Source organism: Bacillus yapensis, from assembly GCF_005280205.1.
Lineage (GTDB): Bacteria > Bacillota > Bacilli > Bacillales > Cytobacillaceae > Robertmurraya > Robertmurraya yapensis.
In genome coordinates this window covers 57,672-115,342 of sequence record NZ_SUND01000016.1, presented here as the reverse complement: position 1 = coordinate 115,342, position 57,671 = coordinate 57,672, and the positions used below count along the sequence as shown (strand labels likewise).

Genomic DNA, 57,671 nt, shown 5'->3' with positions numbered 1-57,671 from the left:
TTCTTATTTAGTTTATTATTTTCTAAAAGACTAACAACAGGATTTAAAAAACTAATAAATGCGATTGCTGAGTTGCGTAATCATCAATGGCGAACTCAAGTCCCTATTGATGAATTGACAGTAGAAATGAAGCCTTTAGGGGAGTCCTTTAATCAGCTTGCAGAATCTTTAGCAAAAGAGGAATCGCTTCGAAAACAATTTACAGCAAATTTTGCTCATGAACTTAGAACACCGCTTGCAACGCTAAGAAGTCAAATTGAAGCTTTTCAAGACGGTGTTTGGGAACCTGATTCAAAGAGATTAGATCAATGTCATGAGGAACTAATGCGGTTAGTTCGTCTAGTTAATGAGTTAGAAAAATTAATGGCGGCTGAAAATCCTCAGATTAGATTGGATAAAACAAAATTAGAAGCTGGAAATCTATTATCTTTCATAAAAGATCAATTTAGTCCGTTGTTTATGAATAAAGGAGTTGAATTAAAGATTCAACACCCGGATAAGCATCATTGGTTCTTAGGAGATCGTGATAAAATCATTCAAATATTAACGAATATAGTTAATAATGCCCTACAATATACATCGAAAGGAAAACAAGTATCGATTTATATAGAGGAAAAAAATAATCAAATTAGTTTTATGATCAGAGATGAAGGAGTAGGAATTAGCGAGGTTGACCTCCCGTTTCTATTTGAAAGATTCTACCGAGGTGATAAATCACGTGATCGAAAAACAGGAGGAATTGGTATTGGGTTATCTATCGTAAAGGCACTTGTAGAAGCCCATCAAGGTGAAATTAAGATAGATAGTCAATTAAATGTAGGTACAACTGTAGAGGTAAAGATTCCAAAGCAGTAAGGGATTAGGTCACTTGACTTAATCCCTTTTTGCTTACTTTCTTGCCTTTTTTGAATTAGGAAAAATAGTTATCCTACATCCGCATAATTTCTCCATAACTAGCTCATAAGTTCTTTACAAGTGTTGCTTAAGATAAGAACAAGTAAAGAAAACAACATAAAACTTTACAAGAAAAAATTAGGAGGCGATAGATGTTTCATTATATTATGAGTCTTAAAAAATCAAACCGACTGCTTTATTAAGTTTCTTAGTTGATTCCAATTAAGGTATTAAGGCTATTAAGAGAAGCATCAATTAATTGAGTGTATTGATAGTAGTAAACAAAAAAGTGAAAGGAGTTTTGATATGTTTAATAAAGTTGAACAAGGATTATTGGAGCAAAATCAATTTATATTAAATTCAACACCTTATTTAACAGGCAGCTGTCAATCGTGGGAATTAGGAGAAGGAGTTTTTAGTTATGAAGACGAGGATACAATTTGGATTCATTTTGATAAATATGGAAATTTTCGGTGCTATGATGTTTCTCTGAGTGCCATATCTTAGACCAGTAATAATTACTATTGTAGAAATCGTAAAATAGTGAACAATCTATTATTTATGAGAGAACTTCTCTCCATAACTTTTACATAAGTTGCTCATAAATTCTACATTAATGAGAAGTAAGATAAGAATATGAAAGGAAGGATAAAACAATGATGGGATTAGGTCATGGTTATGGAATGTTTGGAATGGGAGGTGGAGCGATTATGATGATTTTAGTAGTTTTGCTAATAGGTTACCTTTTCTATTTAGGAATGAACAATCAAAAAATAGGTACTCAAAATAGGAACCAGCAAATAGCAAGCTCAAGTGCACTAGAAATTGCTAAGTCTAGACTTGCTCAAGGCGAAATTTCTTTTGAGGAATTTGAGCAAATAAAAAGAAATCTTATATAAGTTGAATCTATTAAGAAACAAAAAACATTAGAAGGAGATTGATTAGCCATGAATATTTTTAATGGTATTTTAGCAGCAACTATAGCTTTTACAGGAGGCGCAGGTTTATCTCTATTTTCTGATAAAGATACTCCAAATCAAGATACAGTGAGCCAAGAGGAAAGAACTGGTTATAATCAAATGGTAGAAATGATGGAGACCGGCGATTTTGAAAGTATGCAAAAGTTTATGGATGAAGGAAATGGGAACTTTGATAAGATGCAAAAGTACATGGAAGAAGGAAATATAAACTTTGGTCAAATGAAACCATATATGAGTGAGATGCATCCTAATTTAGACAATCAACAACTCGAAGAAATGTACAAGGGAATGCATGGAACGGGTGGTTTTTCTCAAAGCAGTAACTTTAAAGGAATGGGAAGTTTATAATTATCACTTTAAGCAGGTCGTTAATGACCTGCTTCCCCAAAAATATGAATATTGGAGGAATCTAAGATATGTTTTTATTACTAATTTTGGCTATTGGTTTTTATTTGTATAAAACAGGTGAATTACAAAAATTATATAGCCGTATACAACCGAAGGAAACGAACATCTCAAATGAACTAAAAGGGGTTATCGATTATAGATATGCATCTGGTCAAATTTCAACGGGAGAATACAATAAACTAAAAGAATTGTTATAAAACAAATAAACTACTTATACACAGGAAAGGAGAAATTAAAATGATGAATGGAGGACATATGGGATCCTTTGGAGGTAGTAATGGAGGATTTTACGGTTATAATGGAATGCCATCAGGATTTAACTCGTTTGACATGATGTTTAATGGGTCTTTTATGACTTTAATAGTGTTTGCTCTGATCGGGGTGGTTCTATTTTTACTACTCAGAAATCAAAAACAACAAACTAGGGTTTCATCAATTAAAATGAATAATACTACAGTCATTGAGGCAGAAGAGGTTGCAAAGTTACGCTATGCCCGTGGTGAGATTTCACATGATGAATTTCAATCCATACTACAAACGATTAAAAAGTAAGAGGTGAAATGAGTGTTAAACGTAACCTTTTCCATTATAATCTTTTATTTTCTTGTGAAGACAGGTGATCTATTCAAATTAATAAAAATAGCCAAAAAACTTATTCTTGACTTCATAATTGTCTTTAAAAAAGAAAAACATAATAACAAAGGTTACAATAATCCTTTAGAGGTTTTAAAGCTCCGTTATGCTCGGGGAGACATTGACAAAGGAGAATATGAACAAATTGTAAAGAATTTATAATATACAAAGTACAATCGGAGTAAGGTTTTATGGAAATTCATAGATTGATCTTAATTTTTCAAAACTGTATCTAGATTTAAATGTGGCGACCAATTAAAAGGTCGCCACATCTAATTTTTAATTTGTGTCATGGATTAAGAAGCCATTTTTCTACAAGCTTCTGCACATTTACGGCAGGCTTCTGCACATTTTCTACAATGCTCAGCATGTCCATGTTGTTCACAAATTTTTCCACAAGCATCACATATTTCAGCACAGAATTGGCAAATATGTTTTGCTAAAGGACTGTCAGATTGCATTGCTTGTGCTGCTAATGCACAAATATCAGCACACTCTCTGTTATAACGAATACAATCCGACATCATTTTTACATCATCTTCTTTTAAACAGGCATCATAACAACTGTTACATGCCTCCATACATTCAAGACATGCCTTGATACATTCTTCATAGGACATTTGCATATCAAAATCCTCCTCAAATTTAATGCAGTATTATCATCTCCTTGAAAAGTAAAAACATGAAAAAATTTTAATATCACAAATTTGAATGCTGTCATATGGTTGTTGAATATTCTCTTGAGATATGGATTGTAAAAAGGTTGTACTTTTTGAGCCTAGAAATAAGAGAATAAAAACCTATCAACTTGTAAATTCCAATTTTTTAGAAACTGTTTCAGTCCAAAGGTGATACGGAAAAAATGAATTTAAAACCTATGGTTCGTAAAATTTTCTTCAGTTCTCGACCAAATCTGCACATTTTTTTGCGATGATAATTGTGCCAAATATGATTGGAAGGTGGAGATAAACAAATGAATAAAAAGATGCTATTAATGTATTTAGGGGCAGTATTCATCGTTTTATTTATTGGGTGGTTTTATATAGGTCAATTAAATGTTTCAAAAACTGTACAGGAGGATGATACAATTGCAAAACAAATAGAAAGTACCGAAACAAAAAATAAAAAAGAGGATGCTACAAATAATTCACTACAAAGGACTGATTCACAGGGCACACTGACTATTCAAGTAACTCCAGTACCAGAAAAAAGTTCATCCGAACAACTTTTTTTTGAAGTAGCTTTTAACACACATACAGGTGATTTACTTAAATATAAGTTAGAACAACTTGCAAAAATTTCATTTGGGCAGAATGAAACTTCGGAAGGTGAATTTGACTGGGAAGTGGCTAATGAAGACTCTCATCACATGGTTGGTAATTTGAAGTGGAATGGATCGGTATTGAAAGAACGTATTACTTTAAAATTAGATAATATTGAAAACGTTCCATCTAGATCTTTTATCTGGGAGAAAAATGAGTTAGAACAAATTACTCAAGTTGATAAAGAGAGGATGGATCAGAAATGATGAAAAAAGTAGGCACAATAATGATTGGTGTTTTCATAATTATAGCCATTATTTATATATCTACAAGGAAGGAAGGTCCCTTGGCTTACATTCCAAATGCGGACGATGGAACGATTTCGGTAGTTGATACTGATCGTGATGAAGTGGTTCGTACAATAAAAGTAGGTAGTCAACATTAAGATGGTATTGAAATAAGTTTAGATGGTGAAAAAATTTATGCTGGTAATTATGACAAGGGAGGGTTATTTATTATCAATTTTAATTCTGGAAAAGTTGAAAAGAAAATCGATTTAGGGGTAAATCTTCATGGGATTGATATTACTCACATTTACCCCGCCATGCACAAGGTTTGTTTCCTCAGAATTTGGAAATCGATCACTTGATGGTTTTCACTCTGGAATGTACATAGCTAAAGGTGGAACGGTTAAAAAAGGACAACTAATAGGTTATATAGGAAATACAGGTGAATCTTTTGGCTAACATTTACTTTTTGAGATTCATGAAGGTCCATGGAATCAATCGAAATCAAACACGGTTAACCCTAGAAAATACGTTAACTTTTAGTAATGTATAGTGACAATAAAAGTCTTGAGAGACAATAAAACCTTTAATAACGATTTACAATAAAAGTTTTGAAAATAGCCGTAAAAACAAAATACAAAGTATTAAATGCACATCTTGTCAAACCTGACTCTGACATGGTGTGCTTTTTTTCTTGGAAATTATAATTCATAATAAGGTCTATTTTGATTGACAATTGTTAAGCTAGAGCGTTTAGGAAGAGGAAAAGGTAAATATTAAAATTAAAAACCGTGGATTTATGTTTGATAATAGATGACATGTCATTTAAATTGATAGATGACATGTCATCTATTTTCTTTAGGAGGAGAATAATATGGAAATTAATATTCATAGAATTCAAACAGGAACTGTGCAATTACATAGAGAGCATGTTGAAAACAAAGGCAATTTTCTATACTGGTTGTTTTTCACCGATAATTGGATTGATCCTGTACCTATAAATGCATATCTTATAGAACATCCCAAAGGCTTAGTGTTGTTTGATACAGGTGAAGATCCAGAAATTAATGATTCCAGTTTTTCTAATCGTTGGGACCCTAGCCGCAAAATTAGTCAGATGAATGTTAAGAAAGAGGATTCTATAGTACACGGATTAAATAATTTGGGATATGCTGTAGATGATATAAAATATGTTGTACTAAGTCATCTTCATTCAGACCATATCGGGGGAATGAAACACTTTTCAAATGCGTCATTCGTAATAAACGAAAGAGAGTGGCGAGATGGGAATAAATTAGGTGTTCAATTTTTTTCAGGTTATCAAAAGTCACGATTTAATTTTCCGAGAAGGAAGTATCGAATTATACATTTTCAGAAGCTTAAGAAAGAACTAGAATTTAAAGTGGGGCATGATTTATTTGATGACGGAAGTTTAATACTAGTCCCTACTCCTGGCCACACACATGGTCACCAGTCAATGCTGATAAATGGAAAGACTCCAATTTGTTTAGCGGGTGATGCGATATTCTCACAAAAGCATTTGAAAGATACGATACCATTTGCAATCTCCACTGCTAAGTCAAAGTCGCCCCAGACAATTCGTTTATTAAGGGAGTGGTCTTATCAAAATAAGAATGCTCCTATTCTTTCGGGTCACGATCCTGAAGCGAGTATTCTATTAAGTAAGTGGAAAGCTTTTGAATAAAAGAAAGGGGATAAGAATGAATCAAATAAATAACAGCAAACCTGCTGAAACTTTTCGATATTTGATTCTTGCTACAGAAAGGCAAGGGAGGAGTATATTTAAGGAAACTTTTAAAAAAATAGGAGTAACAGGAGCACAAGCAGAAGTTTTGAAAGTACTTCAAGAAAATGAACCACTTTCACTAAAAGAATTGGGGGCAATGCTAATTTGTGAAACGGAAAGTCCCTCAAGATTAATAAATCGACTAGTTACTACGGGATGGGTTCAAAAAGAAACAAGTGAAAAGGATTCAAGGTTTGTTAACTTAAGCTTATCAAAAGAAGGGAAGGAAAAAGTATTGCAAATAACCAAAATCGAAGATAGCCTTTATAAGATGTTAGAGCAATCAGTCCCAATAGAAATTCTAGAAAACCTAAATATGCAATTAAGTAATCTACTATCAGAACAGCCGATTTCACATACCCTACGTTTAAGAGGGATTATAAAATAAAAAAATTAAAAGACCTTGAACATTAAAGAAAAAGCTAGCTTGGATATTTTTCTTGGACAAGTATAGCCAAAACTCAACACTAAACAATTAGAATAAAAAAATGATAAAAAATGCGGTCATCAAATTGACCGCATTTTTTATATTCTACTCAGGTGTATTATTCGCATCTGGATCTGGAGTAAAGCTTGGTACAAAACCTTCATATTTGATTAGGTCCACCATTCCTGCTGTTGCATGGTGCAAATCATGACAGTGGAATAACCAGTTACCAGGATTGTCAGCCTTAAATGCAACTACATATTCATCCCCAGACTTTAAATTAATAGTATCTTTAACAACGGGAGAACCTTCTACTGGTTTTCCGTTTTTACTTAATACTTGGAAGAAGTGCCCGTGTAGATGCATTGGATGATCGATGCCTTCTGGCGAGTTATTGATTAATGTTACTTTGACTAAATCTCCTTTTTTAACGTTTAGGCCATCTATATTTGGGAAGGATTTTCCGTTAATGGACCAAATATTGTCCATGTTATTTCCGTTAAGATCCATTGTGTACTCAATATCATATTTTTGATCTAACGTAAATTCACCAGTTGTTGGAGCTCCATAATTAACGAAATTAAAAACTGGAAGACTCTCGCTTTGATTAGACTGGTCTTTTGATTCATTGTTTCCTTCATATTGAATCAGTGCTTTCATACCTTCAGTTCCTTCCATGTCACCGTGACATTCGAGATACCATTCCCCAGGATTATTTGCTGTGAATTCAATATCGTAACGTTCACCAGGAGCAATTGCCACTAACTCATTTTCTATTTCTTTTGGTTCATTCAGTTCTTGACCATCAATTGCTACCACTTTAAATTTGTGTCCATGTAAGTGGATATTGTGGGACACATATCCAACATTGGCTAATCGAATTCGAACGACTTCACCCTCTTTTACCTTTAGGGGTTCTATCGAATCTCCACTTTTCCCGTTCATGGTAAAGATGTCATAAGCAGACATATCGTGACCCATGCTTTCTCCACCATGTTCGCCATCTTCAGAGCCGGTGTCATGATTCATACCACTCATACTGCTGTGATCCATGCCATCCATCTCTCCCATTTCCTCACTCATAGTTGCTGATGCTTCTTGATCACTCATCCATTCGTCTAACATGATCGTGTAATCGCGATCATATGTTTTTTCTTTCGGTTCAACAATAAACGAACCGTATAGTCCTTTATCCATCTGATTTACAGCTTCCTGATGTGTATGGTACATATAGGTACCAGGTACTGTCGCGGTAAATTCATATGTGAAAGTTTCACCCGGCTGAACCGCATTTTGAGTTACACCTGGGATACCATCCATTTCATTTGGTACAGGAACTCCATGCCAATGAATAGAGGTTGGCTCAGGAAGTTCATTCTTAAAATGGATTTTGACCTTTTCACCCTCTTTTACCCGAATTTGTGCACCTGGAACAGAACCATTGAATGTCCATGCTGTTAGAGTTACCTTACTGTTTAATGGATGGGAGACTTCTTTCGCAACAAGCTCAAATTCATTACCTGTTAATGTTTCAGTATTAGTTGAAGTTATACCCTCTACTTTGCTTGTTGTTGTTTCGGTTTCTTTTTGCTTTGTATTCTCTGTATTAGTGTCTTGCTCCGAAGAACAAGCAGCTAAAAAGAGAATGATTGCTGATAATAATACAGTTAGCTTTAGTTTCACAGTAAAACCCTCCATTTCCTTATTTCAAAATGAGCTTAGTAGAAAGGTTTGCAGAAATTATGGATTTTTATAAAAAGCAAGGGCAAAAATCACATTTTTATATAAAAGTTCAAAAAATATTCAAATTGCAATGAAAATGAGATAACTTACGTTCTAACAATTGATGATACATATTTTGAAGAATTTATTTTCTAAAGAGAGCCAATGAACATATAAGTTTCGATACTTTCTGCATATTTGTAATGTACAGTTGTCTTTGTCCATAAAGCACATCGATTTTATAGAGATAACTAAGGAGGAAACAACAGATGGAAAAGGTTAAATTAGAAGGAGATCAGAAGGAAAAATTTCATAGTTTAACGATAAAAATGAATATCGTAATAATAGGGGCACTTCTAATAAGTGTTCCATTGACAGGCTATTTAAATTCTTTGCTTGACCATAGCATTCAGACAACCTATGGGATTTACATAAGTACAGCCATCAACATAATTTTTGCAACAATAATAGCTGCATTTTTCATTCAGAGGATTGTGGTTGCCCCTTTAAAATCACTGCTTGATTTAACGAGGGAAGTGGCTGAAGGAGATTTAACAGTGACAATACCAAAAAAATCCAAGGATGAAATAGGTCAATTAGTAGGCTCCTTTGAAATAATGGTTCGAAATTTGAGAGATATTGTAGAAAACATTAATCATACATCCGTTAAAATAGCTCAATCTTCTGAACAGCTTTCAGAAAATGCAAACGAAACTAATCTAGTTTCCATGCAAATTTCTAACTCCATTCTAGAGGTTGCAACAGGTACAGAAGGTCAAACTAGCGGCATTGAGAAAGTGGCCGTAGAAATTACAGAAATGAATGAAGGCATTAAGGAAATTGTCGGTAATACTGAAAAAGTATCTCTCCTTTCTCAACAAACAACAGAACATGCTTTTGAAGGAGAAAACGCCGTAGACAAAACAGTTGGTCAAATGAAGTTAATTCAAAATTCCGTAAGTGAATCGGATATATCTATCCAATTACTTCGGGAACGTTCTCAAGAAATTGTACAAATATTGAATGTTATTTCTGATATAGCAAATCAAACTAATTTACTTGCTTTGAACGCAGCAATAGAGGCTGCCAGAGCGGGTGATTCAGGCAAAGGTTTTGCTGTGGTTGCAGAAGAGGTAAGAAGATTAGCTGAACAGTCCAACCAATCTACAGAAAGGATTGCCATTCTCATAGACCATATTCAGAAAGCAACAGAGGCTGCTGTAGATACTATGAGAACTGTTATAAAAAATGTAGAAGAAGGCATTGAAATTACAAATGATACAAAAGAGAAATTCTCAGTAATTTCCCAATCAACGACAAAAATAAATGCTGAAATGGAAAATATATTAAATGCAGCGAAAAGAATGTCTACAAGTTCTGAAAAAATTACAGGAACAATAGATCAAATTTCAACGGTTGCAAGAAAAAACACTCAAAATTCTATCCAAGTTTCCGCCTCTAGCCAAGAGCAACTTGTAGCAATTGGGGAAATAAATGATGCAACTAAAGCATTATCAAATATTTCGAGCAATCTAAGAGATATAACAAAAAGGTTCAATGTATTGTAAGGAGCCCAATTAGTCAAAATTCAAATTTTCTGCATACTTAAGTGGTACCTTTAAGTAAAGGAGGGAACCTAATGTTAAAAAGGAGAGATTTTCTAAGCAAATCGTTGAAAGGTACAGCTGGGTTATTTGCTGTTTCGGTGTTGCCTATTGGACTTACAGCTTGTAGTGATGATGATAAAAGTGACGTTGATACAAGCGCAATGGCAAATCTAGGGCTATTAAGTGAATTGGAAAAAGGGAATTTTCCTAAAAAGGTCCCTTATAAAGTGACAATTAAGGATGCGTGGGAAGAACAAGTGATGGAAAGCTTTGTTTATATTAATAAAAACAAAAAGGATAACTCTTTACTCATTATGTCTCCAATTTGCACTCATCTTGGTTGTACAGTAGGAGATGCTGATGTAGAAATGAAAGAAAATGGTGTGCTTTTTAATTGCCCTTGTCATGGAGGACAGTATGATGAATATGGTATGAATGTAGGTGGACCTCCGCCAAGACCTTTAGACACATTTAAATCATATGTCCAAGCTGGGAATGTTTATATTGCGGTACTAAGTCCAGAAAAAAGGGAGAACAAATAAGAGTTGGTGATAAAATGGGATGTTGTCAAAGTCATAAGAATGGTAGATCGAAGAAATTATCATCCAAAGGCTTTTTTCTCTTATGGACTCTTTTGGTCATCACTATTTGGGGCGTAAGCTATGTATTAAACAAATGATGAAAAATCAAATAGATAAAGGTTACACGATCATAGCATGTCGATTAGGGCTTATCATTTAATTGGTAAGCTCTTTAATTTTTGTTTATTAATCAAGATAAATTGGCAATTTAACTGACTTTTTCTTATCAAAATTTCTTTATTGTAATGGAAAAGTATGCAGTTTTTATAGATTTTCACAATATTTTAAGATGTTTCTCCTTTTTTTTTACAAAGTGATGTATATCACGTGTTGCATGCTTCAGGGCTACTAATATTTCAAATAGATTCAATAAAGGAGGAAGCGTTATATGAATAGGACTAAATTAAGTCTAATTACCTTATTAATTTCTGGTGCAGTTTTGGCTGGGTGTAGTTCTAACTCTAATCAAAATTCAGTATCTAAAGAGAAGGTGCAAGAAACAAAAACTTCTGAGAAAGTAGCAGAATCAAAAGATCCCGAAACACAAAACGAAAAATATTACTTCACTGCAGATGAAGGGGGAAGTATTTCCAAAATCAAAGCAGCGACAAATGAAGTAGTTGAAACAATTGAAGTAGAAGGTGCTGTACACAATGTGCAAGTTTCTCCAGATGGAAAAATGCTTGGTGCAACAGTTGTTCCGTCAATGAATCATGGACAAGAATCTGAAACTGACAGCTCTCATGATGAGGATTCACATGAAGAAGATTCTCATGGGGATGTGTCGATGGAGATGAACGGAAAGGCAATATTCTTTGATACTCAAACAAGCGAACTAATAAAGACAGTTGAGGTTGGTAATCATCCAGCGCACTTTGTTTTTACAGAGGATGGAAAATATGCGTTAGTATCAAATAATGAAGATAATAATGTCTCAGTTATTGATATGGAAAACTTCTCGGTGATTCAAACAATTGATACTGGTAAAGGACCGCATGGGTTTAGAATTTCTGCTGATAGTCAGAAAGCATATGTTGCAAATATGAACGAAGATACTATTAGTGTTCTAAACCTTGAATCAATGCTGGAAGAGAAAAAGATTACAGTCGGTTCAACGCCTGTGACAACTGGAGTTACAAATGACGGAAAAATACTAGTCGCTACCTTAAATGCAGAAAATATGCTTGCAATTGTTGATTTAGAAACTGATCAAGTAGAAAAAGTTGAGGTTGGGAAAGGACCTGCCCAGGTGTATATTGATGGAAATAATCAATATGCGTATGTGGCTAACCAAGGAACTGAAGATTCTCCATCTAATTCTGTTACGGTTGTTGAGTTAGCTACAAAGAAGGTAACAGCAACCATTGAAACAGGAAAAGGAGCTCATGGTGTAGTGACAAGTTCAGACAATAAACGACTATATGTAACAAACATGTTTGAGAATACTGTTATGATTATTGATACAGAACAAAATAAAGTACTTGAAACTATTGAAGTTGGAAAGGTTCCTAATGGGATTAGTATTATGGAGTAATATGGGTTCGCTTTATCAATTTTAAATAAATTATGTAAAAATACCGTTTCTTAATTTAAAGGAACGGTATTTTTTATGTTCTTAAGACCTGATACCAATAAATGAAACATAACTGTAAAATTATTATCTTTGATCGAAATAATAGACTGCTATATTCTAAAAAAGAAGAAATTTGTATTAATAGAGTGAAATTTGTCATTTGTAGTTGAAAAGATAAACATTATTAAACATTTTAATAAAACTTGTAGAAAACTAGAAGGTTGGAGGAAAAACGAATGTTGAAAAAGAAACTATTAGTCCTGAACACATCAATTATTTTAGGAGTAGGGGGTTTAATTTCTATCCCTTCTGTTAGTGCAGAATATTCCACACAAATTCAGCAAGTTGAAAAAACTATTAGTGATACGGAAAATAAATTATCTGTTTTAAAAGAGAAGGTCAAGAAAACAGATATAGCAATACAGGAAAATAATAAACTAATTGCTCAAACTGAAAGTGATATTAAAAAAGAACAGGCTGAAATTCAAAAGCTTGAAGAAGAGATAAAGGTATTAAATGAAACCATTGCAAAGAGAACGGAAATCTTAAAGAGTCGAGCTCAATCATTTCAGGAATCTGGAGGTAAAGTTAGTTATATAGAAGTTCTTTTAGGCTCAGAAGATTTTAGTAATTTCATTGATCGTGTATTTGCAGTATCTCAAATTGCAAATGCAGATAGTGACCTTATCAAACAACATGAATTAGATAAAGCTGCAGTTGAAGAGAAGCAATCTGAGGTTAAGAAAAAATTGGAAGAGCTAACTGGAAAGAAAACTGAACTGGATGGAATGAAATCTCTTTTGCTACAACAAAAGGAACAAAATGATACACTGAAGAACGATCTTGAAGAAGCGCAAAAAGGTAATAAAGCCAAGTTGAATGAATTAGAAGCAAAAGTTCAAGCTGAACAGCAAGCTCAAAAAGCTACCCAAAAAGTTACTGTTCAAAACACTTCATCATCATCAAAAGAAAGCAGTAGTAACTCAGGTAAAAGTGGTGGAAAGGTTGCCTATACACCGCCTGCAAATGACGGAAGTTTAAATACCGTTTTAACTGCAGGAAATAAATACATTGGAAACTCTGTCTATGTTTTTGGTGGCGGTAGAAACGCTTATGACATTGCCAATGGAAGATTTGATTGTTCTGCTTTCGTGAGTTGGGCATTTAGACAGGCTGGTATTAGTATTGGGTCAAGTACAGAGGCCCTAAGAACACAGGGGAAAAAGATATCTTATAGTGAAGCACGTCCTGGGGATTTAGTATTCTTCGATACGTACAAGAGGGATGGACACGTTGCAATTTACCTTGGTGGAGGGAAATTTATAGGCTCTCAATCCTCTACAGGAGTGGCAATTGCTAACATGAACTCTGGCTACTATCAAAAAACATTTAAAGGGCATGTACGAAGAGTAGCAAATTTTTAATTAAAGATTATATGGGCTTATCCTTTTTAAACGAGGATAAGCTTTTTTATTTTATATTTATTGAAGATATTTAATTATGCCCTGTTGCTTTTCAAAATGGACAATACCTCGATGTATATCATGTATTCGATATTGAATGATCATAAAGATATGTAACTGATAAATGGAAACCATACAACCTCTAGACAGAGTGGCTCACGAAATAGTTATGAAAAGGAAGAAGTGCAATTCTGAACTTTACTGAGTTGCACTAGGACATTTTGTTATTCCATATGTTATTGAGGTAATTAAATTTTTCTAAGAAAAAAGTAAAGGCTCAATGTTTAAAGTATTTTTAGAAGAGTATTTAGAGAAAAGTAATAACAATAGTAATAGTACTCAAAGAGTATGTAGGAAAAGTCAGATTTCCTAAGATTGAATTTGGACTTTTTATTATGTGGTGGTTAGCTACGATTAAGTTATCTTTTCTCCATATTTTCTTCAAATTTTAGTGTTATTTCTACAATATATGTTCATTAAATTAGTATCATATTCAATTACCTTTCTTTGCTCAAAGAAAATACTTCTCTGAAGACATTGAAAGAGGATAGTTTATTTCTTTGTTTTTGATGTTATAAGAAGGTTCGTACTTAACTTCACGTTCTTTTGTGATTATTTATCCCATAGATAAAGGAGGATGTAGATGAAAAAAATATTAGTAGTGGAAGATGAAAGATATATGATGAATTTACTAAAGATACACTTAGGAAATGATTATGATTTTGTGGAAGCAAAAGATGGACAAACTGCTATAGATTTAATTCTAGAAGAATCATTTGATGTAATTATACTGGATGTAATGCTACCTTATGTATCGGGCTGGGAAGTATGCAAAAAAATTAGAGAGGAAGACGAGGAGGTACCTGTTCTTATGTTAACGGCTAGATCTGAATTATCCGACAAAGTAATGGGTCTAGAGATAGGTGCTGATGATTACCTTGTAAAACCTTTTGAGTTTGAGGAACTAAAAGCAAGAATAAGAGCCTTATTACGAAGGTATGAACATTCAAAACATGAATCATCAGAAGAGAATAAGTGCGTTTATTATAACGATTTGTTTCGAATGGATATTGATAGTCGGCAGCTTTTTGTGAACCAGCAGTATATAGAATTGACAGCAAAAGAATTTGATTTATTATCTGTGCTTGCATCAAATCCAAATCGAGTATTTACAAGGGAAATATTACTAGACAAAATTTGGGAGATTAACGAGATTAGGGATTTGCGAAATGTTGATACTCATATTAAGAATATACGGATAAAGCTTAAAAAGGCAGTAGAGGATATAAATTTTATACAGACAGTATGGGGAGTAGGGTACAAATTTAATTTGCTAGAGGACATGAAATGAAAACTAGAGGAATATTTCTGAAACTAGGATTCATCATGATGTTCTTATTTCTTATTATTTTAGTACCATTGGGTTTTATTATAGATCGTATTTTTTTGGAGCTATATTCTGAACAGGTACACAAAAATGTAAATCAATACGCCGACAAATTGAAAAACACACTAGAAAATAACTTTGGGGTTGATCCGAAAATTTTCGACTATATAAGTTCTACAACTGAGGGAGAGATAATAATCTTTGATGAAAATGGAATTATTCTTTCAAGTTCGCTAATAGAGTTCCAAAAAGGACAACAGATTCAAAGTGATTTGTTTCAAATATTACGAGAAGGAAAGTATTTTGATAGGGGCTATAATAATCCTGAAACAAATGAAGAATTCTTTTTTGTTGGAAGGCCATTAATAGTGGGAGGTAAATTTGGTGGAGGTATCCTTGTTTTTTCGTCAATTGATAAAATACACCAACTTATGCATGGTATAAGAAATTGGATTATTATATCCATTGTTGGTGCAATTATATTAGCTCTCTGTTATACACTATTTGTTTCAAGAAAGATTTCTAAACCTTTGATTATAATGGAGAGAGCAACAAGAGAAATTGCTATAGGCAATTTGGCAACACAGATTAATATCAAATCAAATGATGAAATAGGATCACTAGGTAAAGCCATTAATAAACTTAGCTTAGAATTGAATAATTATCGGACTAATCGAAGTGAATTATTAGCAAATATTTCACATGAACTCCGTACACCAATTTCTTATCTAAAAGGATATGCACAATTGATAAAGACTCACCAATATAATGATGAAAATGAGTTGGAGTCTTACTCAATTATTATTGAGAATGAGTCTGAGCGACTATCGAAACTTATACAAGATTTATTTGAGTTATCTAAAATGGAAGAGGGTAAAACAAAGTTATATTATCAATTGGTCGATATTGAAGAATTAATAGAAGAAGTGACACGAAAAGTGAAAGTAAAAGCTCAAAGTAAGGACTTAGAATTAGCTATTATTAAGCATACGTTGCCTTCTATATACTCCGATGGAGCACGTATTCAGCAAGTTCTATTAAATCTGTTAGAGAACGCAATTAACTATACTGAAAAAGGAAAAATAGTTGTGGAGGCTAAACAACAAAATAATTCAGTCTTAATCACCATAAAAGACACCGGAATTGGAATACCAGAAGAAGACCTCCCATTCATTTTTGATCGTTTTCATCGTGTTGAGAAATCACGATCTAGAGAAATGGGTGGGACAGGACTAGGGCTTGCCATTGTTTACGAACTGGTTAAGCTCTTACAAGGAAATATAAAAGTTACTAGTGAAAATGGCTCAGGTACAGAATTTCGCGTAAGCTTTCCATTGAATATAGAGCGCTAGTACTTTAGAAGGTATGGGATTTTTCTAAGTCAAAAAGAATAAAATTGTATGAATTTCTTATATATTGTTTTTGTGTCGTTATACTATTTGACAAAAAAGCCCAAGCAGTATTAGTCATCATGCTTGGGCTTTTTGAAGCTAACTTATAAGTTCAAGTTTTTTTGAATTTTCATTTTTCACTTTTTCATGTCCAAGTTCATATATGTTTTCTACATATATTTGGTGCCAAATCATGAAAACAAGGATTGTCCATAGTTTACGGCTGTTATCCTTCTTATTAGTTACATGTTGATCCAATAAGTTGAATACTTCTTGTTTATTAAACAAGTAATCTGTTGGGCTTGAGCGAATTAAATCAACGGCCCACTCGTATAATTCATTCTTAAGCCAGTGACGGATAGGAACAGGAAATCCTAATTTTTTTCGATTCAAGATATGCGCCGGGACAATTCCTTCTGCTGCTTTTCGTAAGATATATTTCGTAGTGTGATTATTAATTTTTTGTTTGTAATGAATTTTGGATGCAATTTTGAATACTTCTCTATCTAAAAAAGGAACTCTTAGTTCAAGGGAGTGGGCCATTGTCATTTTATCGGCCTTTAATAATATGTCACCTCGAAGCCATGTATAAATATCAAGATGTTGCATTTTGGTAACTTCATCATATCCATCAGATAGACTAAACACTTGTTTCGTTATATTTCTATAATCTAAATTACTTTTATAATCGGTAAGGAGCAATCTTTTCTCCGTTTCTTCAAACATTTTTGCATTCCCAATGTATCTCTCTTCTAATGGAGTAACTCCACGTTCAATAAAGCTTTTGCCTTTAACTCCATCCGGGAGAATGTTTCCAAAGGTTCTTAGCAACTGCTTAACTGGATCGGGAATATAGTTAAATAGTTTGAGCGATTCTGGCTCTATATATATATTGTAACCGCCAAACAATTCATCTGCGCCTTCTCCAGATAATACCACTGTGACATGTTTCCTTGCCTCTCTTGCAACAAAATACAATGGTACTGCTGCAGGGTCAGCTAATGGATCATCCATGTGCCAAATAACTTTAGGGAGCTCTTTTAGAAACTCTTCAGGTGTAATTATAAAGTTAATATTCTCTAACTCCAGAGCCGATGCTGTCTCTTGGGCAACAGTTACTTCACTAAAACCTTCAGTTTCAAATCCAACAGAAAAAGTTTTTAAACGAGGATTCACTTCTTTAGCCAATGAGACTATAAAAGATGAATCAATTCCTCCCGATAAAAATGAACCAACAGGAACATCACTACGCATATGCTTACTGACCGAATCTATTAGAACTTCTTGAATTTCTTTAATAAGTTGTGATTCTGGCATGTTTTTAGGTTGAAATTGCGGCTTCCAATATTCCACGGCTCTAAACATTTTGCCAGGTTTTTTAAGAAAATAATGGCCAGGTTGAAGTTTTTTTATACCATTTGTAAGGGTATCTGGTTCAGGAACATATTGAAAGCTAAGGTAGTGTTGCAATGAATCATGATCTACTGAGGATGAAATAGCTAAAAGAATACTCTTTTTTTCAGATGCAAAGTATAAAGCATCATCTTGTTCTGAATAAAAGAATGGTTTTATCCCGAATTGATCTCTTGCCCCAAATAACTCTTGATTAATTTTGTCCCAAATAACAAAGGAAAACATACCTCTTAGCTTTCTTACAGCTTGCTCTTTAATATCAGAATATAGTGCGATTATCACTTCAGTATCAGATTGTGTTGAAAATTTATATCCTTTTTTAATTAATTCTTTACGCAACTCAAGATAGTTATAAATTTCACCATTAAATATCATCCAATAACGTTCATCTTCATATGAAAGAGGTTGATTTCCACTTTCAATATCAATAATACTTAGTCTTCTAAAACCAAAACTAATATAATCATCAAAATAGAAACCCTCAGAGTCAGGACCTCGATGGGTAATTAATGAATTCATCATTTCTATTTTAGTTTTCATATCTTGTTCTATCTTTTGAGGTTTATTATACATACAACCAACAAAACCACACATAAATTTCACCTACCTAGTTTTTTAAGAAGCAATGTATTACTTGTTGTAGCACGACTTTTGCACTAAAGAATAAACTACTAATTAAATTTGTAGAATCTATGAAGAAATAAGAAATATAGTTAAAAAACATGTTTTTCTGTTTATTATCTACACAATTTCTACAAATTTATTTTATATACTACAAAATTAATGTGAGGAGTTTGGTATAGTCAGTCACCCTTTCACATTAAATCTATTTCTTTCAAGAATATTGGGCATAATTAGATAAATTCACATGAAAGTATTGATAAGATAGATCTATTTTAAGAAGATTTTGGAGGTTGAAAAATTGCGGAGATTCATCCCTAAATTGGTGTAGTGAACCTTTAGAACATTGCGTGTTTTAGGCATAAGATGGTTATCCAGAAAGAACTGAAATTATTCCTACTACAGTGAAAGAAGAAGTAAACAATAAATAATTTTTCATAAAATTGGAGCTTAGAAGATGATCTTTATAATTGTTTTGTTTGGTTTAATAAGTATCGTCCTTTCTGTTTTACTGTTTCGTAAATTTCAGAGCTTAAAGCACCCATCTATTATCTGTTTAACTTATACACTTACTTCCGTTCTTCTAATACTAATGATAGGAAAAGTAGAGAAAGTAAACTTAGTAGACTTAGTTAATAATAGAGAACCGAAAATAGCAATAGCTAACGAACAGTCCAAAGTTCCTAATGCTACAGTGGTGAAAATTTAGGATCAAGTTCTTATAGATGCACCTATTATTAAACAATTTCCTGAATTACCAAGGGGCTGTGAAGTCACAAGCCTTGCAATGCTTTTGCAATACAAAGAAATTCGTGTAGATAAAATGGAATTGGCAGCTAAAGTAGAGAAAAGTTCGGTTCCCTTCAAAAAGGAAAACGGCTACTTTTACTGGGGTGACCCCAATGATGGGTTTATTGGTGATATGTATTCCTACGAAAATAGAGGGTATGGAGTGTATCATAAACCAATCAGAAAACTGGCAGAACAGTATCTGCCCAAAAAAATAATCGATTTGACAGGGAGTGAATTTTCTGAACTGCAAATCTTTCTTTCCCTTGGCAATCCCGTGTGGGTTATTACTAACACAACATTCAAAAAACTACCTGAGACTGCTTTTGAAAAATGGAATACTCCGAACGGAAATGTAAAGATTACTTACAAAGAGCATTCGGTATTAATTACAGGTTATGATAAGCAAACAATCTATTTTAACGACCCAATAGATGGAGTGAAAAATAAGGGCATTAAGAAAGATGATTTCATAGAAGCTTGGAAGCAAATAGGGAGTCAGGCTATAACCTATTTGCCTTGAGTAGCGAAGTACAGATTATGCAAAGTGAATTGGGATTTGAATTTAGTCTGACTCAGGTGGAAGGATGGGCTAGTCCTTTACAGATGTGGCAATTGCCAACATGAACTCTGGTTTCTATCAAAACAACATTTAAAGGGCATGTGTGATGAGCAGCAAATTTTTGATTAGATGAATTAGCTTATCCTTTTTGGATGAGGATAAGCGATATTATTTAGTACTTAATGAAGATTTAATTATGCTTGGTTGTTTTTCAAAATGCACAAAATCTCGATAGATATCATGTATCCTATTAAAAAGGTAATAAAGAGATGAGGTTGAGAAAATGGAAAATATACAACCATTAAACAGAGTGGCTCTCGAAATTGGACCATTCACGATATATTGGTACGGTATTATTATTGGAATTGGAATTACGCTAGGATGGTTACTTGCCACGAGAGAAACTAAAAAATTGGGTCTCCCAAAAGACATTTTTAGTGATCTTTTACTTTGGGCCATTCCGACAGCGATTGTTAGTGCAAGAATTTATTATGTACTGTTTAAATGGGATTATTATTCACAAAACCCTAGAGAAATTGTTGCTATTTGGGAAGGTGGAATTGCAATCCACGGAGCCTTAATTGGGGCTGTCATAACAGCGATTGTTTTTGCAAAAAAGAAGGGCGTTTCATTTTGGCAATTGGCCGATGTTGCAGCACCAAGTATTATTCTTGGGCAGGCCATTGGGCGATGGGGGAACTTTATGAATCAGGAAGCCCACGGTACAGAGGTAACCAGGACTTTTCTAGAAAACCTTTCACTGCCTGATTTTATAATTAATCAAATGTTTATAAACGGTTCTTATTATCACCCAACTTTCTTATATGAATCTATTTGGAATATTGTTGGATTTTTCATTCTAGTCATTATAAGAAAGTTACATCCAAGAATAGGAGAAGTTTTTCTTTCATATGTTGTCTGGTATTCTCTTGGCCGTTTTTTTGTAGAAGGACTAAGAACAGACAGCTTAATGCTTACAGATTCTTTACGTATAGCTCAAGTTGTTTCTTTAGTCCTTATTATTGTAGCAGCATTTGCAATCTGGTTTAGACGTAGAAAAGGTTATGCAAAATACCAATATATTTATACTTACAAAAATAAATAAACAAAGTGGCTTCTTGAAAAATTTTCAAATATATAATGCTACTCTAAAGCTTTGACAAAAGGCAAGACTTCGACATAAGATTAAAGAAAAAGTTGGTTTAACTCAAAATTCTTGCTCCTATTTATCTTTTAGAGAATACTCCGAATAAAAGGTACCGAGGTGAACTAAATTGTGTGTATCAAATAACTTCATTGAGCAGCAGGCATATGATTTAAGTGAACAAATACGGAAAAATACTAGGTATGCATATGTTAAAACAGTATTTTCAGTTGATGGTTTTGTAAGTAGTAACATACAAGAAGGGAAAGAATTACCGCTAGTTTCTAAAGTGATTCTTGAAGATGATGATGGAACGCTTTATCAGGTAGGACCGAGTCTAAATGGTTTAAAGTTTGCAAAAAAGGAAATTACGTATAGTGAATACAAAAAACTTGAAAAGAGGGAGTCGCGGCATGCTATATTAAGTTTTTTGGGGTGCCTTATCGGTTTAGGATCTATTATGGTGTTAATGCTGAAACTTTTTACTTAAAATTTCTTTAGTTTTTGTTGTAGCCAAAAGAAGGGCACTTTGAATAAAGTGACCCTTCTTTTTATTTAAAACATGCATATATACATTTAAAGGTTAACTTAAGAGCTTATCTTTTACTGGGGTAATAATAATTTTTTCATTGGATTTTTTATTCTGTACTTCTAATAAAGTATTTTGAGTGATATCTGTTAATTTACGTAGCTCCACGGGGATTGATACCTTACCATTTCGAAAAATGCATTGGTTAAAGGTTACATTCTCATGCTGCTTTTCAATTACAATACTATTTTGGTGTTTATATATAAATAAATACTCACCATCGATAAGGTTTAATTCTGTACAAATCTCTTTAGGGAGATTAATTTGACCTGTTTTTGATATCTTCTTATAAAATATCATCTTTACCTCCATAAACATTTTATTGCTATAAGTTAAAGTGATTTGAATCAAAGAACCTAGTCATTTTACAATAAGATAAAAATTCTTCTTTTCAAAAGGATAATTTATTGTAAATATACTACCAAAATGTGAAGAAACTTTGCAGATTTTCAATTTATTTACTGTTTTAATAATGTTTTTTCTGCACACTTTTTTCATACTTAAATTGTAGAATGAAAGTTATTGAGATTGTATTCACAAGCGACCAAGTCCATTGGTTGAGTAAAGCAAAACTTATCAACAAAATTAAGAATAAAAGCAAATTAGAAAAAGAGGTCAAAGTAAATGTATGAAGTCTTTAGTCAAATCAGTAGTATGTTCACCCAGCCCTTTTTAAATCTAGCTAGGAACATGGAAGGAATCCCTTCGCTTTTTGCGTTTTTCCTTGGAATTGTTGGTGCCCTGGCCCCGTGTCAATTCACAGCTAATCTAGGTGCTGTAATGGTCTACGGAAATAAATCCGTACAAAAACAAATAGCTTGGGGAGAAGTTTTTTGTTTTATTGTTGGAAAAATTGTTGTATTTTCTATGTTTGGGTTAATTGTGTGGATGGTAGGGAGTGAAGTCAAATCGACTTTGACACTCTATTTTCCTTGGTTTAGAAGAGTCGTGGGGCCATTTTTGATTTTTATTGGTCTTTACATGCTAGGACTATTCAATTTAAATAAGATTATATCGTTCGGTGGTATATCACAGAGATTTACGAAAAAAGGGAGATTAGGAGCATTTTTAATGGGTGTAAGCTTTACACTAGGATTTTGCCCTACCATGTTTATTCTGTTTTTTGTGACATTGATGCCAATGGCTATGTCTGTTTCTTATGGAGGGATACTTCCTAGTGTGTTTGCGATTGGAACATCCTTGCCATTATTATTCGCTATATTTCTAATATGGTATTTTGGACTAAGTGGGAAACTAATGAAAAAGAAAGGTAGAAAGATTGGTGTGATTGTTCAAAAGTTGGCTGGGGGTATCATCATAATATTAGGGATTCTTGATACGACTACATATTGGGTATAGAAAATTGAATTATGATTATCAATAAGCCCCGAATGTATTCGGGGCTTTAGGTAATGTGATCAGAATGATATAATCTTTGTCCGAGAGATAACGTTTGTAAATAATTCGGTAAAATTAGTAAAGCTCTTTCTTCAGATACTCATAGATATTTTGTCTAATACGCTTGCATTAGCACCAAATTTACACATAGCATCACAGTCACAACGAAGGTCTGAAAAGAGAATATATGAAATACTGCACATTTGATCATGCTGAAAAGATGGCCTTAGTAGCTGTGCTTTGATTTCTTTCTGCCTTTTATTAGGGGCGACTAGGTAAAACTTACAATCTTGCTCATTCATAGTGAGAGCTAAATCATATAGTCTGAGGATTCCAGAATAAATTGATGTACTTTTCTCTACTTCAAAGGCACAAATAATTTTATCGTTATCATTCAGCCATAGAACATCGATCAAGGAAATAGTGTCCTTTAACTGTATTGGAACTTCATTTAGTTTTAATTGGTCAAGGGAGTGTTCCCCAAGTTTCTGATTATTCCATTCGCGTTTATGGTCATTTCTAGCTACCCACACACGATATCCGAGGGAGTTTCCTAATTTAGCTAAGTGATATTGCATTTCCGTATGTTCATTATTTTCAAGTACATCATTTATTACTTCAGCATGTCTTTTACGATTTGTTTTTTCTCGTTTTTCCATTTGTTTAAGAGCAAGGTCATGATTTTTATTAATAATTAATTTTGCAGTCCCTATTTCGAAGAGAAGGCCACAGACAGCGCCTAAATCTTTTGAAAGGAAAGCGTTAAATTTTTCGTTGAAGTCCAAAATCATTTCACGCATTCGAAGATACTCATCCCAAGATCCAAGTTTAATTTTTTCATCAAAAAGAAGGTTAAATCCGTTAACAATGGCTGTATTAAATGGGGGGAATATAGTCGGATGAAGAAAATATAGAATGTTCGCAACAGCCGGCCCAAGGCCCTTTATTTTTTTCTCATTTAGCTTTTTTACTTCATTGATCAACTGTTGCTCTTTTGTACTCTGAAGACAACTCTCAAGGAATCCTCCAAATGATTTTTTATTTTCCTTATTTTCATAGATATCAGGTATTCTAAGTTTTGGTTTCCAGTAAAATGCGTGAGCAGCACCTTCAAAAACTTGTTTTTGTTCCGCGATAGCTGTTACAACTACTTCCAAAGAAGTACCCTTAAAATCACTCCCAAATTCATCATTTTCAATGTCTTCTATGACTTGCTTTATTCCATTTCGTATTGTTCTAAATGCTTTTAAACGTTCATCATTATTAATAAACCATGTTTGATATACCGATTCGACATCTGAACGATATTCTCGTAACAATTGGACGAAGTAGTTGTTCATATATATTCTCCTCATTTAACAAAATAGGTTGATATGAAAACATTTTAGTACAAAAGTTTGAAGTTTTTGTGCAGATTTCTTAACTTCTGCACTAAATCTGCACGAAAATTTAATATATTTTGTATACCTATGAGGGGTATAATTTAATATAATATATACTGAGCTTAGCTGAAGAAGAATATCTTTATAAGCAATGTATAAAGAATCTATTAAATGCAAAGGGGGATTTATTCATGGAGAATAAAGAGGCGATGGTCAAATTGGCCATAAACGGAGGTATAAAATTTGGCAGCAAATTAAGTGCCAAGCAACTTTCTGTAATAGCTGAACATATGGGAAGCCATTCCGAACTTGAACTGACCACATTCCAGCAACTCTACATTGAAATTCCTGAAAGTCAGTTGGAAGATACTAAAGAAAAATTCCGAGAAGTGGGTATTTCAGTATATCCGGTTGGAAATTTTATAAAAAGTTTAAGAACCTGCAACTTTTGTAAAGGAGAAGAAGAGGAAGGAATGCCGGTTGCGATTGAACTGAATAGGCGGATAGCAGGTAGATCAGTTCCTTTTACACTTCGTCCCGCCTATGCAGGATGTCCTGTTGGGTGCGGCGAACCTTTAGTCAATGATATAGGTGTCATGAAAGTAAGGGATAGATACGATTTATACCTTGCTGGCAAGGCAAAAGGGAAAGATGCTCAGCTCGGAACGTTATTTATGGAACAGATGGAATCAGAACAATTGTATGATGTCGTTGATAAAATAATTGAGATTTATGCAGAAAAAGGTAAAAAAAGAGAACCGTTTTTTAAGTTTGTTAACCGTATTGGAATCGAAATTCTTAAAGAACAAATTACTGCTTAATTGTTGATGTTGCATAATTGTATGTGGATATTGTTGATTATTAATGCAGTTTCGATTAGATTAAGCGCTAATTAATAATTTTTATAGTAGAAATAGGGAATTGCACAAAATCTGCACAACTTTCGGATATACTACATCTAGAAAAGGAGGATGCAAGAATGAAACTTAACAATAGTAAAAAAGGAATTTTATTTATTTTGCTTGTCGCTTTATTATTAGTTCTTGGTGCATGTGCTAATAATGATGATACCAAATCAACGAATGAAGACGCAGACAGCACAAGTCATGAAAATATGGATATGGGTGAAACCACGGATGATTCTGCGGAAGGTATGGAAGGAATGGATCACGATAATATGGATATGTCAAGTTCGGGTGATATTCCAGAGGGCTTAAAGACGGAAGAAAATCCAACTTACCCAGTTGGTAGTAAAGCGATTATTCAATCTGATCACATGGAAGGGATGAAAGGTGCAGAAGCAACTATTGTGGGGGCTTTTGATACAACGGCATATGCTGTTTCCTATACTCCGACCACAGGTGGAGAGCGAGTGACAAACCATAAGTGGGTTATTCATGAAGAACTCATTAATGCAGGGGAAGCGCCACTTGCTCCAGGTACAGAAGTGAAGACAGATGCTGCCCATATGCAAGGGATGAAGGATGCTACTGTTGTAATTGACTCGGCTGAGGAAACAACGGTCTATATGGTAGATTTCACACCAACAATCGGCGGTGAGGAAGTTAAAAATCACAAATGGGTAACAGAAAGTGAATTATCACCAGCAGAATAAAGATATATATTCTTAGATATAAAGAAGAGCTTTTCCAAAAAGGAGAGCTCTTTTTTTCATCGTCTTTTCTTTACTTAAAAAATAATGGATTTGATGGGAGTCTTTACTTTTCACTTTAAATTGATAGCTTCCAAATTCTATCTCTAGCCAATCTCAGCTTCAATGTTTTGTGTCAAAAATCATGCACTTATAGTATCAACTTCTTCTTGAGGTAAGTCTATGACCAGCAAATTATTTACATCTTCTATGAGTAATCATGAATTTTAGAACAAAGTGATCCTGAGTTTAATTTTCTTATATCTGGAACTTCATTATCATCAAATTCATCTCTAATTTCACAGACGATTTCCTCAAGTATATCTTCGACCGTTACTAAACCTGAAGTCCTGCCGAATTTATCCATTAAAATCGCAATATGAATGCATCATTACCAATAAATCGTGAATAGGAACAGTTTCTATAGCACGAATAATTGGATTAAAAGAACAATAAGGGGCAACACAGAAAGATATATATTTGTACTGTCCCGTTATTGTTCATTTCTTTTTTATTTTGGTCTCAATAGTTGGATTTTCTATTAATTAAGTGCTTTATCCAATACATTTAAATTTTTTCTCATAATTACAAAGTAATCTTCATTATTATTGATATTCTCATCTGTAATGGATTCAAGGTTATGAAGAGTAAGTGCTTCAGTACCTGTTTCGTTCTTAACGGTTTCAGCAACTTTATTCGATAAATTTGGCTCAAAGAAAATATATTTGTAACCATTCTTTTTAACCAGGTCGATAATTTTAGTTAATTGAGATTGGGATGGCTCATCTGTTGGAGATAGACCACTAATACCAACTTGCTTTAATCCATAAGCATCTTCCCAATATCCATACGCGGAATGAGAAACAACAATCACATTATTAGCAGATTTACTTACCACATCGCTAAATTCGGAATTTAACTTTTCTAGCTCCCTTTTTAATGTTGAAAAATTGTTTTCAAATTGTGTCTTATTTTTAGGACTTAGCTCAATAAGTGCATTCTTAATGTTTTCAGCCACTTGTATTGAACGATTTGGATCTAGCCATACGTGTGGATCAACGTCAGAGGTAGAACCATGATCTTCGTGGTTTTCTTCACCTGATTCCTGATGATTCTCATCATCTTCTTCCTCATGACTATCACTATGTGCTTCACCTACAGTTGAATCTATAAAACTAACACTCTCCGTTGCCTTGACGATTAGTACATCTTCATTCTTTAAAGAGTCAGCAACTGAATCAGAAAAAACTTCCAATCCAGTTCCTGTGTGAATAAAGGCATCGCTCTTTGCTACCTCCAACATCTTCTTTGTAGTAATTTCTACTGAATGGGCATCCGTACCTGGAGGAACGATGTTTTCAACGGTAACCAGCTCACCTCCAATTTGTTCAGTAAAAAACTGAAGGGGATAAATTGTTGTAAAAACTGTTAGTTCTCCATTTTGTTTATCACTCTCTGTTTTCTCTGAAGTACTACATGCTGCTAGAAAAAGTATAGAAATGAAGGTTAGTACGTATTTGAATTTATTTTTTACCAATTGAGAATCGCTCCTTATTTTATTTCTTGAAAATTTTATTCGTAACCATTTCGATTTATTACTTTTATTAGTTTAATAGTAATCATTCCGATTTACAACACTTTTTTGGCCTATTGAAAATTCATATAGTCCAAATTTTCAGGATGACATATCCCCTAGGGAGGATATGATATTCGTGAGGAGGTGAAACCAATGAGTGACCAACATAACCATAAACACAATCATAAACATCGTAAAAGTGTTACGTACGTGCCATCTATTTATTTTTTAGGTTTAAGAAAGAAACGTTAGGAAACCTTCGAGTAATGTAACCATAGAATTAAGATAGAATTGATGGTTATACATAGAAAACGCATTCATACAATTGTTTGATGATAGTGGATTGTTCGATATTCTCCTTAGAGTTACTTCTCATTACTTAACGTGAATTAACTCATTTGGAAGGTGAAAACTTAAAGTATTATATAAATCTCGATAAAAACTCCATATTTTCTTTGTATGATTAAGAAAAAGATAGGAGTGATTAAAATGGAATGGCTTCAATATTTACTGTTGCTTGTATGCCCATTGATGATGATTTTCATGATGAAGGGACATAGTCATGGAGGAGGACATAAGCATCATAATTCTTCAAAGGAATTAGATTCTAAAATATCTGTACTAGAAAATGAAAATAAGCGACTTCAAAAAGAAATAAACACACTCTCTTCAATGATTAAGAAAAATTAGATCACTGGATCTATTTCAGGGTTTTTAACTGATTTTTCTTAGCATACTAAAATTAAAGGTTTTATTGTAGCGGTAACAAGAGAAAAAAATTCAATTATTAACAAAATTACCCTTTACATAGGATAGGGGGGTATAGTATTATATAAATAAGGAGGGGATAGAATGGAAACCGAATTTGCAAAAGCACCGGCAACTGGGGAACATTGTAATGAAATCTCAAGTGAAAGGAAAAGTCATCATTCTGAGAAGACTATAAGAAATCTTGTGACTAGACTAAACCGGATTGAGGGCCAAATTCGGGGCATAAAAGGATTAATTGAAAAAGATACTTACTGTGATGATGTCATTACTCAGATTTCTGCCAGTCAAGCAGCATTAAATGGTGTTGCGAAAATTCTTCTTGATACACACCTAAAAGAGTGTGTTGTAGATAGAATTCAAGAAGGAGATATGGATGTTTTAGATGAGGTTCTTATAACCATTGATAAATTAATTAAAAAATAAAAGGAGTCGGTATAGATGGAAAAAATAACATTAAACGTACAAGGAATGTCTTGTGGCCATTGTGTAAATACAATAGAAGGAATCGTTGGAAAGCTCGATGGAATTTCTGAAGTAAAAGTTCATTTAGAAAATGGGACTGTAGATGTAGAATTTGATTCTAACAAGGTAACATTAGAGACTATTAAAGAAACAATCGATGATCAAGGTTATGATGTAGATTAATGCAACAGAAGCGCGTGCTGTTAAAGCACGTCTTCTTTTACAAATAACTATACCCTATATAGGTATGAGGTGTTGGAATTATGAGTGGAAAAATTATAGAAAACCAGTTTCAAGTAACCGGTATGACTTGTGCTGCATGTGCAACAAGAATTGAAAAAGGGTTAAAGAAAATGGATGGTGTCCAAGATGCAAATGTAAATCTTGCACTTGAAAAAGCGATGGTGAAGTTTGACTCTAATGTCATGGGCCCTACGGATATACAGAAAAAGATTCGGGATTTAGGTTATGATGTCGTAACAGAAAAAAAGGAACTAGTTCTAACGGGTATGACCTGTGCAGCATGCGCAACAAGAATTGAAAAAGGGCTTAATAAGTTAGATGGGGTTATTCAAGCCAATGTTAACCTAGCTCTTGAGAAAGCTTTAGTAGAGTTCGATTCTTCAGTTATTTCGCTAAAAGACATGATTCGAAAGGTAGAAGATTTAGGCTATGGTGCCATGGTTAAAAGTGTTGAAAATGATAAAGAAGCTGTTGACCATCGCCAAAAGGAAATTGAGAAACAGCAAGGGAAGTTTATCTTTTCGGCAATCCTATCCTTACCACTGCTTTGGGCAATGTTTGGACACTTTAGTTTTACCTCCAGCCTTTATGTTCCTGAAGCTCTGATGAATCCATGGGTTCAAATGGCTCTAGCGACACCCGTGCAATTTTTTATTGGTAAGCAGTTCTATGTAGGTGCTTATAAAGCACTCAAAAATAAAAGTGCCAATATGGACGTACTGGTTGCACTCGGTACCTCAGCTGCTTATTTTTACAGTGTTTACCTCGCGATTCAAACGATTGGAAATAGTACTCATTCAGTAGGTCTGTATTTTGAAACGAGTGCGATCTTAATTACATTAATCATCCTAGGAAAACTTTTCGAAGCTAGAGCAAAAGGAAAATCATCGGAGGCAATCAAAAAATTGATGGGGTTGCAGGCTAAAACTGCTACTGTCCTTCGTGATGGAAGAGAAGAGATTGTTCCGTTGGAAGAAGTGATTTCTGGAGATATATTATTGATTAAGCCAGGAGAAAAAATTCCTGTTGATGGAGAGGTCATAGAAGGTAGCTCTGCTATTGATGAATCAATGCTAACAGGAGAAAGTGTTCCAGTGGATAAAACAATTGGAGATAAAGTTATTGGGGCTACACTTAACAAAAATGGATTTATTAAGATTAAGGCCACCAAGGTCGGAAAAGAAACAGCTTTGGCACAAATCATAAAAGTAGTAGAAGAAGCACAAGGTTCAAAAGCTCCAATTCAGCGTATGGCTGATTCTATATCAGGTATTTTTGTTCCTATTGTTGTAGGCATTGCAGTTATTACATTCTTAATTTGGTATATATGGGTAGATCCAGGAAATTTTGCTGAAGCTCTAGAGAAATTAATTGCTGTCCTAGTAATTGCTTGTCCATGTGCATTGGGGCTTGCAACACCAACGTCAATTATGGCTGGTTCTGGTCGTTCTGCTGAGTATGGAATCCTTTTTAAAGGTGGAGAGCATCTTGAAAAGACTCACAGTGTAAATACCGTCATACTAGATAAGACTGGTACGATAACAAATGGAGCACCGGTACTTACGGATGTAATAACAGAGCAAAATGAAGTGGAGTTTCTGTCTTTAGTGGGATCTGCCGAAAAACAATCTGAGCATCCTTTAGCTCAGGCAATCGTAGAAGGAATTAAAGATAAGTCAATTGATTTAAACGATGTCACAGACTTTGAAAATATCCCCGGATATGGAATAAAAGCAGTTGTTGACGGAAAAACAGTTTTAGTTGGAACACGCCGACTTATGAAACAAAACAATGTGAATGTCGAGAATATTTTAGCGAAAATGGAGGATCTCGAAAAGCAAGGAAAAACAGCTATGTTAGTTGCTATTGATGGCTCATTTGCAGGTCTGATTGCTGTCGCGGACACAATAAAAGAAACCTCAACAGGAGCTATTAAACGTATGAAGGAAATGGGGCTACAAGTTATTATGATTACAGGTGATAATCAACAAACTGCTAATGCAATCGCTAAACAAGCTGGAGTAGACCATGTTATTGCTGAGGTGTTACCTGAAGGAAAAGCTGAAGAGGTTAAGAAACTTCAAGCAGAAGGTAAGATTGTAGCAATGGTAGGGGACGGTATCAATGATGCACCAGCACTTGCGACTGCTGATATTGGAATGGCAATTGGAACGGGCACTGATGTTGCTATGGAAGCTGCTGATATCACCTTGATTCGTGGAGATTTGAACAGTATTCCAGATTCTATCTTGATGAGTCATATAACGATGAGAAATATTAAGCAAAACCTCTTCTGGGCTCTTGCTTATAACACGATAGGTATTCCAATCGCTGCAATTGGACTTTTAGCTCCTTGGCTTGCAGGCGCTGCAATGGCTTTTAGCTCAGTATCTGTTGTATTAAATGCCTTACGACTACAAAAAGTAAAATTATAGGGAGAGATGCAAAATGAAAAAATGGATACTTTCTGCAACTATTTATCTTCTTGTAGTGGTAGGAGCTTACTATGGAATTACAGCAGTAACAGGTCCATCTGAAGATCCTACTCATTCTAATATGGAACAACATGATAATTAATTTTTTGAAATAAAGATAACGAAGAAAAGATTTATTTAGCTGAAATGACCTTTATTAAAAATGGAGGTCATTTTTTATTTGAAGGCTCAGTTGAAGAATATTATTGATGTCTTTATTAAACTAACGGAGCAAGTTAGTGCAATAAGGTATAAAGGGGGAACAAATTATGATTTGAATACTGAGCCAACTTAAAAATCTGGAGTGCATATTATAATAAGCGACGGACAAATTATCTTGGGAATTTTAGAAGTTAACTTAAATCAAGTGGACCAAATAGATGGTCTTTTAAATCAACTCCTAACAAAATGGAAAACAGTAAATTTAAAAAAGTGTTGCCAGAGTGTCCGAGAATTAGCTGGAACGCTTTAGTTAATTTTTTCAATTGTATAGATCATAAAAAGAATAATTTCTTCTTTAATTAAAGTGGACCTAATTTTGGGAATGTAATATTGTTTAAAATTAAGTGGTGTAAATACATTAAATCTTTAATCAAATTTAATAAAAGAGCATGTTTTATGAATATATAATTCAACTCACCTGAATGGTAATCTTCTAAAAGCCTAGGCGTGTACAAGTGATCCGAATGTTGCAATATCCCATTATACAAATAATCAAAATTGGAGTTCTTTATTATTAATTTAATTGCTTTATTATTTTCATCCAACATTTTGATGAACAAATCCGTAACATCATTATCTAAAGAATCGAATACTTTAACTGAAAGGTCAACTAAAGGATTGGTGTTTAAAAGTTTTTTTCGGCAAAAATGATGAATCGAATTGTAGTAAATAGAATCAGACTTATTTATTACTATAGTGCGGTATTCGTTTAAGATATGTCTAAGGTAGGAGAGATTGTCGAGTATAAATTGTTCGTTTACATATCTAATCTGGATAGATTCTAACACAGGAAGATGTTCATATCTTGATACAAAACAAACAGACTGGGCTTTTTCAAAATCAGTTAGAATACTTTTTGGGGCATTCTGTTCATATTTAAAATAGAAACTAGATGTGATATGCGTAGTTTTACATTGTTCTACAATTTGAAGGATATGTTCGAAATCTTCTTTAAGAAATCTTAATCGGTCCATAATTCTTATAGGGGGTTTTTTATCAAATACAAACACGATAACTCTCCTCTGCCTCTGTATATTCTTCTTATTTTATTATACATTTTGGAAGCATTATTGTAAGAAATATAAAAGAAAGAAAATAGTAACTTCCTTGGTGAAGGTTAAGTTAGTTAAACTTGTTTAAGGAAGCATCAATATTTATTCTCTGTTCTTCCTAAACAGGCGCTTTTCTTTAGGTGAAAATCAACAATATTCTTTAACAGAGCCTATTTGAAATATTCTAGTAGGGTCTCTAAGCCTAAGACATAACCTCCATCTGCATACAATTTTCACATTTATCTATTAAAATTGTTCCGGAATAGATTACTAACAAGGGGTATGGAATAAATAATTAAGAGGCAAAAGAAGAAATTATTATGTCCTGATAAAAGAATTAATGATCTTATAAAATAGTCTTCAAATTCCTATTAATTACTCAATCGATTGTACTGAGCTTTTTAAATTAAATCCCGATAAAAAATGTTAGATTAGGTGGGAGCCAAAAAATGAATACAAGTGAAGAAATTAAAAAGCGCTATAATCGTATATCTGGTATTTATGAAATGATGGATAGAATGATAAAAGAAAAATGGAGAGTAGATTTACTTTCACAGGTATCTGGTAAAGTACTTGAAGTTGGAATTGGGACAGGAGTAAACCTACAATATTATCCAAATCAAATTACTTCACTTACTGGAATCGATTTTAGTAGGGGAATGCTTGAGCATGCTAAAGATAAGGTAATAAGTGGGGATTTCGAATTTCCCATTGAACTGAGGGAAGCGGATATTCAGGATTTACCCTTTCCAGATAACAGTTTTGATTCGATAGTATCTACCTGTGTATTTTGCTCAGTACCCGATCCTATAAAGGGACTGATGGAAATAAGGAGAGTGTGTAAACCAACTGGCCAAATCTATATGTTAGAACATATGAGAAGTGATAAAGAACTAATAGGATTGGTAATGGATGTTCTAAATCCACTGACTGTAAAGTTATGGGGAGCAAATATAAATAGGGATACGATAGGAAATATAGAGAGAGCAGATCTTAAAATAGATAAACACATATTATTAATGAGTTCTATCTTTAGAGAGTTAACCTTAAGCCCGGATAAGAAAATTATAGAAACTCCATAAAATCTGCATAGTTTTTGACTAAACTTAATTTGTTAGTAAAAAAGCGATGTCAGCCAATCTAGAAGGAGAAGGAAATGAAGAAAATAAAAATACTTACTGGAATCTTAGTAGCAGGATTATCCTTGTCAGCGTGTAGTTCTGCTGATGATAGCGCAGAGAATAAGAAAGTTGATAGTGACTATAAAGTAGAACATGTTCACGGTCTCGCATATACGAAGGATAATGCGATATATCTTGCTTCTCATGAAGGGTTAATTCAAACAAAGGATAATGGAGAAAATTGGTCCTTTACAGGTGATGTGGATTTTGACTTCATGGGATTCCATGTACAATCCGACGGTACTATGTTAACAAGCGGTCATCCTGGGCCTGAGTCCGATCTTCCAGACCCTTTAGGATTAATGGAAAGCAACGATAATGGTCAGAATTGGGAATCAAAATCATTACTTGGAGAGGTTGATTTCCATGTTTTAACTTCAAATGATTCAAACCCAAATCTATTATTTGGAGTCATTCAGATGGAAAGTGATAAATATGAAGCAGGAATATATAAAAGTATAGATAAAGGAAGTAGCTGGGAGAAAATAAAAGCAACAGGGTTACCTGAAGATTTACATGGAATCTATACTTTAGTCTCTCTACCAAGTGATGAAAATGTATTGCTTGCAGGAACGAATGGAGGTGTATTGCGTTCCGAGAATGGAGGAAAAAATTGGGAAAACGTTGATAATTCGCGTTTAATTACTTCTATAAGTACTATTCCAGGTACGAATGATTTAATTAGCTATTCTATTTTAGAGAATGAAGCTGGAGTTATGATTAGCAAAGATAATGGAGCTTCTTGGAAGAATATAGGTCTGGACCTTGGAGAAGATGCTGTAGCTTATTTTGCTATTAATCCGGAGGATACAGAAAAAATTGCGGTTGTAACGTTTGAAAATAGTCTTCTCATTAGTGAGGATGGAGGACAAAATTGGGAAACATTAATGGATAAAGGAACTTTGAAAAATTAACTAAATTGGACCTAGAACATCTAACTAATTCTCTTAAATATAGTCTCTATTAAAAATTATTGTTGATAAAGGTGTAAAAATTAAAGGAAATCCTTATAAATAGGGTTTCCTTTATACTTGTTCAACTAACGCAACTCATTACTTTAAGTTCGACCCTTCACAATCTTTCTTCTGAAAAGATAAATCAGAAAATTCTTTATTCTATTTACTATTAATGGTATTCTACAAATGAAAATATTTACAAAAGGAGGATTTGTTTTGACAACCATTACAAATGATAGAACCATTATTAATGAAGTTACAATTAATGCCCCTTTACATTTAGTTTGGTACGCTTGGACAATATCTGAACGGGTTTCAGAATGGTTCGCACCTGAAACAGTCATAGAAGCTATAGAAGGTGGGGCTTATGAACTTTATTTTATTCCTGGGAATAAAACTGGAATGAATACCAAAGGGTGCAAGATTGTTAAAATGGTTGACGAAAAAGAATTACGATTCACTTGGAAAGGCCCAGATCAATTTGAATCTATAATGAATATTGAAAATGAATTAACTACCGTAAATGTTAGTTTTGAACCAGTTGATACCAAAACTACAAAAGTTATTATTGAACATACAGGATTTAAAGAAGATGATAATTGGAAAGAAGCATTTGAATGGCATCAAGTGGCTTGGTCAGGTGTTCTAAGTAGCTTAAAGTCTGCTCTTGAAAAAGGTGAAGGCAGTTTATGTTGCCAACCCGTAAAATAAAATAAACTGCACAAAGCCATCTATTGTTTCGAATTTAATAGATGGTTTTAATATTTCGGTTCTTACTTTGGAAAAATCCAAATTTAATTAAATTGCATAATAAACAGGAGCAATTTTCAACATTTACCTTTAACAGAGCCTAAATAATAAATAGATTCGCTTTCTTTGAATCATCAAAAAAACTATCTCTTGTGAGGTAGTTTTTTGATTTTTGTATAGTGACTTTATTCACTGGGTAGTCATAAATATTCCTTAATTTCCCCATGGTTTCTGCAAAATTATCATTTATATTTGTGGAGTTCTAATAATTATTCCATTAACAAACAAGGTGGTGATACAGGTTGAAATTAAGAGTATTTGTAGTGACTGCTTTATTGTTATATCCTGCGTCCTATGCTTTAGCAGATGAGGGGCATGACGACATAAAAGAAATAACTGAGGATATTGAAATGTTTAAAGATGGTGAGGTAAGTGGAGATGGTACCCATAATGAACACAACATGACATCTGATGAACATAGCGATATGAATGGGACAGAAAGTTCTGAACATAACGATGCTACTTCCGAAGGCGGACATGGGCATGGAACAGAGGTGATTGTAGAAACTCCTCCCAACTATACTGTTTTAAGTATATTTGGAGCAATTAATCTTTCGTTTCTTGCCTTTGGATTATGGAATAAAAGAATAAGGAAGAGGGTGGTATAAATTGGCGATGCCTAGAAAAGAAGTTAGGAATACCAAGAGACCTTTCAATTTTTTAGATATACCTATTATTAAGAAGTTTGTTAAGAGTAGATGGTATCCTGGCATTTTCCAATGGATAGCATTTATCGTGTTTTCCATAATCGTATATGAATTGGTAATGGGTACAGTTAATCCAAGTAGAAATTTTGGAACTTCTATGACTTGGGTGTTGTGGTGGCCAATTATTCCAGTACTTTTTATTGTTGCCGGAAGATTTTGGTGTGCCGTATGTCCTTTTGGAAAATTAAGTGACTTTGTTAGAAAGTTTGCGGGCAGCGAAAAACCAACACCTAAGTTTCTAAAAAAGTATGGTATTTGGCTAATCGACCTATTCTTTATCATGATTACCTGGAGTGATCATGTATGGGGGATTGTTGAATCACCAAGAGGTTCCGGATATTTATTACTGGTTTTAGTAACTATGGTTGTAATTACTTCGGTTTTTTACGAAAGAAGAACTTTTTGTAAAAATCTTTGCTTCCTTGGAGGACTTGCAGGGAACTATTCACGTTCTGGCATGTTGGAATTACGTGGAACACCAGATATATGCAAAACATGTAAGACTCAATCTTGTTTTAAAGGTAGTGAAAATGCAGAAGGCTGTCCAATGTTTCAATTTGTTAGAACGATGGATTCAAGTGCTGAATGTAATTTGTGCGGAAATTGTGTTAAATCCTGCCCTAATAATTCAATTAGAATATCTCCTCGTGTTCCAACTCAGGAATTATGGGGAATAAAGAAACCCAAATTAGAACATGCATCACTTGCGGCCGTCATCATGGGAATTGTATTTGTGCAAAACATTACCATGTTAGAAATTTGGGAAGATATATTAGGAGTAATCGGCTCGTTTACAGGAACAACAAATTACACGGTAAACTTTTCCGTTGCATTTGTAATCTCGATGATTCTACCTATTCTTTTGTTATTAGGTACAGCTAAAGTTGCTACTTTGCTAAAAGGCAATGCAGAGAAGGTTAAAGAAAACTTTGTTCGCTTTGGATACGCTATTATTCCTTTAGATTTAGCAGGACATCTAGCACACAATCTATTTCATATTATTACTGAAGGAAAAGCAATTTGGTTTAATACCGTTGGACTATTTGGAATTAATATGAGTGGTGAATTGTCTTTATTATCAGGTTCATCTGTCCAATGGATTCAATACTTAATCGTATTTCTTGGCTTTGTAGGTTCCATGTATACAGTCTATCGGATTGGTAATAAAGGTCCGCTTAGACAGTTAGCTCCATATTATATCTTTATGCTACTTTTGACTTTAGCAAATATATACTTATTCTCATTACCAATGGTACATAGAGTTTAAGGTGCGCAAAAAAAGTAGATAATTATCAACGCTATTCTAAAATTTAGACTATTAATATTGGGGATAATTTAAAGAATAAGTCAATGAATGCTATAACCAGAAAGGGTTCTTGGTAATTATTTTCATGCTCTACATTAAATAATGAAATAGAAAAGGTACTGAAAGCTGTTCGTGACTGCAAATAAATCGACAGTCGAAAACTCACTTCAGTACCTCTTTTGTCTTAATTAATACAATAGTCCAATCAGAAATCATTCATCATATTGCTGCTGGTATTATTATTATTATTATTATTATTATCGTGATGATTTTGCATCATACCGCCATCTCCATGGCATGAATCAAACATTTCTTTTTGCTCTTTTTCAGTTAAATCAGGATGCATTTTTTTAATTTGGGGTTGCATCTGTTCAAAGTTAATTACTCCATCTCCTTCTTCGTTCGTTTGTGCAAAAGCAAAAGTTCCGGCACCTAAGATTAATCCTCCAGTTAGAATTCCAACAAGTAATTTCTTTTTCATGTCACCTTCATCTCCTTTCTTAACTCAATCATATCGATTAACTATGGAGATATTATGGAGAAAATATGAGGAAGTTGTGAATAATTCTTTGTATCCTTTTTATTAACATCTCCATAAATAATAGTGGTTTCTGACAGATTATTTTCTTAAGCTAATTGTCATTAGTTTAAAAGTAACCTACTAGAGGGTGGTTGAAAATTTAATCTCAAAAGGGGAGGGGTACACTTATGGAGAATTAAGTCAGATAGTCAAACAATAGAAGATGGTTTAATAACAAAATGCTCAGAAGATATCTGAGCATTTTGTTATTAATTGGGCTTGTATCTGTCTATAAAAGTGATGTCTACGATTCTTTATTGGAGGCTTTCCTCAATGCAATATAGGTGAAAATTATCAACAATGCCATTACTGCTATTAATATTTGTAATTCTGTACCAAAATTAAGAATATACACAAGTGAATATGCTTCAATTATAAGGGCAGGGATTTTTCCTAATGTACTAGCCATAAAAAACGGAATGGTGCCTATTTTGCTTATAGCCGCCGTAAGAGTCACGATACCAGACGGTACAAATGGTAGTACTCTTAATAAGATAACCATGAAAAATGCTTGAATCCCGTTGGAATCTTTTAATCTATACAAAAATCTATTTTCGACTTTATTATATTGTGAGTTTCTTGATAACTTAAGAATTCCCCTTCTATAAAGGGAGAAGCTTATAAGTGCACCAGCAGCTTCCCCTAGAATTAATATTACTACTCCAATTTTAAAACCAAGGATACTAACCGTTCCGATCGTAATAAATGTACTTGGTATTATCCCAGCGATTGCAACAGCAATATTAAGAAGGATACTTATAAAGCTAGCTAGGAGTGGATTACTTGGAAATAGATCTAGCATATCAGTGGTTATTCCTTGCTAGTCCATTTATAGCCAACACCCCAGACAGTTTGTAAATAGTCCTCTGCAGGGAACCCTGTTTTTCGAAGCTTATCACGTAAATTTCTAACATGAGAGTCGATGGTGCGATCTTCAGTAGCGACTTCAAACCCCCAAATGGTTGTAATCAAGTGTTCTCTCGTAAACACTTTGTTTGGATGGCTAAGAAAGAGATTCATCATGGCAAATTCCTTACGTGTTAATGAGATATCTTGATCTTTATATTGAAGTTGATGGGAATCATTATCTAAAACTAACCCATCAAAAAACATTTTGTCTATTTTACTTGTTTGCCTTCTTAATACAGCGTCAATTCTAGCAATAAGTTCTTCTTCATCAAAAGGTTTTGAAATATAATCGTCTGCTCCATATTGCAACCCTTTTACGATATCCGCCTTTTCACTCATAGCGGTTAGCATGATGATAGGAGTATCCCAATGCTTACGAATTTCCTGACATGCTTGCCAACCATCCATTTCTGGCATCATTACATCTAGTAAAATAAGATCAACTGAGTGGGTGCCCAAATATCTAATAGCACCCAAAGGAGATTCCTTTTTTATACAATTATATTTCGGGGATAGATACAAAGATAACAAATCAAGCATTATAGGTTCATCATCAATTAGTAAAATTGATCTCATCATTTACTCTCCTTTAAAGATTAATTCAAACTTTGACCCGATATTTTCTTTACTCTTAACGGTGATTTTACCTTCATGTGCATGGACGAGCTCTTGAACAATGGCTAGTCCAAGACCGGTCCCTCCAGTAGACCTTGTTCTTGCTTTATCAACACGATAAAAGCGATTAAAAATGAAGGGAATGTCTTTCTCAGGTATTCCTCTTCCATTGTCTTCAATGGTGATGTGAATTGAGTTTTTATTTTCCCAAGCTTTTAAGTTAACCTTTGAACCTTCTGAAGAATACTTCATTGCATTATCTAAAAGATTTAACAAGATTTGTTCAAGTTTCAAAGGGTCTGCCTTTAAGAATAAATTAGCTTCACACTCTTGTTTGAAATCGATGTTTTTTTCGAGAAATGCAGGAGATAACTTTTGCTCAATTTTTCTTAAAAAAAGACTTAAATCTATACTTTCTTTATGAATGACAAAAGAATTTTGATCCATTTTAGCTAATTCGAACAATTCTTTTATTAGTACGGATAAGCGGTTTGTTTCATCTGAAATAATGTTTAGGTATTTTCTTTTATCCTCATCAGATAGATTCCTTTTAGTCACAATATCTGTATATCCCTTGATATAGGTTAAAGGTGTTCGTAATTCATGTGATATACTCGCCAAAAATTCACTTCTTTGCTGCTTCAAATAATTAAGCTCTGTTGCAAGTGTTTCTATTGATTTTGCCAATTCTCCTAATTCATCATCAGACATTTTCGGTAAAGAAACATTAAAATTTCCTTTACTTATCTCATTTGTCATTTCCTTCATGACTATAAGAGGTTTTGTAATTCCTTTCGAAAGAAAAATAATAATGATGAGAGTTAGAAATACGGATATCCAACCTGCTAGAAGAAAATGTTCATTTAAACTTTTCATCAAGGCATGGACGGATGCTGTATTTTCAAACATGAACACATAGCCGGTAATTTGGTTGTTCACCAACACAGGACTTATTGTGGAAACATAAGGTTCTTCCTCCCAATCTCCTTCTAATACTTGGCCTTCCTTTGGGATGCTTCCAGATGGAATTTTTAAATATTCCTTTAAAGTATCAGAGAGAGTAGAAGAGCCCAATACCTTTCCATCTGGATTGGTAATAATCACATCCGTTGTAGATTCTGACTCCATTAAGACAACGTGGTCTATTGTTTCTTGATCAAAGTGTTTCTCCAGAATAGCTCTGTGTGAACTTCCTCTCGCTTGTAAGGATTGCAGTTCCTCTTTTACCCTTGTATCGGTAATCCCCGAATGTAAAAAGAAAAACATAAAAGTCATTAGACCGAAAATAATTAAGAAAAAGAGAATTCCAAGTTTTATAGAAAGCTTTTTCAATGTTATCACCTTAATTCAACTTATATAACTTAATTTTACCTTAAAGTTGTGAAGAAATTGTGCAGGTTCAAGAAATTAAAACTCTTATTTCGAATAATATTTTGAAATTTGAAATTATTCAAAAGGTGGTATACAATAGAACAAGAAAATAGAATATCACTTTTTAAATATGTGGCACACATTTACCATTCCTAAGGATAATGTGTGCCTTTTAATTTTTTATAATGGAATATATTTCTTATTAGCGGGAGACTACCTCTAAATAGAGGTGGTCCATGATTGAGAACGTATATATTACTCATAGAAGTGTTTTATACAATTTAGAGCCTATCGGAATAGGTAGCGAACTTGTTGAAAGTTTAACAAGCTATTTAACAAGAATTGCATTTGAACATGATACAACAGTTGGACATTTAGTAAATAAGCTACTTATTCCTACCATAAATAAGGAATACCTTCTTAGAAGCAGTGATTTGGGGGGTAATCGTTTTTATGAGGGTGCGAAAACAATAAATGGATATATGGAAAATTCAATGACCGTTGTAAAAGCTATGCAAACATTAACAAATAGAAACGACATAGAAGAATTAACATTAATAAAATGGAGAGATATAGTTCCTTTAAGAGAGTTATTAAAGAAAGACTTAGCCTGGTGTCCGAAATGTATTAAAGAGTGGAAGGAAAGTAGTAAAAAAGTTTATTACCCTATAATATGGTTTTTAGACATTGTCAAGGTTTGTCCCATACATTCATGTTACCTCATCGATGTATGCCCTAGTTTTTTAAGAAACAAGATATTTTAAGAAGGCAATCATTAGTAGGTGTTTGCCAGCGGAAAAGTAGGGCTCCCATCCATAGTATAGCGAATAAGCATACTTAGTAAGGGACGAACGTTCATGTCAACTTTTCCACGATTCATCGGTATGCATGGTCACATCTTTGAATAATGTTATCCCAATTAGCACTGGTATGTAATGAATAACCTTTTTCTTCACCTGGAATATCACCTTCAATGATCTGGTTGCTGTTGCGGACACTGTCCAAGATAGGAATGTTTAAATTGCCGTTTATGGAGTAGATGTAAATAAGTTATCATATCTAACCCATTTTCCATTCTTATAAAGTAAAGTGAGTTTGTCCTACTTTTTCAATATGCAATTCCAGTTGATCATGATTATGTTTATAAAACGGCACACCAAAATCTTCCGGCAACAATTTTATTTCAGAGTTGATTACGAATAGAGAAAATCCTAGATACCCGAAGGTAAATAGGAGTAGGTAAAATAAGGGCTTGTTTTGGAACTAGCGTTTTTTTTCTCATTTCTGTAATTATTTCTTTTGTCATCATGGTGGGAACCCTCCTACATCACTTATTGAATTGGGCCAGTTCAGCATCGGAATAATTATCAAAGATTCCATATTCTTTAGGGATATCTGGTAAACCATAATAATCTATTGCTTCATGGTATAGCTTTAGACGGTCAATATTTGAAAGTTGGCTGACGCTTTTAGTCACTTCATCCCAATCTTTAATTTTGCTATATAAATAAAATTTAATTGTTTCATATACATAAATGGACTTTTTCAAACTTACGCCAGGATCGTTGATGTTTGCATCTAGCAAATAAAAGTAAGGCGAATCTGTACCATATAATTTCTTTGCTTTCGCCTTTGCTTTCTTAATTTTGCCGTTATGCTTTAATTGTAGTAATTGTAATCCCGCTATTGTAATAAGACCTATCGCAGTAGCAGTAGCCATAAATACAAGATACAAAACAAAAATCACCATTATATCAAAATTAGTGCTATTTCTATACTTAATAGGGAAGATACCTAAATCTATTAGGAAATCAATGAATCCCTGAAAATATGAAAATATAACAGATAAGATAAAGACAAATATGAATCCTAATATAAGTCTCATGTGTTTCACTCCCCTTAAAGTATACATATATATGTATATCTCATATTATATTATACACTATTTAAGGAACTCCTACAATATAAAAATAGTAAAAAAAGGGATTGTCTTATAGAGTGATTTTTTGTAGAATAGGTACATGATTAAGAAATTAAATATAGTATAAATCTAAGATTTATTTTGGCGGAAGACGCAGAATAATCTCCATTAGGGGATATCTGCGTCTTTTTTTATTTCTACTAAAAATATTTAATTTCTAATTTATAAACCAGGAGGAAATGTAGTGAAAAAAAAGGTGAAAAGTGTACTTCCATACTTCATGGTTATTGGATTCATGGTGACTTTGGGGTTAGTAGCTCCTGAAATGGCATCAGCTAGTCAGATACCTTTAATCAAAGGTGGATCTGGTGGAGACGTTACGGATATTACTCAGCTATTGCAAGATTGGATTACGCAAATCCGTATCATTGGAGTAGTAGTAATTGTAATTGCCCTCATTATTGCAGGTATTATTATCGGTATTTCTTTAGGAAATGCAACGAAGAGAGCATTAGGTATCGCGGCAATGATTGCAGCTGTTATCGGTATTGTACTTGTTATGAAGGCTCCAGACTTGGCGAACTACTTCATTAACCAATCTCAAACGTAAAAAGTGTACAAAAAGGAGCCCTTACTACATTTAAAGAGTAGGGGCTTTTTTTACAAAATAGATAAATTTTTTTAAGAGTAGGTGAAAAAGATGAAAACAAGAATGCCTTTTGATACGGAAACAGAACGTAAAGTCATAAAGTTTATGTCCTGGCGTCAAAGTTTGTATGCATTGGTAGGAGGACTTCTTTACCTATCAATCGGTTCTGAAATATTGTTTGCGGGAATGCCATTCATTACAACTATCGTTGTATTGGCGCTTTTAATCCCTATTACGATTCCTTTCGTTATTTTTGGTTTCTATCAGGATAAAGAAACAAATTTATTCTATGACCATTATCTATGGTTCAGATTCAATCACAAAAAGAAACAAGCAGGAATTTGGAGGAAATAAATAATGCTAACGAATTTAGTGATGATCCTTATGATCGGAGTAGTAGTTTTTGTATTTGCATTCCCTGTTATGGGAAAGCCATACCCATTTAAATTTAAATCAACAAAGAAAAAAGTAAAAAGGAGCGGGCAAGAGACTCCTAAGATTAAAGGGAATTTTCAAGAATTATTAGGTATTAAGGCAATATACGGTGACATTGTAGAACTTGAAAATGAGAAAAAAGCCGTTCGTAATTTCCAAGGTTTAATAAAAGTAGACGATATAAACTACTTACTTAGAAGTTTAAAAGAACAAAGACAGACAGATTTAGCTTTCGAAACATTATTAGCACAACTGAATTTAGGTCCTGGACGAGAAGTAAATGTTGGAATACATATTCAATCAAGACCTATTGATTTATCTGAACAACTACGTCCATATGAGGAAAACTTCTCAGAGTTAAATCCAGTCGCTCAGCGATATGCAGAAAGTATGTTTTTCCCTTATATGGGATATTGGCAACAAACGGTTGACGAATACGACTATCAGTCTTACTTTCGTATAGATTTAAAATATAACGATGCTCTTTTAGATGAACTAGATGAACAACAAATTATCATGAAAGTACGAAATGAATATAACCGTGTTGCCTCAATTATTCAAAGAAATTATAACGCTATGGGTGGGCAAAGCACTATTTGTGACGAGTACCGCTTATATGAAGCTTGTTATTTTGCAGTAAATAAACAAACCGCGAGTTTAGAAAGATTTAAGAAAATGATGGAACAAGAAGGAATTTTATCTCCGTTTGTCACAGGGCAAGTAAAAAGTAGTGTAACCGCAGATGAACTTGATAGCGTTGAAAGTGAGGGTGAAATACATGCTGTTTAGCAAATTTAAGAAAAGAAAAAAATCAAATGAAGCACAAGATATGGAATTAAATGATGTAAAGCAAAATGCAAATAAGAGCTCGAAGATGGATGAAGTAAAACGAGAGACGTATATGGAAAAAATCGCATTAGAAGGTTTTACGATTCCTGTAGATATTCGTGATCGTGGTTATCAAATCGAACAACGCGCCGGAAAAGAATACCCTTTCCGTTCATATCTCATGCATTTAGGAAATACAAGTTTATCAACAGGTGAGCTAGATACGTTATACAGAGCAGGGGCATTAAATATTAACTTTCATCTTTCTAAGCTGACAAAGAGCCAAGCTGTTAGCAAATACAAACGTGCCGTAACGGATGAAGGGGCACGTGCGTTACAAGCTGAAAAGGCAGGAAATGATTTAGAAGCAACTGAAGCATATAAAGCAAGAGCAAAAGCAGATCAACTATTACAAGAGATTTCAGACGGCTATAATGATGGATTCTTAGGAACAATGGTTGTTACTCTTTTCGGTGAAAATGATAAAACGCTTGATAATATGGGGATGCTTATTCAAGATTCAGTCTTACACAATGAACACAATTTGCGTCCTTTATATGATAGACAACGTTCCGGGTGGTTATCTAGTTTACCGTTATCACCAAACCGTTTACAGTCAACTGTAGACAAGAGATTCTTAGACCGTACAGCAATTGTCGCCGCTTCTCCATTTTACAGCTCCAAGATTCCTTTTTCAGGCGGTGTACCCTTAGGAGAAAACTTGCACAATCGAAACATGGAATTCTTAAATGTATTTGCTCCGTATCTAGAAAACTATTCATCTATTATTGCAGGGGCTTCCGGAAGTGGTAAATCATTCTCTAATAAATATATATCTTCTTCTCAAGTTCTACTTGGCTATCGTATTTTCTCTATTGATCCAGATGGTGAAAATGGGCCAATTTGTGTACTGATGGGTGGTAAGGAAGTAGAGGTTAGAGAGGGTGGAGATAACACCATCAACCCATGTGCTTTAACAGAGGAGGAAATCGAAACTACATTACCAAATGGTAAGCGCGTTTCAAAAGTAATTGTACCTATTGGTTCTAAAATTGGTCGTCTTGTTTCGTTCTACAATAAACTTTTACAAGGAATGAACACACAAGAAAAAGAGGAAATCAAAAAGGCGATCATGGATGTTATCACTGAATGGGGAATAACGGATGATCCTGAATCACTTTACGAAAAAGAAAAGAGACCAGTACGTGTAAACGGGCAAATAGTATACAAGAAACAACGAAAACCGGAGTTTACTTTGTCAGATATTTACAAGCAACTCTTAAAAAATACGACAAAGGGATATGATTTAGAAAAATTAAGCTATGAAGAAATTATAGAGCCGGATGCTGCTAGATTATTAAAAGTTTTACGAGGTTATTTACGAGATCGTCCAGATGGTGTTATTTTCGATGGACAAACTCAATTCGGTGGAGAAAAGATTGATAATCTACTAGATGATATTCCTTGGGTAAACTTTAATATTAAAGCAATTGAGGGTTCTGATATTTACGATACGGTATTCTATGTTTTAACCGTATTAGGTTGGGAGTACTTTATTAAACGTCCATCTCTTCGTAAGTACCGTAAACGTTTAAAGATAGAAGAAGCATGGAAAATGAAGCATATTGTTGGAGCGATGCTATTCGTCGAAGAGTTAGCTCGTCGTTCAAGAAAATACAATGCTGGTGTTGATATTATTACACAGGATTTAAAACCATTTTTAGACGATCCGAACGGACAAGCAGTTGTTAAACAAGCGACGTCTGCATTGTTTTTACGTATCGGTGCTATGAATGCACAAGAAAAATTAGAATTACAGTCTATCTTCAATTTATCTGAAGGGGAATTAGAAATCATTTGTCGTAAACCATCTGAATCTGAAAACGACCAAACAAAAGGAGAAGGAATTGTTCGTGTTGGTGGTTCTAGTGCCTATATTAAGGTCAATGTTTCAGATGAAATGCGAGGGTTTATTGATACTGACCCTGAGTATTTAATGCAAAATGGCCTAATGCCTACCCTTGAAGAAAACGAAGTACCAATGGAGATTGAAATAATAGACGAGGAAGAAGAGGTTACAGAACAAGAAGGTGTTTCTGTATGAAATTAGTGTCGTTTGCTGAATCGAAGCAACAAATGAGAAAAATTTATATTCTACTCACATTGGTGATTCTATTAATTGTTCCAACACCTGCTTTCGCGGCTGAAAGTGAAAAATGGTACATGAAGCCATTTGAATGGATGCTCGGTGCATTTTTCGAATACATTTTAGCGCCAGTAGCAGGAATACATGAACCTGCTCACTATATCTTTTATCAAGGTGACGGGTTAATTTGGGGAATGTACAACGAAGAGCAATTTAATAACGCTGTACAAGCGGGTTACAACATGATGCTTGTTGTAGTTAGTTTTATGTTAGTTGGGGCAATTATTAAGATGGCCATACAAAACTCATATGGAAAATTCTCTTCAAGTATGCAAGTCGATATGATGGATAATGGATTTAAGATATTAATTGCCTTGGTACTAATTTTTCAGTTCTTCACTATTGTAAATATCTTCTTTACGCTTAATGTTTACGGCGTGAATATGTTTGAGAAACATATTCAAGACCCGACAAGTTTAGTAGATATGGGAGCTGGTGCTTTAACTAAGGCAGGGGAAGAACAAGATAAAGACAAAGAACTTTCGTTTACTGACCTTGATGGAAATGAAGGAAATCCTATTAAAACAGCGATTGTATCATTCTTTTCATTTGGGGTTGCTTTATGGTTCAAGGCCTATTACATTCAACGGATGTTTTTCATCACTGGATTGATCATACTTGCGCCTATATGGTTATCAACATTGTTCTTTCCAAAATTACAAGGGATTACTTCTACAGCTTTTAAAGAATTATGGGCTCAAATTATTTCACAAACGATACACGCAGCTGTATTTTTCGTCTATTATTGGTTGTTTGATGGTATGAGTGATTTTAATGATTGGTTAACTTATATCCTTGCTTTATCTATTTTTATTCCAGTGTCAGAATCAATCCGCTTTGCAATGGGAGCTACAAGCGACAATGCAGGGAAGATGGCTACGATTGGCACACTTGCTGGCGCTGGTTCACTCATGCATATGATGAAAGCTGGCGGTGAAATAAAGAATGGCTTTAAAAATGCATTCATGGAGAGAAAAGGGGTATTTGACGGACAAAATGCAGGTGGTAATGGAAATGGAAGTTCGATTCCTGGTATGGGTTTTGCTAAAGAAAACGCAGACCGCCAGTATGGAGGAAGTGCTAATCTAAATGGATCCCCTAATAAGTTTGCTCGTAATATGAGAAGTTTTGGTCATGTGGCAGCGGGATTCGGTTCTGCTATGATGCGTACGGGTGGATTTACAGCTGGTATGGGTATAAATCCTTTAACCGGACACTTAGCTGCAGAAGGTGGAGCGCAGGTTGGTAAAGAAGGTGGATACGGTGCAGGGGTCCTTTCTTATGCCGGTGGTAAGGGAATTGTTGGGAAAGGTAAAAATGCCTTAGAAGGATTTAAGTCAAGTTATGATTCATCAAGAGAAAATGGTGGAAATGCATTCCAAGCTACTATGTCTGGTTTAGGTGGTGGAATGAAGGAGGGTGCTATTTCCACTGATGCACGCACAAACCCTGTTCGTAGAAATGAATTGGCTCAAAAAATTGGTGGTGCACTTGGAGAGGCTTCTTACGGTAGAGGTGTAGGTTATCAGATGGGTTCAGAGATGGCAACGAATTTCGCCTTTAAAGGGAATGATAATGTAGACGTCGCTCGATTGGATGATAAACAAAAGTATGCAGTTGTTACTTCTAATAGAGGAAGCTATCTTGCACAAATGGGACCTAATAATAAAATGATACCTATTACCAATATGAAACCAGGAGATGCGAATCTAGCAAATGGGCAGATGGTAATCCAGGAATATCAAGTCTCAACAAGTGAAACTGGTATTAGAAGTTTCCAACCTCAGCAACAGCAATACTCAATCAGACAAGTTAATCAAGGTTCTAATCAAGGTTCTCAATTTGCTAGACAAAAGGTTGCTACTCCCGCTAAACAACCGAATATTCAAGAGTTTATTACTCAAAAGCCAAATTAATAATATGGAACTAGGTATTACTTGAAATGGATTTTAATGAAAAACTAAAAGCGGGCAAGGAAAAGCTTAAAAGATTTGCTAAGAAACAAATAAAACAGGCGATTAAGAAATTCATAAAGAAAATCTTAAAAGCCTTACTGAAGAAGTTGATATTGGCAATCGCAAAAGCGATTGCTGCAGCAGTAGCTTGGCTTGTTGGAATACTTGGTGTTCCAATAGCAATTATCTTAGGGATTGTGTTAATCATCGGGGGAGCAATGTTTATTCTTGCTCCCAACCTAGGGTTAGTTGATGATCAAGCTAAACAGCAAGAAATGAGACAAGAGTTACAAACGCTAATAAAAGAATCGAGTAAAGAACCTAATTATCGACCTCCTTTCGAGTTGGTTGCCTCTATTGATATGATGAGAATTATTCAAGAGGACAAAGAGCCGGAAGATGTTAATTATAAGCCTATAGTCGATACTTTGACTCCTGAGTTTACTTATGAATCTTACGATGATACGTACGAAATAAAAACAGTAACAACTACAACAACCGAAGTGACAAAAGAAGAAACTAAAACAGAAACCTACACCGTAAGAGAGCAGGTAGGAACTAAGAGGGAATTCATTTGTGATGAAGAAGAAGCTTCCGTTATGCCCTGGAACTTAGTGGAGATTCGTTGTTGGAAACAAGTACCCGTTTATGAAGATGTGGTTAAAACAAAAACAGGACTTCACCCAGTCACCGAGACTGTTACGGAAGTAGATGAAGAAGTTAAAGAAGAAAAGAAAGAAGTTTCACATCTCAAAACGGCTCATGCGTGGAATAAATTTGAAACTTTTTATTATAAGGAAGTTGAATTAAAGACTGAATTTGAATTAGTTAGTACCAAGCAAGAAGGAAATAAAAAGATAGAAATTTACAAACGTAAAACTAAAGAGTGGGTATTTGATCATAAAGACTTTGAATATAACTACACCAAGTTTGATCAAGTTTTAACTGATTTAGCTTTAGAGGAATCGGCTATACAATTACTTGTTGAATCACTAAAAGAAAATAATATTCCACTAGATGGATATATGGGGACGTTCTTTGATACCTTCCTTGAAGGTGGAGCGGGAATGATGGTTCCTGCTGAATACCTCAAATATTATCAAGCAGCAGAAAAAAAATACGGAGTGAAATGGAACTATCTTGCTGCTATTCACTATGTTGAAACCAAGTTCTCTTCTATTGAAATTATGGTCTCAACGGTCGGTGCTGTCGGTCATATGCAATTTATGCCTTGTACGTGGCTTGGATGGGCCCACGATTCTTGTTCAGGAAAAGGAAAAGGGAATATTCCTATGAGTGATTTAACCAATCCTTCACTTATAAAGAAGTACCGTGGTCTGGGACAAGATGCGCAAGGCGACGGAAAAAGTGATCCTTGGGACTTAGAGGATGCGATATATTCCGCAGCTAACTTATTAAGTCGAAATGGTTTTGCTTCAGACCCTAAAGGTGCAATCTATTCTTATAACAAGTCACAAAAATATGTTGCCGATGTTGTTCATTATGCAGAGTTATTTAGTGCAACAGCGGGAGGGATTCCACCTATCACAGATGGAACATTTATGCGCCCTACACTTGGACCTATCACTTCAAACTTTGGTTACCGAATTCATCCAATAACCAAAAAACGCAAACTACACCAAGGCGTAGATATAGGAAAAAGCGGATCGGTTACACCTATTGTTGCTGCCGCCACTGGAGTTGTTTCTCGTTCAGAGGTTTCCTCTTCTTTTGGTGAAGTAGTCTATATTAAACATACAATTGACGGAGAAGTATGGGAGACGGTATATGCACATATGGTTACAGGTTCAAGACGTGTCAAAAAAGGAGATTTGGTAGAAAAAGGACAAGTGCTTGGGTTAATGGGTATGACTGGGGGAGCGACGGGAGTTCATCTTCATTTTGAAGTTTGGCCAGGAGGTAGAGGTTCCGGAAAGCCGATTGATCCCGTAGCATCCGGTATTATTAAATGGTAAGTATTTTATTTACTATATGAAATCCGTGGTTACTTACTACGGATTTCAGTTTATTACCTTATAAGCGAGGTGATTTGAATGAGGAAAATTATTATCGGGAGTCTCGTATATGGTGTATTAATAATTGCGGGATTTGTTGCTTATAAACTTCTATATGACGGTAAGGATGTTAACATTGATGAAGGAAATGCACTCATAAGTAAAATTGAAAATTCATCTTCAACTGAAGACGATTTTAGTCAAGAACAAGAGCACTCTCACGAACATGAATATGGATATGAACAAGAAATGGTGACAACATTCCAGAATATAGAAAACAATGTAGAATTTTTTGTTGCTTCTTTAAAAGAAGAAAATCAGCAAGCCTTTACAGATATGTTTGTTCCTGAACAGTATTCAAAAGATATGTGGGAGTATTCAGACGATCCTTTCATTGAAAATGTGAATATCAAGTTTATCCACGCTTTAAATCGAAATGGCACGCTAGTTTCAGCTCGATACGATACAAGTACTATGGACGGCTACAAGACCACTAGAGAAGATTCGGCCGTTTCCTTAACACTGGTCTACTCGGATGAAAAAGAGGCCACAATCAAGCTCAAATTGGTTCTGATGGGGTCTGAACATAGCAATAAAGATAATATCTATTATATTGAGAACAGTGTCCTGGATATGATAAAAGAAATTAAAGAGCAAACTAAATAATAGTATCTCATTTACGCTGGCAATATCTATTGCTAGTGTTTTTTTTAGTAGAATAAAAGAATTATAAGATAGATTAAAAAATACATATTACGGGATAAATTAGAACATTTTTCCAAAATGAGACAAAAGTACTATTTACAGAAAAATCTATATTTTCTTAATATAAAAGAGTAATAGAAAATTTTAGGAGGTTTTATTTTTGAAAAAAAATCATCGTATTAATTCTAGTATTAGCATTGTTTATACCAACAAGCAATGTTTTTGCAGCTGAGAATACTCACGTAGAAGCGCATTCTGTAGAGAAAGACTTCAAATATATTAAGTACGATTTAGGTTCACAAACCAAATCCTTGATAAAAAATGAGAATCCTACTAAATTAGGAGATAAACCATTCATTTCACAAGGGAAAATTGGATATGGAGAATTAGAAAAGGTGAACCTTGAAGATTTTAAAAGTCCTAATAAGACTTGGGTAGATCCATTAACGGGTGAGGAACTAAATAATCAAATTAAGCCATTTGAAGTAATAGGATCTGATGGTAGACAGAAAGTGATTAGTACGGCTTCTATGCCTTATCGTGCATTAACCTATATTCAATTTGAAAATTTATTTAATGCGTGGAGCTGTTCGGGTGGAGTTATAGCACAAGATTTGGTTGTAACAAACGCACATTGTGTAACCGAAGCAGATATATTAGTGGGAACTGTTTTCCCAGGCTTAAATGACTCTACTTATTCCTACGGATACTACACTATAACAGAAATTATTTATCCCGAACAATGGACATCGACTAATGGTTCATCTGACTATGACTATGCTATTTTAAGAGTTTCAACGGACTCTTCTGGAAACCATATAGGAAATAGAGCGGGGATCTTATCCTGGCAGGAAGCTGGAACAATTAATGCAAATAGTATTTTAAGTACTTATGGATACCCAGGAGATAAAATGGAGGAAACTGGTTTAGTGTCAATGTGGGGGATGGAAGGACGGTCAGACTCGTATATTCATTCTAATTTATTATTCCACAATATGGACACTTTTGGGGGGCAATCTGGTTCACCTATATTAAATATGTATCATCGTATGATTGCTGTTCATAATGGTAGTTATACACTTACAGCTAATAATACAAGTAGACTTGTTAATGGAGGACCTAAGATAAGGAGAGATTTTACTAATCTTTATAATTTGATGTTGAACAATTAACCTGTTTCTAGTAAATACGTCTAAAGTTGATAAAGGGGTGTCATAAGTTGAATACAACCACACCTTATGTTCGATTGATGATTGCCTCTCTCCTGACTCTATTTTTTTCATTAATATTTAACCATGAAGATAAAGGAAGACACTTTTCTAATGTAGACCATGAAAATACAATGGTCATAGAGGGTTATGTGATTTCTAAACGGGTGGGAAAGATATTAATTTCAGAAGAGCCCTTACAATTCTGGAAAATAGCAACAGGATATATCACTTCGAATTATGAAAATCGATATATTATCGTAAAAAAGCATAATAAAGCTGCAAATCCAAATCTCTTAAAGAACCTTAAATACAATCAAAAATTAAGAATTTATGTGGACTTTATTCGAGAATCAAATCCTCCAATTACTTATGCCTACTATATTGAAGTAATAGAATAAAGTGGCTGAGACAAAAACCAGTAGAAATCATAAAAAAGCATGAAATCAAATTTAAAAAATCTTGATTTCATGCTTTTTTGCTTTCATGCCTTAAACCAGTTTCAAAGATTTTTTCACCTATGTCCCCGTCTCACTTAAATAACGAAAATAAAAAGAACATCTAAAAATTTATGGATGTATAAAAAAAGGAATAGTAGAAGGCATTGGCGCAGTTTAGAGGATTTGCCGTTGACTTCCTTCACATTCCAAGTCACTTCAGAAACCCTAGTCTTTATCTAACAGTACGACTGCCTTTTCGATTCGGGAATTAAATCCAAGAGAACAATGCCTGGTACACTAAAAAAAGAACTTGAAATTCCATTTTTTTACTTTTTGATTTTCAATAATTAATTCGTATTTTAAATAGAGTACAACTTAGTTTCAATAAAACACTCAGGAGTATTTGTTTAAAACTAAGTTGTTCTCTGATACTGACCGAAAACCCTTTATTATCTTTAAAAGTAAGTATTACTCTAACTTTAAGAAACGATAATGATTTAAAACTAAGTTGTACTCTAGATATATTTTTTAACCCATTAATTAGCTTAGCTGATTTTTCAGAATACAACTTACTTTTAAAGAGGGAAGTACTTACTTTTAACAGAGTACAACTTACTTTTAAAACAACAAGAGAAATTACTTCTCTTAATTCAACAAACTTACATATGTTCACATAATGTTAATTTGATGAACATTAGATTAAGGAATGGTATAATATAAAACAACTTTAATAGTTGTCATCGAACAACTCAGTAGTGACCCAAACAATTCAATACTGACTATAACAACTTAATTATGACCTAAACAACTTGGTCGTGGCTTTACTAATCCTTATTAAATCAAGGCTCTCAATCATTTATACTCTTAATAAGTCATAGCAAGTTATCCCCAACAAGCGCCATTGACTAAATACCAGGTCAATCTTGAGTTAGATGTCTAATTAAGTCACTATACAATAGGCACTTGTGGGCCATCTAGGTCATGATTGAGTTGTCACACTACAATAGTTGAGTAAAAACTTAGGGGGATCGTTATAAATGAAATGCCGCGGTGAAGAAAGTAGAATTAAGCTTGTTAATGATTATCAATTGAAACCCGTAGCACACGTTAAGTTACTTAATGGACAAACAAAAAAAAGTTGTACCGGAGATATTCTAACTGATAGTTATTATTGTTTTACATATAAAAATAAAGTGACAAAATCCGAAGGCTCTCTACTTTGCGGAACACACGCAGCAACACATTTTTTATCTTTACTAGGTCATGCATCATTACGTCAATTTAACCCACTTTCAAGCATAGCAGCTGGTGGGAATAATGGAAATTCTCCTACCTCTACTAGTGTTAGTTGGAATCCAACTGCTAAAGAATTACATAATGCAATAAATTTATTGGTAATTTGTTGGAATACCACTATTAAAGGGTTTGTTGGTGATATAAAAAGAGAATTAGAGAAAAACCCAGATAAGGAGCCACACTTATCAAAGATAAAAACTATTAATACAATTATCAAACATGATAAAAAACAAAGAACTTTACAACAGATGATTTCAGAATTGAGACAAAACAATCAAACACTTAGAAACTTTAGTTTTAATAATTTAAATCAATTACTAAATAAAAAAGAAATAGACTCCTTCTTCGGATAATCCCCCCTATCCTATTAATGAATCTAATATTTAATAGGATTTTGAGATTGTTATATATTTTAAGGAGATTCTAGTTTTTGAGTAATTAATATTTGTTCATAGATACTTTTTTCTGTGAATTTTTGTTGAAAAATGTCGAAAGGGTGTTTTTATGAGAACTCAAAGGGAATACAGCCAAGGTATTCTTGATAAAAAAATTGAAGATTTCCCGTATTATATTATTAGATTTTTAGAATCACACAAAGGTGTCCTACAACCTACAACGTTACTTTCCTATTCAAGTGATATTAGGGAATTTCTTTATTGGATACAGCGGGAAGGCTATTCAAATACGACAGATATTAAGGACATAAAAGTATCTGTTTTGAATGACCTTTTCCTCGATGATGTTGAAGATTTTCGTAGCTATCTTATGGGTAAAAAGTTAGCAAACACTACAGTTAATAGAAAATTATCAGCCTTAAAGTCATTATTTGATTATCTCAATAAGACTATGATAAAGAAAACAAGGAAGCCATATATTGACCGAAATGTAATGACACAAGTTTCTCTTATAGCAGTAGAAAATTCCGACGATACGCGTATTGAGTATGTACAGAATAATATTCTTGTAGATGAGGAAATAAAGAACTTTCGAAAGTTTGTCGCTGAAGATTATGGGGAGAAAGATGAAATAAAAAATAATATTAGGATGCTAAATCGTTGGAAGAGTAACCGAGAGCGAGATACCGCAATAGTTAGTATGTTGCTCGGAACAGGGTTAAGAATCGCGGAATTAGCTGATATTGACATTGATAATATAGACACTCAATCTCGTAAAATCATGGTATCTAGAAAAAGTGGTTCAAAACGATCCGTTAGCTATTCAAAAGCTGCTTCAAAGGACCTGATCAACTACCTTGAAATACGCAATTCAAGATACAAAGCAACAAAAGATGACAAAGCTTTGTTTTTGGGCATCTATAAAGGAAACGCACAGCCATTAACTAAAAGGGCTATGCAAAAATTAATTGAAAAGTATGCGGTTTATTTTGGAAAGCCTCAAATTTCAGCTCATAAACTTCGTCACACCTTTGCAACGAACCATATGAAAAAAGTAAACAGTATACCGATTTTACAAAAAATATTAGACCACGCAAGCCCAAGTACAACTATGTTATACAATAATTTATTCGATACAGATATCCAAGAAAGTATAGACCATGCTGATGAAGAATAAAGATGATTAAACAATTCATTGTAAAATTAAGAGGAAGACTCTCTTCCTCTTAATTTTCATTTATCAATTATATATTCAGCAAATATTGGGATTTTAAATAACGTCCATCCTGTATAGTTGCCTCTTGGAATGATCTATTATCAAACGTCTCTGATTTAATTGGGATCGTTTTTTAATATTGGCCAAATTATCAATAGACTCAGTAATTTACAATACAATATATTTTCAATATTGAAACCATTGCCGATACCAGTGAATCTTACCCTTACTTATCTTTTACTAAAACGGTTATACTTCCAAATAATTCTTCTCCAAAATATGCTTCTAATTTCCATAATCCTGGTTCAGGTAATTTTAATGTAGAAGGAAGCGAATGACTTGCTCCATTTACTGGTGCAAGTGAAGTTGATTTAGGCAATTCAAAGAGTGTAATTTTTGTATCACTATCTTTACTTATTCCAACTACCTTAAATGGCTTGAGTAATGTTTTTTCATTTCCCCAAAAATGCCACATATATTTTTGGGATTTTCCAGTTATAAATGGTCCATACTCACCGATTCCTAATTTACCATTATCCCCTATACGAAATACTGATTCTTCAGTATCACCATTTTCTGTTGTTGCGATCTTCCTTATTAAAGTAGCGCTCTCACTCCAACCAGAAATATCTTCAGCATAAACATTATTATTAGAATTTACACCTTTAGTATCCTTATTTGAACAAGCAGTACTTAAAATAATAAGACAAATGATAAACACTAAAAACTTTTTCACTTCATAACACTTCCCTTTATAAGTCCATTTTTTTCTATGACGTTGATATCTAAATTTTTTCATAACATGAAAGTTTTTCTTTGAGGTCTAATAAGAAAATAGTTTACTATCAGCTAAATATTGGAGGTGTGTCTCTTACACTACATATCATTTATATTAGGTTAATGATATATTGTTTGAAAAATACATACATCATAAAAACGAAAAATATTAACAAAGAAAAACCATTAAAATATTTGTATTTTTTTGTTTTATTTTGGTACAATTTTTTAATTTGTATCAGTTCTAATTCTTTATTTTTTAAAGCAACCAGAATAGTTGGAAGTGCTCTTGAAAAGGCATATATTATTCCAAATAATAAACCTATTACTGGGTTTAAAAACAATCCAATATAAATGTAAAGAATATAAAAAGTTGCATACGGCAAATATGTGAATATACCAGCACCTAATATTAGACC

Annotated in this window: 61 protein-coding genes and 1 pseudogene (2 of these 62 cut by a window edge); 47 read left to right on the top strand and 15 right to left on the bottom strand. The window is 33.8% G+C overall.

What is annotated here, in order from left to right; translation table 11 throughout:
• The 7 genes from FAR12_RS17930 to FAR12_RS17900 all read left to right on the top strand — a co-directional run.
• Positions 1-855: the 3' portion of a sensor histidine kinase gene (locus tag FAR12_RS17930; protein WP_126410181.1), read on the top strand. It extends 513 nt beyond the left edge of the window; the window shows 855 of its 1,368 coding nt (coding positions 514-1,368); the start codon falls outside the window, past its left edge; its stop codon occupies positions 853-855.
• A gap of 345 nt (positions 856-1,200) precedes the next feature.
• The gene (locus tag FAR12_RS17925) at positions 1,201-1,401 is read left to right on the top strand and encodes a hypothetical protein (protein WP_126410180.1); all 201 of its coding nucleotides are present in this window, start codon (positions 1,201-1,203) and stop codon (positions 1,399-1,401) included.
• Positions 1,402-1,553: 152 nt separating this feature from the next.
• On the top strand, positions 1,554-1,793 hold the full coding sequence (locus FAR12_RS17920; RefSeq protein WP_246010436.1) for an SHOCT domain-containing protein: 240 nt from the start codon (positions 1,554-1,556) through the stop codon (positions 1,791-1,793).
• A 48-nt stretch (positions 1,794-1,841) separates the two neighbouring features.
• Positions 1,842-2,222 (top strand): hypothetical protein, encoded by a 381-nt coding sequence (locus FAR12_RS17915; protein WP_126410178.1) that lies wholly within the window; start codon positions 1,842-1,844, stop codon positions 2,220-2,222.
• Positions 2,223-2,290: 68 nt separating this feature from the next.
• Positions 2,291-2,479 (top strand): hypothetical protein, encoded by a 189-nt coding sequence (locus FAR12_RS17910; protein WP_126410177.1) that lies wholly within the window; start codon positions 2,291-2,293, stop codon positions 2,477-2,479.
• 40 nt (positions 2,480-2,519) lie between these two features.
• On the top strand, positions 2,520-2,834 hold the full coding sequence (locus FAR12_RS17905) for an SHOCT domain-containing protein (protein ID WP_126410176.1): 315 nt from the start codon (positions 2,520-2,522) through the stop codon (positions 2,832-2,834).
• A 12-nt stretch (positions 2,835-2,846) separates the two neighbouring features.
• Entirely contained in the window at positions 2,847-3,077 is a 231-nt protein-coding gene (locus FAR12_RS17900; RefSeq protein WP_126410175.1) for an SHOCT domain-containing protein, read from the top strand.
• A gap of 134 nt (positions 3,078-3,211) precedes the next feature.
• On the opposite strand, the gene FAR12_RS17895 is transcribed toward FAR12_RS17900, so the two are convergent.
• Positions 3,212-3,541: a four-helix bundle copper-binding protein gene (locus FAR12_RS17895; RefSeq protein ID WP_126410174.1), complete on the bottom strand. Its 330-nt coding sequence runs from the start codon at positions 3,539-3,541 to the stop codon at positions 3,212-3,214.
• Between the two features lie 347 nt (positions 3,542-3,888).
• On the opposite strand from FAR12_RS17895, the gene FAR12_RS17890 reads away from it, so the two are divergent.
• From FAR12_RS17890 to FAR12_RS17870, 5 genes are all read left to right on the top strand, one after another.
• A complete protein-coding gene (locus FAR12_RS17890; RefSeq protein WP_126410173.1) occupies positions 3,889-4,443 on the top strand; it encodes a hypothetical protein in 555 nt (184 codons plus the stop codon).
• Positions 4,440-4,622 (top strand): hypothetical protein, encoded by a 183-nt coding sequence (locus FAR12_RS17885; protein WP_126410172.1) that lies wholly within the window; start codon positions 4,440-4,442, stop codon positions 4,620-4,622. Before FAR12_RS17890 ends, FAR12_RS17885 begins: the two co-directional genes overlap by 4 nt.
• 127 nt (positions 4,623-4,749) lie before the next feature.
• Positions 4,750-4,923 carry a M23 family metallopeptidase gene (locus tag FAR12_RS24195; protein WP_137298127.1) on the top strand — a complete coding sequence of 58 codons (174 nt, stop codon included), beginning with the start codon at positions 4,750-4,752 and terminating at the stop codon, positions 4,921-4,923.
• Between the two features lie 415 nt (positions 4,924-5,338).
• Entirely contained in the window at positions 5,339-6,169 is an 831-nt protein-coding gene (locus FAR12_RS17875; protein WP_126410171.1) for an N-acyl homoserine lactonase family protein, read from the top strand.
• Positions 6,170-6,185: 16 nt separating this feature from the next.
• Positions 6,186-6,659, top strand: a complete 474-nt coding sequence (locus FAR12_RS17870; RefSeq protein WP_126410170.1) for a MarR family winged helix-turn-helix transcriptional regulator — start codon at positions 6,186-6,188, stop codon at positions 6,657-6,659.
• 144 nt (positions 6,660-6,803) lie between these two features.
• Here FAR12_RS17870 and FAR12_RS17865 read toward each other — a convergent pair whose 3' ends face one another.
• Entirely contained in the window at positions 6,804-8,381 is a 1,578-nt protein-coding gene (locus tag FAR12_RS17865; RefSeq protein ID WP_170972245.1) for a multicopper oxidase family protein, read from the bottom strand.
• 308 nt (positions 8,382-8,689) lie between these two features.
• Here FAR12_RS17865 and FAR12_RS17860 point away from each other — a divergent pair, with 308 nt between their 5' ends.
• From FAR12_RS17860 to FAR12_RS17835, 6 genes are all read left to right on the top strand, one after another.
• Positions 8,690-9,988 (top strand): methyl-accepting chemotaxis protein, encoded by a 1,299-nt coding sequence (locus FAR12_RS17860; protein WP_126410168.1) that lies wholly within the window; start codon positions 8,690-8,692, stop codon positions 9,986-9,988.
• 71 nt (positions 9,989-10,059) lie between these two features.
• Positions 10,060-10,569, top strand: a complete 510-nt coding sequence (locus FAR12_RS17855; RefSeq protein ID WP_126410167.1) for a QcrA and Rieske domain-containing protein — start codon at positions 10,060-10,062, stop codon at positions 10,567-10,569.
• Between the two features lie 427 nt (positions 10,570-10,996).
• Positions 10,997-12,142, top strand: a complete 1,146-nt coding sequence (locus tag FAR12_RS17850; RefSeq protein WP_126410166.1) for a YncE family protein — start codon at positions 10,997-10,999, stop codon at positions 12,140-12,142.
• 275 nt (positions 12,143-12,417) lie between these two features.
• A complete protein-coding gene (locus tag FAR12_RS17845) occupies positions 12,418-13,605 on the top strand; it encodes a coiled-coil domain-containing protein (RefSeq protein WP_126410165.1) in 1,188 nt (395 codons plus the stop codon).
• Positions 13,606-14,287: 682 nt separating this feature from the next.
• Positions 14,288-14,995: a response regulator transcription factor gene (locus FAR12_RS17840; protein WP_126410164.1), complete on the top strand. Its 708-nt coding sequence runs from the start codon at positions 14,288-14,290 to the stop codon at positions 14,993-14,995.
• The gene (locus FAR12_RS17835) at positions 14,992-16,383 is read left to right on the top strand and encodes a HAMP domain-containing sensor histidine kinase (protein ID WP_246010435.1); all 1,392 of its coding nucleotides are present in this window, start codon (positions 14,992-14,994) and stop codon (positions 16,381-16,383) included. Before FAR12_RS17840 ends, FAR12_RS17835 begins: the two co-directional genes overlap by 4 nt.
• 138 nt (positions 16,384-16,521) lie before the next feature.
• Here FAR12_RS17835 and asnB read toward each other — a convergent pair whose 3' ends face one another.
• Positions 16,522-18,429, bottom strand: a complete 1,908-nt coding sequence (gene asnB, locus FAR12_RS17830) for an asparagine synthase (glutamine-hydrolyzing) (protein ID WP_126410163.1) — start codon at positions 18,427-18,429, stop codon at positions 16,522-16,524.
• Between the two features lie 484 nt (positions 18,430-18,913).
• Between asnB and FAR12_RS17825 the strand changes: the two are divergent.
• From FAR12_RS17825 to FAR12_RS17815, 3 genes and pseudogenes are all read left to right on the top strand, one after another.
• Positions 18,914-19,768 (top strand): annotated as a pseudogene (locus tag FAR12_RS17825) (C39 family peptidase).
• A gap of 322 nt (positions 19,769-20,090) precedes the next feature.
• Entirely contained in the window at positions 20,091-20,912 is an 822-nt protein-coding gene (lgt, locus tag FAR12_RS17820) for a prolipoprotein diacylglyceryl transferase (protein ID WP_126410162.1), read from the top strand.
• 169 nt (positions 20,913-21,081) lie between these two features.
• Complete coding sequence (locus FAR12_RS17815; protein ID WP_126410161.1) at positions 21,082-21,441, top strand: hypothetical protein; 360 nt, start codon at positions 21,082-21,084, stop codon at positions 21,439-21,441.
• 93 nt (positions 21,442-21,534) lie between these two features.
• On the opposite strand, the gene FAR12_RS17810 is transcribed toward FAR12_RS17815, so the two are convergent.
• On the bottom strand, positions 21,535-21,840 hold the full coding sequence (locus tag FAR12_RS17810) for an AbrB/MazE/SpoVT family DNA-binding domain-containing protein (RefSeq protein ID WP_126410160.1): 306 nt from the start codon (positions 21,838-21,840) through the stop codon (positions 21,535-21,537).
• Positions 21,841-22,164: 324 nt separating this feature from the next.
• Between FAR12_RS17810 and FAR12_RS17805 the strand changes: the two genes are divergently transcribed.
• Positions 22,165-22,899, top strand: coding sequence for an urease accessory protein UreH domain-containing protein (locus FAR12_RS17805; RefSeq protein WP_126410159.1), 735 nt, complete (start codon positions 22,165-22,167; stop codon positions 22,897-22,899).
• Positions 22,900-23,030: 131 nt separating this feature from the next.
• Here the strand turns inward: FAR12_RS17805 and FAR12_RS17800 are convergent, their stop codons facing one another.
• Positions 23,031-24,278, bottom strand: coding sequence for a hypothetical protein (locus FAR12_RS17800; RefSeq protein ID WP_126410158.1), 1,248 nt, complete (start codon positions 24,276-24,278; stop codon positions 23,031-23,033).
• 233 nt (positions 24,279-24,511) lie between these two features.
• Between FAR12_RS17800 and FAR12_RS17795 the strand changes: the two genes are divergently transcribed.
• The gene (locus FAR12_RS17795) at positions 24,512-25,141 is read left to right on the top strand and encodes an NAD(P)/FAD-dependent oxidoreductase (protein WP_126410157.1); all 630 of its coding nucleotides are present in this window, start codon (positions 24,512-24,514) and stop codon (positions 25,139-25,141) included.
• 158 nt (positions 25,142-25,299) lie between these two features.
• Entirely contained in the window at positions 25,300-25,935 is a 636-nt protein-coding gene (locus FAR12_RS17790; protein WP_126410156.1) for a YdhK family protein, read from the top strand.
• Positions 25,936-26,512: 577 nt separating this feature from the next.
• Here FAR12_RS17790 and FAR12_RS17785 read toward each other — a convergent pair.
• Complete coding sequence (locus FAR12_RS17785) at positions 26,513-27,508, bottom strand: metal ABC transporter solute-binding protein, Zn/Mn family (protein WP_126410155.1); 996 nt, start codon at positions 27,506-27,508, stop codon at positions 26,513-26,515.
• Positions 27,509-28,036: 528 nt separating this feature from the next.
• Here FAR12_RS17785 and FAR12_RS17780 point away from each other — a divergent pair.
• The 6 genes from FAR12_RS17780 to FAR12_RS24015 all read left to right on the top strand — a co-directional run bounded on the left by FAR12_RS17780 (position 28,037) and on the right by FAR12_RS24015 (position 31,792).
• A complete protein-coding gene (locus tag FAR12_RS17780; protein ID WP_126410154.1) occupies positions 28,037-28,237 on the top strand; it encodes a DUF2933 domain-containing protein in 201 nt (66 codons plus the stop codon).
• 162 nt (positions 28,238-28,399) lie between these two features.
• Entirely contained in the window at positions 28,400-28,741 is a 342-nt protein-coding gene (locus tag FAR12_RS17775) for a metal-sensitive transcriptional regulator (RefSeq protein ID WP_126410153.1), read from the top strand.
• A 15-nt stretch (positions 28,742-28,756) separates the two neighbouring features.
• Positions 28,757-28,963 carry a copper chaperone CopZ gene (gene copZ, locus FAR12_RS17770; protein ID WP_126410152.1) on the top strand — a complete coding sequence of 69 codons (207 nt, stop codon included), beginning with the start codon at positions 28,757-28,759 and terminating at the stop codon, positions 28,961-28,963.
• 80 nt (positions 28,964-29,043) lie between these two features.
• Complete coding sequence (locus FAR12_RS17765) at positions 29,044-31,458, top strand: heavy metal translocating P-type ATPase (protein WP_126410151.1); 2,415 nt, start codon at positions 29,044-29,046, stop codon at positions 31,456-31,458.
• 13 nt (positions 31,459-31,471) lie between these two features.
• Positions 31,472-31,600 carry a hypothetical protein gene (locus FAR12_RS24020; protein ID WP_281275694.1) on the top strand — a complete coding sequence of 43 codons (129 nt, stop codon included), beginning with the start codon at positions 31,472-31,474 and terminating at the stop codon, positions 31,598-31,600.
• Positions 31,601-31,660: 60 nt separating this feature from the next.
• Positions 31,661-31,792, top strand: coding sequence for a hypothetical protein (locus FAR12_RS24015; RefSeq protein ID WP_281275693.1), 132 nt, complete (start codon positions 31,661-31,663; stop codon positions 31,790-31,792).
• Positions 31,793-32,018: 226 nt separating this feature from the next.
• Here FAR12_RS24015 and FAR12_RS17760 read toward each other — a convergent pair whose 3' ends face one another.
• Positions 32,019-32,729, bottom strand: a complete 711-nt coding sequence (locus FAR12_RS17760; RefSeq protein WP_126410150.1) for a hypothetical protein — start codon at positions 32,727-32,729, stop codon at positions 32,019-32,021.
• Positions 32,730-33,220: 491 nt separating this feature from the next.
• Between FAR12_RS17760 and FAR12_RS17755 the strand changes: the two genes are divergently transcribed.
• From FAR12_RS17755 to FAR12_RS17735, 5 genes are all read left to right on the top strand, one after another.
• On the top strand, positions 33,221-33,853 hold the full coding sequence (locus tag FAR12_RS17755) for a class I SAM-dependent methyltransferase (RefSeq protein ID WP_126410149.1): 633 nt from the start codon (positions 33,221-33,223) through the stop codon (positions 33,851-33,853).
• A 74-nt stretch (positions 33,854-33,927) separates the two neighbouring features.
• On the top strand, positions 33,928-34,866 hold the full coding sequence (locus FAR12_RS17750; protein WP_126410148.1) for a F510_1955 family glycosylhydrolase: 939 nt from the start codon (positions 33,928-33,930) through the stop codon (positions 34,864-34,866).
• 258 nt (positions 34,867-35,124) lie between these two features.
• The gene (locus FAR12_RS17745) at positions 35,125-35,619 is read left to right on the top strand and encodes an SRPBCC family protein (protein WP_246010434.1); all 495 of its coding nucleotides are present in this window, start codon (positions 35,125-35,127) and stop codon (positions 35,617-35,619) included.
• A gap of 341 nt (positions 35,620-35,960) precedes the next feature.
• Positions 35,961-36,326 (top strand): hypothetical protein, encoded by a 366-nt coding sequence (locus tag FAR12_RS17740; RefSeq protein WP_126410146.1) that lies wholly within the window; start codon positions 35,961-35,963, stop codon positions 36,324-36,326.
• A 7-nt stretch (positions 36,327-36,333) separates the two neighbouring features.
• Positions 36,334-37,692 carry a 4Fe-4S binding protein gene (locus FAR12_RS17735; protein WP_126410145.1) on the top strand — a complete coding sequence of 453 codons (1,359 nt, stop codon included), beginning with the start codon at positions 36,334-36,336 and terminating at the stop codon, positions 37,690-37,692.
• Positions 37,693-37,936: 244 nt separating this feature from the next.
• On the opposite strand, the gene FAR12_RS17730 is transcribed toward FAR12_RS17735, so the two are convergent.
• The 4 genes from FAR12_RS17730 to FAR12_RS17715 all read right to left on the bottom strand — a co-directional run bounded on the left by FAR12_RS17730 (position 37,937) and on the right by FAR12_RS17715 (position 41,167).
• Positions 37,937-38,212: a hypothetical protein gene (locus tag FAR12_RS17730; RefSeq protein WP_126410144.1), complete on the bottom strand. Its 276-nt coding sequence runs from the start codon at positions 38,210-38,212 to the stop codon at positions 37,937-37,939.
• Positions 38,213-38,555: 343 nt separating this feature from the next.
• Positions 38,556-39,113, bottom strand: coding sequence for a TVP38/TMEM64 family protein (locus FAR12_RS17725; protein ID WP_126410143.1), 558 nt, complete (start codon positions 39,111-39,113; stop codon positions 38,556-38,558).
• An 8-nt stretch (positions 39,114-39,121) separates the two neighbouring features.
• On the bottom strand, positions 39,122-39,796 hold the full coding sequence (locus FAR12_RS17720; protein WP_126410142.1) for a response regulator transcription factor: 675 nt from the start codon (positions 39,794-39,796) through the stop codon (positions 39,122-39,124).
• 3 nt (positions 39,797-39,799) lie between these two features.
• Complete coding sequence (locus FAR12_RS17715; RefSeq protein WP_126410141.1) at positions 39,800-41,167, bottom strand: sensor histidine kinase; 1,368 nt, start codon at positions 41,165-41,167, stop codon at positions 39,800-39,802.
• 275 nt (positions 41,168-41,442) lie between these two features.
• On the opposite strand from FAR12_RS17715, the gene FAR12_RS17710 reads away from it, so the two are divergent.
• Positions 41,443-41,970, top strand: a complete 528-nt coding sequence (locus FAR12_RS17710; protein ID WP_126410140.1) for a TniQ family protein — start codon at positions 41,443-41,445, stop codon at positions 41,968-41,970.
• 419 nt (positions 41,971-42,389) lie between these two features.
• On the opposite strand, the gene FAR12_RS24010 is transcribed toward FAR12_RS17710, so the two are convergent.
• On the bottom strand, positions 42,390-42,515 hold the full coding sequence (locus tag FAR12_RS24010; RefSeq protein WP_281275692.1) for a hypothetical protein: 126 nt from the start codon (positions 42,513-42,515) through the stop codon (positions 42,390-42,392).
• A gap of 18 nt (positions 42,516-42,533) precedes the next feature.
• A complete protein-coding gene (locus FAR12_RS17705) occupies positions 42,534-43,091 on the bottom strand; it encodes a hypothetical protein (RefSeq protein ID WP_126410139.1) in 558 nt (185 codons plus the stop codon).
• 280 nt (positions 43,092-43,371) lie between these two features.
• On the opposite strand from FAR12_RS17705, the gene FAR12_RS17700 reads away from it, so the two are divergent.
• The 11 genes from FAR12_RS17700 (at position 43,372) to xerS (ending at position 56,436) form a co-directional block, all read left to right on the top strand.
• Positions 43,372-43,737, top strand: coding sequence for a TrbC/VirB2 family protein (locus FAR12_RS17700; RefSeq protein ID WP_126410138.1), 366 nt, complete (start codon positions 43,372-43,374; stop codon positions 43,735-43,737).
• Positions 43,738-43,827: 90 nt separating this feature from the next.
• Positions 43,828-44,130: a PrgI family mobile element protein gene (locus tag FAR12_RS17695; protein WP_126410137.1), complete on the top strand. Its 303-nt coding sequence runs from the start codon at positions 43,828-43,830 to the stop codon at positions 44,128-44,130.
• Positions 44,131-44,133: 3 nt separating this feature from the next.
• Positions 44,134-45,000 carry a hypothetical protein gene (locus FAR12_RS17690; protein WP_126410136.1) on the top strand — a complete coding sequence of 289 codons (867 nt, stop codon included), beginning with the start codon at positions 44,134-44,136 and terminating at the stop codon, positions 44,998-45,000.
• Positions 44,990-47,143, top strand: coding sequence for a VirB4 family type IV secretion system protein (locus tag FAR12_RS17685; RefSeq protein ID WP_126410135.1), 2,154 nt, complete (start codon positions 44,990-44,992; stop codon positions 47,141-47,143). Before FAR12_RS17690 ends, FAR12_RS17685 begins: the two co-directional genes overlap by 11 nt.
• Positions 47,140-49,161 (top strand): hypothetical protein, encoded by a 2,022-nt coding sequence (locus FAR12_RS17680; RefSeq protein WP_126410134.1) that lies wholly within the window; start codon positions 47,140-47,142, stop codon positions 49,159-49,161. Before FAR12_RS17685 ends, FAR12_RS17680 begins: the two co-directional genes overlap by 4 nt.
• A gap of 26 nt (positions 49,162-49,187) precedes the next feature.
• Positions 49,188-51,176 carry a peptidoglycan DD-metalloendopeptidase family protein gene (locus FAR12_RS17675; RefSeq protein ID WP_126410133.1) on the top strand — a complete coding sequence of 663 codons (1,989 nt, stop codon included), beginning with the start codon at positions 49,188-49,190 and terminating at the stop codon, positions 51,174-51,176.
• 78 nt (positions 51,177-51,254) lie between these two features.
• A complete protein-coding gene (locus tag FAR12_RS17670) occupies positions 51,255-51,881 on the top strand; it encodes a hypothetical protein (RefSeq protein ID WP_126410132.1) in 627 nt (208 codons plus the stop codon).
• A gap of 236 nt (positions 51,882-52,117) precedes the next feature.
• A complete protein-coding gene (locus FAR12_RS17665; RefSeq protein WP_126410131.1) occupies positions 52,118-53,092 on the top strand; it encodes a trypsin-like serine peptidase in 975 nt (324 codons plus the stop codon).
• 47 nt (positions 53,093-53,139) lie between these two features.
• Entirely contained in the window at positions 53,140-53,529 is a 390-nt protein-coding gene (locus FAR12_RS17660; RefSeq protein WP_126410130.1) for a DUF3221 domain-containing protein, read from the top strand.
• Positions 53,530-54,605: 1,076 nt separating this feature from the next.
• A complete protein-coding gene (locus FAR12_RS17655; protein WP_126410129.1) occupies positions 54,606-55,217 on the top strand; it encodes a hypothetical protein in 612 nt (203 codons plus the stop codon).
• Between the two features lie 151 nt (positions 55,218-55,368).
• The gene (xerS, locus tag FAR12_RS17650) at positions 55,369-56,436 is read left to right on the top strand and encodes a tyrosine recombinase XerS (protein ID WP_126410128.1); all 1,068 of its coding nucleotides are present in this window, start codon (positions 55,369-55,371) and stop codon (positions 56,434-56,436) included.
• A gap of 265 nt (positions 56,437-56,701) precedes the next feature.
• On the opposite strand, the gene FAR12_RS17645 is transcribed toward xerS, so the two are convergent.
• Positions 56,702-57,274, bottom strand: a complete 573-nt coding sequence (locus FAR12_RS17645) for a DUF4871 domain-containing protein (protein ID WP_246010433.1) — start codon at positions 57,272-57,274, stop codon at positions 56,702-56,704.
• 88 nt (positions 57,275-57,362) lie between these two features.
• Positions 57,363-57,671, bottom strand: the 3' portion of a protein-coding gene (locus FAR12_RS17640; protein ID WP_126410126.1) for a hypothetical protein. Its footprint extends 300 nt past the window's final position; 309 of the gene's 609 nt are visible here — the last part of the coding sequence; the start codon falls outside the window, past its right edge; its stop codon occupies positions 57,363-57,365.

Coding starts and splice junctions, on each gene's coding strand:
- FAR12_RS17645 (WP_246010433.1), bottom strand. CDS start 57,274: ATGAAAAAATTTAGATATCAACGTCATAGAAAAAAATGGACTTATAAA.
- FAR12_RS17775 (WP_126410153.1), top strand. CDS start 28,400: ATGGAAACCGAATTTGCAAAAGCACCGGCAACTGGGGAACATTGTAAT.
- FAR12_RS17735 (WP_126410145.1), top strand. CDS start 36,334: ATGCCTAGAAAAGAAGTTAGGAATACCAAGAGACCTTTCAATTTTTTA.
- FAR12_RS17890 (WP_126410173.1), top strand. CDS start 3,889: ATGAATAAAAAGATGCTATTAATGTATTTAGGGGCAGTATTCATCGTT.
- FAR12_RS24015 (WP_281275693.1), top strand. CDS start 31,661: ATGGAGGTCATTTTTTATTTGAAGGCTCAGTTGAAGAATATTATTGAT.
- FAR12_RS17765 (WP_126410151.1), top strand. CDS start 29,044: ATGAGTGGAAAAATTATAGAAAACCAGTTTCAAGTAACCGGTATGACT.
- FAR12_RS17705 (WP_126410139.1), bottom strand. CDS start 43,091: ATGAGACTTATATTAGGATTCATATTTGTCTTTATCTTATCTGTTATA.
- xerS (WP_126410128.1), top strand. CDS start 55,369: ATGAGAACTCAAAGGGAATACAGCCAAGGTATTCTTGATAAAAAAATT.
- FAR12_RS17840 (WP_126410164.1), top strand. CDS start 14,288: ATGAAAAAAATATTAGTAGTGGAAGATGAAAGATATATGATGAATTTA.
- FAR12_RS24020 (WP_281275694.1), top strand. CDS start 31,472: ATGAAAAAATGGATACTTTCTGCAACTATTTATCTTCTTGTAGTGGTA.
- FAR12_RS17885 (WP_126410172.1), top strand. CDS start 4,440: ATGATGAAAAAAGTAGGCACAATAATGATTGGTGTTTTCATAATTATA.
- FAR12_RS17675 (WP_126410133.1), top strand. CDS start 49,188: ATGGATTTTAATGAAAAACTAAAAGCGGGCAAGGAAAAGCTTAAAAGA.
- FAR12_RS17695 (WP_126410137.1), top strand. CDS start 43,828: ATGAAAACAAGAATGCCTTTTGATACGGAAACAGAACGTAAAGTCATA.
- asnB (WP_126410163.1), bottom strand. CDS start 18,429: ATGTGTGGTTTTGTTGGTTGTATGTATAATAAACCTCAAAAGATAGAA.
- FAR12_RS17860 (WP_126410168.1), top strand. CDS start 8,690: ATGGAAAAGGTTAAATTAGAAGGAGATCAGAAGGAAAAATTTCATAGT.
- FAR12_RS17655 (WP_126410129.1), top strand. CDS start 54,606: ATGAAATGCCGCGGTGAAGAAAGTAGAATTAAGCTTGTTAATGATTAT.
- FAR12_RS17730 (WP_126410144.1), bottom strand. CDS start 38,212: ATGAAAAAGAAATTACTTGTTGGAATTCTAACTGGAGGATTAATCTTA.
- FAR12_RS17710 (WP_126410140.1), top strand. CDS start 41,443: ATGATTGAGAACGTATATATTACTCATAGAAGTGTTTTATACAATTTA.
- FAR12_RS24195 (WP_137298127.1), top strand. CDS start 4,750: ATGGGATTGATATTACTCACATTTACCCCGCCATGCACAAGGTTTGTT.
- FAR12_RS17875 (WP_126410171.1), top strand. CDS start 5,339: ATGGAAATTAATATTCATAGAATTCAAACAGGAACTGTGCAATTACAT.
- FAR12_RS17835 (WP_246010435.1), top strand. CDS start 14,992: ATGAAAACTAGAGGAATATTTCTGAAACTAGGATTCATCATGATGTTC.
- FAR12_RS17680 (WP_126410134.1), top strand. CDS start 47,140: ATGAAATTAGTGTCGTTTGCTGAATCGAAGCAACAAATGAGAAAAATT.
- FAR12_RS17795 (WP_126410157.1), top strand. CDS start 24,512: ATGGAGAATAAAGAGGCGATGGTCAAATTGGCCATAAACGGAGGTATA.
- FAR12_RS17725 (WP_126410143.1), bottom strand. CDS start 39,113: ATGCTAGATCTATTTCCAAGTAATCCACTCCTAGCTAGCTTTATAAGT.
- FAR12_RS17905 (WP_126410176.1), top strand. CDS start 2,520: ATGATGAATGGAGGACATATGGGATCCTTTGGAGGTAGTAATGGAGGA.
- FAR12_RS17750 (WP_126410148.1), top strand. CDS start 33,928: ATGAAGAAAATAAAAATACTTACTGGAATCTTAGTAGCAGGATTATCC.
- FAR12_RS17670 (WP_126410132.1), top strand. CDS start 51,255: ATGAGGAAAATTATTATCGGGAGTCTCGTATATGGTGTATTAATAATT.
- FAR12_RS17685 (WP_126410135.1), top strand. CDS start 44,990: ATGCTGTTTAGCAAATTTAAGAAAAGAAAAAAATCAAATGAAGCACAA.
- FAR12_RS24010 (WP_281275692.1), bottom strand. CDS start 42,515: ATGATGACAAAAGAAATAATTACAGAAATGAGAAAAAAAACGCTAGTT.
- FAR12_RS17920 (WP_246010436.1), top strand. CDS start 1,554: ATGGGATTAGGTCATGGTTATGGAATGTTTGGAATGGGAGGTGGAGCG.
- lgt (WP_126410162.1), top strand. CDS start 20,091: ATGGAAAATATACAACCATTAAACAGAGTGGCTCTCGAAATTGGACCA.
- FAR12_RS17755 (WP_126410149.1), top strand. CDS start 33,221: ATGAATACAAGTGAAGAAATTAAAAAGCGCTATAATCGTATATCTGGT.
- FAR12_RS17800 (WP_126410158.1), bottom strand. CDS start 24,278: ATGAACAACTACTTCGTCCAATTGTTACGAGAATATCGTTCAGATGTC.
- FAR12_RS17910 (WP_126410177.1), top strand. CDS start 2,291: ATGTTTTTATTACTAATTTTGGCTATTGGTTTTTATTTGTATAAAACA.
- FAR12_RS17915 (WP_126410178.1), top strand. CDS start 1,842: ATGAATATTTTTAATGGTATTTTAGCAGCAACTATAGCTTTTACAGGA.
- FAR12_RS17805 (WP_126410159.1), top strand. CDS start 22,165: ATGTATGAAGTCTTTAGTCAAATCAGTAGTATGTTCACCCAGCCCTTT.
- FAR12_RS17925 (WP_126410180.1), top strand. CDS start 1,201: ATGTTTAATAAAGTTGAACAAGGATTATTGGAGCAAAATCAATTTATA.
- FAR12_RS17690 (WP_126410136.1), top strand. CDS start 44,134: ATGCTAACGAATTTAGTGATGATCCTTATGATCGGAGTAGTAGTTTTT.
- copZ (WP_126410152.1), top strand. CDS start 28,757: ATGGAAAAAATAACATTAAACGTACAAGGAATGTCTTGTGGCCATTGT.
- FAR12_RS17810 (WP_126410160.1), bottom strand. CDS start 21,840: ATGATATTTTATAAGAAGATATCAAAAACAGGTCAAATTAATCTCCCT.
- FAR12_RS17845 (WP_126410165.1), top strand. CDS start 12,418: ATGTTGAAAAAGAAACTATTAGTCCTGAACACATCAATTATTTTAGGA.
- FAR12_RS17790 (WP_126410156.1), top strand. CDS start 25,300: ATGAAACTTAACAATAGTAAAAAAGGAATTTTATTTATTTTGCTTGTC.
- FAR12_RS17850 (WP_126410166.1), top strand. CDS start 10,997: ATGAATAGGACTAAATTAAGTCTAATTACCTTATTAATTTCTGGTGCA.
- FAR12_RS17720 (WP_126410142.1), bottom strand. CDS start 39,796: ATGAGATCAATTTTACTAATTGATGATGAACCTATAATGCTTGATTTG.
- FAR12_RS17855 (WP_126410167.1), top strand. CDS start 10,060: ATGTTAAAAAGGAGAGATTTTCTAAGCAAATCGTTGAAAGGTACAGCT.
- FAR12_RS17780 (WP_126410154.1), top strand. CDS start 28,037: ATGGAATGGCTTCAATATTTACTGTTGCTTGTATGCCCATTGATGATG.
- FAR12_RS17870 (WP_126410170.1), top strand. CDS start 6,186: ATGAATCAAATAAATAACAGCAAACCTGCTGAAACTTTTCGATATTTG.
- FAR12_RS17895 (WP_126410174.1), bottom strand. CDS start 3,541: ATGCAAATGTCCTATGAAGAATGTATCAAGGCATGTCTTGAATGTATG.